Annotated in this window: 35 protein-coding genes and 1 pseudogene (2 of these 36 running past the window's edge); 12 read left to right on the top strand and 24 right to left on the bottom strand. The window is 72.5% G+C overall.

Annotated elements, in window-relative coordinates:
• Positions 1-5167, bottom strand: partial view of a hypothetical protein gene (locus tag J2S44_RS30635; RefSeq protein ID WP_310420951.1) — the 5' portion only. It extends 5024 nt beyond the left edge of the window; the window shows 5167 of its 10191 coding nt (coding positions 1-5167); its start codon is at positions 5165-5167; its stop codon lies beyond the left edge, outside the window.
• 211 nt (positions 5168-5378) lie between these two features.
• Between J2S44_RS30635 and J2S44_RS30630 the strand changes: the two genes are divergently transcribed.
• Positions 5379-6167, top strand: coding sequence for a hypothetical protein (locus J2S44_RS30630; RefSeq protein ID WP_310420950.1), 789 nt, complete (start codon positions 5379-5381; stop codon positions 6165-6167).
• Positions 6168-6215: 48 nt separating this feature from the next.
• On the opposite strand, the gene J2S44_RS30625 is transcribed toward J2S44_RS30630, so the two are convergent.
• Both J2S44_RS30625 and J2S44_RS30620 read right to left on the bottom strand, forming a co-directional pair.
• Positions 6216-8363 (bottom strand): hypothetical protein, encoded by a 2148-nt coding sequence (locus J2S44_RS30625; protein ID WP_310420948.1) that lies wholly within the window; start codon positions 8361-8363, stop codon positions 6216-6218.
• A gap of 13 nt (positions 8364-8376) precedes the next feature.
• The gene (locus J2S44_RS30620; RefSeq protein ID WP_310420946.1) at positions 8377-23103 is read right to left on the bottom strand and encodes a hypothetical protein; all 14727 of its coding nucleotides are present in this window, start codon (positions 23101-23103) and stop codon (positions 8377-8379) included.
• Positions 23104-23431: 328 nt separating this feature from the next.
• Between J2S44_RS30620 and J2S44_RS30615 the strand changes: the two genes are divergently transcribed.
• The 3 genes from J2S44_RS30615 (at position 23432) to J2S44_RS30605 (ending at position 27461) form a co-directional block, all read left to right on the top strand.
• Entirely contained in the window at positions 23432-25174 is a 1743-nt protein-coding gene (locus J2S44_RS30615) for a CocE/NonD family hydrolase (protein ID WP_310420944.1), read from the top strand.
• Between the two features lie 91 nt (positions 25175-25265).
• A complete protein-coding gene (locus J2S44_RS30610) occupies positions 25266-26855 on the top strand; it encodes a nitroreductase/quinone reductase family protein (RefSeq protein WP_310420942.1) in 1590 nt (529 codons plus the stop codon).
• Positions 26856-26888: 33 nt separating this feature from the next.
• Positions 26889-27461, top strand: a complete 573-nt coding sequence (locus tag J2S44_RS30605) for a TetR/AcrR family transcriptional regulator (RefSeq protein WP_310420940.1) — start codon at positions 26889-26891, stop codon at positions 27459-27461.
• A 9-nt stretch (positions 27462-27470) separates the two neighbouring features.
• Here J2S44_RS30605 and J2S44_RS30600 read toward each other — a convergent pair whose 3' ends face one another.
• Both J2S44_RS30600 and J2S44_RS30595 read right to left on the bottom strand, forming a co-directional pair.
• Positions 27471-28067, bottom strand: coding sequence for a formylglycine-generating enzyme family protein (locus tag J2S44_RS30600; RefSeq protein WP_310430002.1), 597 nt, complete (start codon positions 28065-28067; stop codon positions 27471-27473).
• A gap of 44 nt (positions 28068-28111) precedes the next feature.
• On the bottom strand, positions 28112-29059 hold the full coding sequence (locus tag J2S44_RS30595) for an asparaginase (protein ID WP_310420938.1): 948 nt from the start codon (positions 29057-29059) through the stop codon (positions 28112-28114).
• Positions 29060-29147: 88 nt separating this feature from the next.
• Here J2S44_RS30595 and J2S44_RS30590 point away from each other — a divergent pair, with 88 nt between their 5' ends.
• Entirely contained in the window at positions 29148-29549 is a 402-nt protein-coding gene (locus J2S44_RS30590) for an SRPBCC family protein (RefSeq protein WP_310420936.1), read from the top strand.
• Between the two features lie 119 nt (positions 29550-29668).
• On the opposite strand, the gene J2S44_RS30585 is transcribed toward J2S44_RS30590, so the two are convergent.
• Positions 29669-30397 carry an SDR family oxidoreductase gene (locus tag J2S44_RS30585; protein ID WP_310420934.1) on the bottom strand — a complete coding sequence of 243 codons (729 nt, stop codon included), beginning with the start codon at positions 30395-30397 and terminating at the stop codon, positions 29669-29671.
• 256 nt (positions 30398-30653) lie between these two features.
• Here J2S44_RS30585 and J2S44_RS30580 point away from each other — a divergent pair, with 256 nt between their 5' ends.
• Complete coding sequence (locus J2S44_RS30580; RefSeq protein WP_310420932.1) at positions 30654-32180, top strand: glycoside hydrolase family 6 protein; 1527 nt, start codon at positions 30654-30656, stop codon at positions 32178-32180.
• A 112-nt stretch (positions 32181-32292) separates the two neighbouring features.
• Here the strand turns inward: J2S44_RS30580 and J2S44_RS30575 are convergent, their stop codons facing one another.
• Positions 32293-32682 carry a transposase gene (locus J2S44_RS30575; RefSeq protein ID WP_310420930.1) on the bottom strand — a complete coding sequence of 130 codons (390 nt, stop codon included), beginning with the start codon at positions 32680-32682 and terminating at the stop codon, positions 32293-32295.
• Between the two features lie 403 nt (positions 32683-33085).
• A pseudogene (locus tag J2S44_RS30570) lies at positions 33086-33526 on the bottom strand (IS110 family transposase); the annotation flags it as partial.
• A 346-nt stretch (positions 33527-33872) separates the two neighbouring features.
• On the opposite strand from J2S44_RS30570, the gene J2S44_RS30565 reads away from it, so the two are divergent.
• A complete protein-coding gene (locus J2S44_RS30565) occupies positions 33873-34613 on the top strand; it encodes an IclR family transcriptional regulator (protein ID WP_310420928.1) in 741 nt (246 codons plus the stop codon).
• A gap of 203 nt (positions 34614-34816) precedes the next feature.
• Here the strand turns inward: J2S44_RS30565 and J2S44_RS30560 are convergent, their stop codons facing one another.
• The 12 genes from J2S44_RS30560 to iolC form a co-directional block, all read right to left on the bottom strand.
• Positions 34817-35494, bottom strand: a complete 678-nt coding sequence (locus J2S44_RS30560) for a GOLPH3/VPS74 family protein (protein ID WP_310420926.1) — start codon at positions 35492-35494, stop codon at positions 34817-34819.
• 206 nt (positions 35495-35700) lie between these two features.
• Positions 35701-36216 (bottom strand): GNAT family N-acetyltransferase, encoded by a 516-nt coding sequence (locus tag J2S44_RS30555; RefSeq protein ID WP_310420924.1) that lies wholly within the window; start codon positions 36214-36216, stop codon positions 35701-35703.
• A 300-nt stretch (positions 36217-36516) separates the two neighbouring features.
• Positions 36517-37506 (bottom strand): Gfo/Idh/MocA family oxidoreductase, encoded by a 990-nt coding sequence (locus J2S44_RS30550; protein WP_310420922.1) that lies wholly within the window; start codon positions 37504-37506, stop codon positions 36517-36519.
• Positions 37503-38657: a Gfo/Idh/MocA family protein gene (locus J2S44_RS30545; RefSeq protein WP_310420920.1), complete on the bottom strand. Its 1155-nt coding sequence runs from the start codon at positions 38655-38657 to the stop codon at positions 37503-37505. Before J2S44_RS30545 ends, J2S44_RS30550 begins: the two co-directional genes overlap by 4 nt.
• Positions 38654-39541: a TIM barrel protein gene (locus tag J2S44_RS30540; protein ID WP_310420918.1), complete on the bottom strand. Its 888-nt coding sequence runs from the start codon at positions 39539-39541 to the stop codon at positions 38654-38656. Before J2S44_RS30540 ends, J2S44_RS30545 begins: the two co-directional genes overlap by 4 nt.
• On the bottom strand, positions 39538-40377 hold the full coding sequence (locus tag J2S44_RS30535; protein WP_310420916.1) for an ATP-binding cassette domain-containing protein: 840 nt from the start codon (positions 40375-40377) through the stop codon (positions 39538-39540). The genes J2S44_RS30540 and J2S44_RS30535 overlap by 4 nt, the downstream gene beginning before the upstream one ends.
• Before the next feature lie 2 nt (positions 40378-40379).
• Complete coding sequence (locus J2S44_RS30530) at positions 40380-41429, bottom strand: ABC transporter permease (protein WP_310420914.1); 1050 nt, start codon at positions 41427-41429, stop codon at positions 40380-40382.
• On the bottom strand, positions 41429-42421 hold the full coding sequence (locus J2S44_RS30525; RefSeq protein ID WP_310420912.1) for a sugar ABC transporter substrate-binding protein: 993 nt from the start codon (positions 42419-42421) through the stop codon (positions 41429-41431). The genes J2S44_RS30530 and J2S44_RS30525 overlap by 1 nt, the downstream gene beginning before the upstream one ends.
• 62 nt (positions 42422-42483) lie before the next feature.
• Positions 42484-44349, bottom strand: coding sequence for a 3D-(3,5/4)-trihydroxycyclohexane-1,2-dione acylhydrolase (decyclizing) (gene iolD, locus J2S44_RS30520; RefSeq protein ID WP_310420910.1), 1866 nt, complete (start codon positions 44347-44349; stop codon positions 42484-42486).
• Positions 44346-45194: a 5-deoxy-glucuronate isomerase gene (iolB, locus tag J2S44_RS30515; protein WP_310420908.1), complete on the bottom strand. Its 849-nt coding sequence runs from the start codon at positions 45192-45194 to the stop codon at positions 44346-44348. The genes iolD and iolB overlap by 4 nt, the downstream gene beginning before the upstream one ends.
• A complete protein-coding gene (locus tag J2S44_RS30510) occupies positions 45191-46084 on the bottom strand; it encodes a Cgl0159 family (beta/alpha)8-fold protein (RefSeq protein ID WP_310420906.1) in 894 nt (297 codons plus the stop codon). Before J2S44_RS30510 ends, iolB begins: the two co-directional genes overlap by 4 nt.
• A complete protein-coding gene (gene iolC, locus J2S44_RS30505; protein WP_310420904.1) occupies positions 46077-47024 on the bottom strand; it encodes a 5-dehydro-2-deoxygluconokinase in 948 nt (315 codons plus the stop codon). Before iolC ends, J2S44_RS30510 begins: the two co-directional genes overlap by 8 nt.
• Positions 47025-47165: 141 nt before the next feature.
• On the opposite strand from iolC, the gene J2S44_RS30500 reads away from it, so the two are divergent.
• On the top strand, positions 47166-47903 hold the full coding sequence (locus J2S44_RS30500; RefSeq protein WP_310420902.1) for a GntR family transcriptional regulator: 738 nt from the start codon (positions 47166-47168) through the stop codon (positions 47901-47903).
• A gap of 1277 nt (positions 47904-49180) precedes the next feature.
• On the opposite strand, the gene J2S44_RS30495 is transcribed toward J2S44_RS30500, so the two are convergent.
• Complete coding sequence (locus tag J2S44_RS30495) at positions 49181-49417, bottom strand: hypothetical protein (RefSeq protein WP_310420900.1); 237 nt, start codon at positions 49415-49417, stop codon at positions 49181-49183.
• Between the two features lie 115 nt (positions 49418-49532).
• Here J2S44_RS30495 and J2S44_RS30490 point away from each other — a divergent pair, with 115 nt between their 5' ends.
• From J2S44_RS30490 to J2S44_RS30480, 3 genes are all read left to right on the top strand, one after another.
• Positions 49533-49790 (top strand): hypothetical protein, encoded by a 258-nt coding sequence (locus tag J2S44_RS30490; RefSeq protein WP_310420897.1) that lies wholly within the window; start codon positions 49533-49535, stop codon positions 49788-49790.
• Positions 49791-49829: 39 nt separating this feature from the next.
• Positions 49830-50555, top strand: coding sequence for a VOC family protein (locus tag J2S44_RS30485; RefSeq protein WP_310420895.1), 726 nt, complete (start codon positions 49830-49832; stop codon positions 50553-50555).
• Positions 50556-50643: 88 nt separating this feature from the next.
• On the top strand, positions 50644-51108 hold the full coding sequence (locus J2S44_RS30480) for a hypothetical protein (protein WP_310420893.1): 465 nt from the start codon (positions 50644-50646) through the stop codon (positions 51106-51108).
• A gap of 65 nt (positions 51109-51173) precedes the next feature.
• Here the strand turns inward: J2S44_RS30480 and J2S44_RS30475 are convergent, their stop codons facing one another.
• Positions 51174-52127: an alpha/beta hydrolase gene (locus J2S44_RS30475; RefSeq protein ID WP_310420891.1), complete on the bottom strand. Its 954-nt coding sequence runs from the start codon at positions 52125-52127 to the stop codon at positions 51174-51176.
• Positions 52128-52221: 94 nt separating this feature from the next.
• On the opposite strand from J2S44_RS30475, the gene J2S44_RS30470 reads away from it, so the two are divergent.
• On the top strand, positions 52222-54201 hold the full coding sequence (locus tag J2S44_RS30470) for an amino acid permease (protein ID WP_310430000.1): 1980 nt from the start codon (positions 52222-52224) through the stop codon (positions 54199-54201).
• Here the strand turns inward: J2S44_RS30470 and J2S44_RS30465 are convergent, their stop codons facing one another.
• Positions 54202-56223: a hypothetical protein gene (locus tag J2S44_RS30465; RefSeq protein ID WP_310420889.1), complete on the bottom strand. Its 2022-nt coding sequence runs from the start codon at positions 56221-56223 to the stop codon at positions 54202-54204.
• A 14-nt stretch (positions 56224-56237) separates the two neighbouring features.
• Positions 56238-57671, bottom strand: partial view of a hypothetical protein gene (locus J2S44_RS30460; protein ID WP_310420888.1) — the end only. Its footprint extends 8718 nt past the window's final position; the window shows 1434 of its 10152 coding nt (coding positions 8719-10152); its start codon lies beyond the right edge, outside the window — the gene reads right to left on this strand; its stop codon occupies positions 56238-56240.

The raw sequence follows: 57671 nt of genomic DNA, 5'->3' as shown, positions 1-57671 counted from the left end.
TGACGGTCACACCGCCGTCGGCACCGCCGTAGCGAGCCGTCGAGTTGCCGTTGCCCTCGTAGCCGATGTCGATCGACTGGCCATCCTTGGTGGTGCCGTGCGTCGGGCGACCCTCACCGTCGAAACGGTCGTAGGTCGCGTCCGCGCTGACCATCCGGATCGGGTCACCGTCCGCGTTCGACGTGACGGTCACACCACCGTCGGCACCACCGTAACGGGCCGTCGAATTTCCGTTGCCCTCGTAGCCGATATCGATCGACTGGCCGTCCTTGGTGGTGCCGTGCGTCGGGCGACCCTCACCATCGAAACGGTCGTAGGTCGCGTCCGCGGTCTGCATGCGGATCGGGGCACCATCGGCATTCGAGGTGACCGTCATACCACCGTCGGCGCCACCATAACGAGCCGTCGAGTTCCCGTTGCCCTCGTAGCCGATATCGATCGACTGGCCGTCCTTGGTGGTGCCGTGCGTCGGGCGACCCTCACCATCGAAACGGTCATACGTCGCGTCGGCCGTCTGCATGCGGATCGGGGCACCATCGGCATTCGACGTGACGGTGGTTCCACCGTCGGCACCGCTGTACCGGGCCGTCGAATTCCCGTTGCCCTCATAGCCGATGTCAATCGACTGGCCGTCCTTGGTCGTACCGTGCGTCGGCCGACCCTCACCATCGAAACGGTCATACGTCGCGTCGGCCGTCTGCATGCGGATCGGGGCACCATCGGCGTTCGACGTGACGGTCGTACCGCCGTCAGCACCGCCGTACCGGGCCGTCGAATTCCCGTTGCCCTCATAGCCGATGTCAATCGACTGGCCGTCCGCCGTCTTACCGTGCGTCGGCCGGCCCTCGGCGTCGAAACCGTCGTATGTGGCGTCCGCCGTGACCATCCGCAGCGGGTCGCCGTCGGCGTCCGACGTGACCGTCGTGCCGCCGCTGGAACCGCTGTATCGGGCCGTCGAGGTCCCGTTGCCCTCGTAGCCGATGTCGATCGTCTGACCGTCCGCGGTCTTGCCGTGCGTCGGGCGGCCCTCACCGTCGAACGCGTCGTACGTGGCGTCCGCCGTAACCATCCGCACGGGGTCGCCGTCGGCGTTCGACGTGACCGTCGTGCCGCCGTCGGCACCGCCGTACCGCGCGGTGGAGTTCCCGTTCGCCTCGTAGGCAATGTCGATCGACTGACCATCCGCGGTCTTGCCGTGCGTCGGCCGGCCCTCGGCGTCGAACGCGTCATAGGTCGCGTCCGCCGTCACCATCCGCACCGGGTCACCATCGGCGTCCGACGTGACCGTCGTACCACCGTCGGCACCGCCGTACCGAGCCGTCGAATTGCCGTTCGCCTCGTAGGCGATGTCGATCGACTGACCATCCGCGGTCTTGCCGTGCATCGGCCGGCCCTCGGCGTCGAACGCGTCATAGGTCGCGTCCGCCGTCACCATCCGCACCGGGTCACCATCGGCATTCGACGTGACCGTCGTACCACCGTCGGCACCGCCGTACCGAGCCGTCGAATTGCCGTTCGCCTCGTAGGCGATGTCGATCGACTGACCATCCGCCGTCTGCCCGTGCGTCGGACGGCCCTCGGCGTCGAAACCGTCGTAGGTCGCGTCCGCCGACACCATCCGCACCGGGTCGCCATCGGCGTTCGACGTGACCGTCGTGCCACCACCCGAACCGCCGTACCGCGCCGTCGAATTGCCGTTCGCCTCGTAGGCGATGTCGATCGACTGACCATCCGCCGTCTGCCCGTGCGTCGGACGGCCCTCGGCATCGAACGCGTCATACGTCGCGTCCGCCGACACCATCCTGATCGGGTCACCATCGGCATTCGACGTGACCGTCGTACCACCGTCGGCACCGCCGTACCGCGCCGTCGAGCTGCCGTTCGCCTCGTAGGCGATGTCGATCGACTGACCATCCGCCGTCTGCCCGTGCGTCGGACGGCCCTCGGCGTCGAACCGGTCATACGTCGCGTCCGCCGACACCATCCGCAGCGGATCGCCGTCAGCGTTCGACGTGACAGTGGTACCGCCGCCGGAACCGCCGTAACGAGCCGTCGAGATCCCGTTGCTCTCGTAGGCGATGTCGATCGACTGGCCATCGGCCGTCTTGCCGTGCGTCGGCCGGCCCTCGGCGTCGAACGCGTCGTAGGTCGCGTCCGCCGACACCATCCTGATCGGGTCGCCGTCGGCGTTCGAGGTCACCGACACGCCGCCGCTGCCGCCGGAACCGCCGTAGCGCGCGGTGGAGTTGCCGTTCGCCTCGTACGAGATGTCGATCGACTGACCGTCCGCGGTCTTGCCGTGCGTCGGACGGCCCTCGGCGTCGAAACCGTCGTACGTCGCGTCCGCCGACACCATCCGCACCGGGTCGCCGTCAGCGTTCGACGTGACCGTCACACCACCGTCGGCACCGCCATAACGCGCGGTCGAATTGCCGTTCGCCTCGTACGAGATGTCGATCGACTGACCATCGGCCGTCTTACCGTGCGTCGGACGGCCCTCGGCGTCGAAACCGTCGTACGTGGCATCCGCCGACACCATCCGCACCGGGTCACCGTCGGCGTTCGACGTGACGGTGGTTCCGCCGCCCTCGGCATCGCCGTACCGCGCGGTCGAATTGCCGTTCGCCTCATAGGAGATCTCGATCGACTGACCATCGGCCGTCTTACCGTGCGTCGGACGGCCCTCGGCATCGAACGCGTCATACGTCGCGTCGGCCGACACCATCCGCACGGGATCGCCATCGGCGTTCGACGTGACCGTCGTGCCACCGCCGGTGCCGCCGTACCGCGCGGTGGAGTTGCCGTTGGCCTCGTACGAGATGTCGATCGACTGGCCGTCCGCGGTCTTGCCGTGCGTCGGACGGCCCTCGGCGTCGAACGCGTCATACGTGGCATCCGCCGACACCATCCGCACCGGGTCACCGTCGGCGTTCGACGTGACGGTGGTTCCGCCGCCCTCGGCATCGCCGTACCGCGCGGTCGAATTGCCGTTCGCCTCGTACGAGATGTCGATCGACTGACCATCGGCCGTCTTGCCGTGCGTCGGCCGCCCCTCGGCGTCGAAACCGTCGTACGTCGCGTCCGCCGACACCATCCGCACCGGGTCACCATCGGCGTTCGACGTGACCGTCACACCACCGTCGGCACCGCCATAACGCGCGGTCGAATTGCCGTTCGCCTCATAGGAGATCTCGATCGACTGACCATCGGCCGTCTTACCGTGCGTCGGACGGCCCTCGGCATCGAACGCGTCATACGTCGCGTCCGCCGACACCATCCTGATCGGGTCACCATCGGCATTCGACGTGACCGTCGTGCCCCCGCCGGCACCGCCGTAACGCGCCGTCGAATTGCCGTTCGCCTCATAGGAGATCTCGATCGACTGACCATCGGCCGTCTTACCGTGCGTCGGACGGCCCTCACCGTCGAAACCGTCGTAGGTCGCGTCCGCCGACACCATCCGCACCGGGTCGCCTTCGGCGTTCGACGTGACCGTCGTGCCGTCGGCACCGCCGTACCGCGCGGTCGAGTTGCCGTTCGCCTCGTACGAGATGTCGATCGACTGACCGTCCGCGGTCTTGCCGTGCGTCGGACGGCCCTCGGCGTCGAACGCGTCGTACGTCGCGTCGGGTGTCACCATCCGCACCGGGTCACCATCGGCATTCGACGTGACCGTCGTGCCGTCGGCACCGCCGTACCGCGCGGTCGAGTTACCGTTCGCCTCGTACGAGATCTCGATCGACTGACCGTCCGCCGTCTTGCCGTGCGTCGGACGGCCCTCGGCATCGAACGCGTCGTACGTCGCGTCGGGTGTCACCATCCGCACCGGGTCACCATCGGCATTCGACGTGACCGTCGTGCCGTCGGCACCGCCGTACCGCGCGGTCGAGTTACCGTTCGCCTCGTACGAGATCTCGATGGTCTCGCCGTCCGCGGTGGTGCCGGCCAGCGGCCGGCCCTCGGCGTCGAACGAGGTGTAGACACCGCCGTCCGCCGTGGTGAGCCACAGCGTCGTCCCGGCCGCGTCCGTCACCACGGACGAGCCGTTCTGGTACGTCATCGTCGACGTCTGGGACCGGTCGTCGTACGCGATGCTGAACGTCTCGCCGTCCGCGGTGCTGCCGGCCGTGGGCCGGCCCTCGGCGTCGAATGACGTGTAGACGCCGCCGTCCGCCGTGGTGAGCCGCAGCGTCGTCCCGGCCGCGTCGGTGAGCACGGATGACCCGTCGGCGTAGCGCGCGGTGCTGTTGCCGCTCTGGTCGTAGCTGATCGTGAACGACCGGCCGTCGGTCTCGCCCGCGGTGGGCCGGCCCTCGGCGTCGAAGGAGGTGTAGGCCGTACCGTCGGCGTTCTGCTGGCGGGTGACGTCACCGTCGGCGTCGACGCCGACGGAGGCTCCGTCGTCGTACCGCATGGTCGACCCGCCGTCGGCCGAGTAGTCGATGGTGAAGTCGCGGCCGTCGGCGCTGCCGGCTAGCGGTCGCCCTCGGTCGTCGAAGTCGGAATAGACGGCACCGTCGGCGCTTTCCTGGGCGACGACGCGGCCCGCGGAATCGAACGTGGCGGACGTACCGTCGGTATACCGGATGACGGAACCGCCGTCGGCCGTGTAATCGATGGTGAAACCGGTCGAACCCGCACCGCCGTCACGGTCCGGAGCGGTGCCGGCAGTGGGCCGGCCTTCAGAATCGAACCGATGGTAGACGGTACCGTCGGGGCTTTCCTGGCGTGTGACGCGTCCGTCCTGGGAGTACTGGACGACAGCGCCGTTGTCGAAGGTATGGACGGTGCGCCCGTCCGCCCGGTAATCGATGCTGAAGTGGACGCCGCCCGCGCTTCCCTCGTGCGGTCGGCCGTCGGCATCAAAAGCCTCAAGGACGGTACCGTCGGCGGTTCTTTGGCGGAGAACGTCGCCGTTGGCTGCGTACTCAACGCTTGCGCTACCTGTTCCCGATTCCGAACCATTGCCCGCCTCCGGGTAGTTGATGGTGAACTGCGCCGCGTCGGTGTGCCCGCCGGTCGGCCGGGCCTGCGCGTCGAACGTCTCGTAGACGACGCCGTCCGGGGTCGTCCGGCGGACGAGCTCGCCGCCGGCGTCGTACTCCGCGGTGCTGCCGTCGCTGAAGCTGGCCCGGGAACCGATATCTGACTCGTCGGAGCTGCTCATCGTCCACACCATTCATCGCGACCGACATGACACGCGCGTGGAGGTTAGCGAGCACCTCAGGGGCAGCGGCAAGACCTTCGTTGTGACGGCCCCTGGACGCCGCCACGGGCGCGAGAACGGCTTTGTGGGACCCCGTTTCGGGGACGTGGACGTACCTCACCGGGCAACGCGAGGCTCTGACGTGGTGCAGTCCGCCGGAGAAGGGGTCACCGTGGCCGAGGCGTTCAATTTCGACAACATCAACGAGGCGACGTACAACGACGCCAAGGCAGTCACGATGAGTATCGACTCGGTCGATCTCTTCTACAACGTCGCGCTGAAGGTCCAGCAGCAGCGCGAGGACATCATGGCCTCGTTCGAGCGGATCGGTACCGCCTGGAAGGAGCTGAAGCTCGGCTGGACCGGCAAGTCGGCGGAGGAGCAGGAGAGCTTCGGCAACGCCTACTCGGCCGTGGTGTGGGAGTTCTTCGGCTCGGAGGACGACCCGGACACCGAGGAGACGGAGCCGGACAAGACCGGCGTGGTCAACCAGTTCGCGAGTGGCCTGAAGGCGGCCGCGAACGGGTACGCCCAGGTCGAGTCGAACCTGAAGGTGGCGTTCGAGATCTTCGGGGACCAGCTGCTGGAGCAGGGTCCGCCGCAGGGCGATTGGGACAACTACAAGCCGCTGGGCGCGACCTGGGAGTTGCCGGACGAGCCGACGGCCGGCAAGGACTTCGACGAGATGACGCTGGACGAGCAGGAGGACTTCTACAAGCAGGGTGGTCACCGCGACCAGGACTCCCCGCCGGTCTCGTCGGAGGCCACCACCGACGGTGACCTGTGGTTCGAGAACGGCGACACCGTCAAGGGCGAGTGGACCTGGACCGAGGAACGCGACGGCCCGTACGACCTGAAGATCACTGTCGAGGACGGCGCGACCTGGACCGGCCAGCCGAACGACAAGGTGAAGGTCGAGTGGGTGCACGACGACAGCGGTGAGAAGGTCGAGGGGCAGTGACCCCGCCGGTGCCGGCGCCCCGGGTGGGGCGCCGGCACCGGGCCCGGTTCACGGACAGGTGGTGACCCAGACCGCCATCTCGTCGAAGAGTGCCCGGTCCGCCGGGCTGGTCGCCCGGTCCCGCCACACCTGCAGTTCGCGGATGATGTCGGCGCGGCCGCCCGGCCCCTCCGGCAGGTAGACCGAGTTGTCGTAGATCGCCTTCTTGACCTCGTCGTCGCCGGCCCCGGCCAGGCGCTTCTGGATCGCGTCGAGCACGGCCCGCGCGGCGCCCGCGTCGTGCGTACCGTAGGTGACGGCCTTGAGGTCCTCGAGTGCCTCGGCCCGGGTCTCCGGCGGCTGGCGGAGCACCGACGGCAGGTCGGGCAGCGTCATCACGTCGCCGCCCTTGGTGGCGGCGAGGAAGTGCACCGCGGTGTCGAACCGGCCGGTGTCCTCGTCCAGCAGCTCCAGCAGCTTCGAGTGCGCGCGGAACTGCTCGGCGTCGAACGGCAGCGCGGCGATCTTCGGCCGGAGCGCCTTGAGCGCGCCGCCGTCGGCCCGCAGTTTCTCGCGCAGCGCCATCGGGTCGCTCAGGTCCATCGACAGGTACGCGCCGAGCACCGGTTCGACCCGGGTGTCGGCGTTCGCGCGCTGCAGGTCGCCCACGGACTTCAGCGACTCGCGCGTGACGTCCTTGAACGGTGGCACGACGGTGGTGCCGTCCGGCCCGGTCGCGGTCCACTTGCGGTCGAAGTCGAGGCCGCCGCCCATGGACTGCCGGATGACCGGCGCGCCGAGTTTCGCGGCCATCTCGTCCAGCGCCGTGCTCACGCCGCCGTAGTTGAAGATGATCGGCGCCGGCTCGCCGTTGCGCAGGTGCTGGAACAGCATGTCCCCGGCGCGCAGCAGGACGCGCTTCTCGGCCCGCGCCGGGTCGCGCCGGTACCGGGTGTCGCGCGGCTGCGGGCCGATCACGACGACGGACTGCCCGATCGCCTCGGCCGCGGTGGCGAGCTGGCCGAGCAGCGGCTCCAGCTCCCGGGGTACGGTCCCGGTCCCGGAGCGGCCGCCGGTGACCAGGTCGACCGAGCGGCTGCCGCCCGGGCCGAACGTGTGGGTCCGGGTCACGCCGGCCGGCGGCACGATCGGGGCCGGGACCGCGCCGGCCGGTGTCGGGCCGGTCCCGGTGAGGTCGGCCGGTGTCAGGTCGGCGGGCAGCGTGGTGATCCGGGTCAGTTCGGGCGTGTCCGGGAACACCGCGGCCCGGCCGGTGCCGAGGTCGAGGTAGGAGCCGCCGGCCGAGTCGTGCACGGCCACGAACACCTGCGACTCCGCCGCGCCCTGGCCCCGCACCTCGACCAGCGAGTAGGTCGCGTCCGGGTGCCCGGCCACGTGGGCGAGCACGTCGCCGTACCCGCCGAGCGTGATCATCGGTGGCACGCCGTCCCGGGTCAGGTGCTCGGGTGTCAGCGGCCGGCCGCCGGCGAGCAGGCCGGCGTGCGCGAACTCGGCCAGCGCCGCCGGCGTACCGAGCCGTTTGCCGCCCTCGACCGGGACGATCCGGCCGCTCGGATAGCCGCCCGCGAGCGCCTCGGCGCGCACGTCGTCACCGACCGTGGCGAACGGGTTCTCCGCCCAGGCCCGGTCGGCCGGCTCGACCTTCACCATGATGGCGGCGTCCCGGCTGACCGGCCCGGACGCGTCGGAGAAGACCACCCGGTTCGCCAGGAACGGGTGTGCGCCCACCGGCTGCGCGAACCGGCTGATCGGGATCTCCACCGGCAGGCCCATCATGTCGGCGCGGGCGCCGAGCTCGTCCAGCGTCATCCGGACGTTCTCGCTGCCCTTGCCGAACAGCGGCCGTTCGACGACCCGGTCCATCGCCTCGCCCGGGATGCCGCGGAAGTACTGGTACATCAGCGCGCGTACGGCCCGGACCTCGGGCGGGACCTCCCCGGTCGGGCGCGCGACACCGCCGTCCCAGCTGGTGGTGGCCGGGCGGGTGTCGGTGAGCGCGGAGCGCATGCCGAGCCCGAACGACACGTACGTGAAGCGGTCGACGCTGGGCAGGTTGAGCGCCTCGTCGACCAGCCCGTCCCGGCCCATGCTCGAGGACGGTGCGTTGAAGATGTGGTTCCCCGTGTTGGTGGGCATGACGTGCTCGAGGCAGATCGCGTCCATGTTGCGTGGGGTGAGGGTGAGGGGCTCGGTCACGAGGTGCCTCCGGTCAGCAGTTCGTCAGGATGTGCGTGGCGACCTCGATCGACGTCGCGAGCCGGGGGTTGGTCACCCGCATGGCGTCACGGAGCGTGTCGAGGCGGCCGATCCACGCGGTCCGGTCGATCGGGTCGACGCAGTTCGGGTTGCGGACCTCCTTGGGTGCGTCGACGGGCCCCCGGTAGGCGGAGGTGACGCCACCGATCCGGTCCATGATGGCCCGCTGCGGCGTCCCGGTCGCCATCGGATCGCCGTCGAGTGCGGACGGGGGCAGGCGCAGCAGGTCGACGATCGCCTCGAAGACCGTAGCGTTCGCCTTGTCCGTGGGGTTGACCGCGGTCGCCCGGACCAGCGAGAGCCCCTGGTCGTGGGTGAGCGCGCCGCTCATCATGAGCGCGAACAGCAGGCCGTCCATGGCGAAGCGCTCCATGCGCGGCCCGGAGGTGGACAGGTAGTCGTAGACGAACCCCGCCGTGGCCACGTCGCGCGGGCCCACGGTGGGCCGCGCCTCGATGTCCAGGATGGAGGTGGCCGTCGGCCGCAGCCGCTCGGCGCCGGGCCCGGGCAGCGCGCCCGCGGCGCGGGCCACGTCCAGCGCGGTCCGGAACGCGGCCAGGCGCGGGTTGCCCCGGCCGGTGTCGAGCAGCCGGTTCAGCGCGTCACCGGACTCCGGCGCGTGCAGCTCGGCCAGGTGCGCGCGGTGGAAGTCGGCCGCGGCGGCCCAGGTCTCGGACATCGTCCAGGCGCCGACCGGACCGGGCAGGTGCATGCCGCCGTCCGCGGCCGGGGGCCGGCCGGAGAGCTTGCCGGCGTCCTCGAAGAGCGACGCGCTGAGCCGTGCCTCCATCCGCAGCCCGTCACCGTCCGCGGACTGCAGCAGCCAGACCGGGTCCCAGCCGGCCGTGGTGAACTGGATCAGCACCGGGCCGTACCGGGCGCGGAGCGCGTCGAACTGGGCGGCGGTCGCGTTGGTGGTGACCACCACCGGCGACACCCGCATCCGGGTGAAGCCGGTCAGCACCTCGTCCAGCTGGTGGACGACCGGGCCGTACTGCTTCGCCGTGCCGCTGAGGTCGACCGCGACCACCGGCCGGCCGGCGGCCTGCCCGAACCGGCGGATGTCGGCGGCGTGCGAGGCGAGCCGGCCCGTCCACGCGCCGAGCAGCCGCGGTGCCATCGCCGGCAGTGCACCGGCCGGAGCGGCTTCAGCCGGCGCCGGCTTGGGTGGCGTGACGGTGCCGAGCACGTCGGCGAGCTGCTGCTCCGCGGTACGCCAGGGGGACGCCGCCGTGAGCCGGCCGGCGCCCTTCTGGGTCGGTGGCAGCTCGGCCAGCGTCTGTCCCCTGCCCACCGCGCCGGCCGGCAGCAGGGCGGCCAGGTCCGCGACCGCGCGGCCGCGCTCGTCCAGCAGCATCACCTCGGTGTCCGGGCCGGTGAACAGCTCCTCGTGGGTCGGCCGCCGGTTCGCCGTGTCCCGGTCGGCCGGCGCGGCCGTGGTCGCCCGGGACAGGTCCGCGACCGGCCCGGTGAGCAGGCCCTCCTGCTGACTGTCCAGCCAGCGCATCCCGCCGTTGCCGGTGGACATGAGCCAGAAGATGTGCGCCGGCCCGCCCGCCTGCCGGGACGGCGTCTTGACCAGCGCCATCGTGCCGGGCCGGGCGACCATCGCGTCCCACAGCGCCTGCGGGGCGTTCAGCTGGGTCAGCCGGCCGCCGAGCCGCTCCAGCAGCGTCGCCACCGTGGGCCGGCTGAGCAGGTCGGTCTCGGCGCTGCCGTTGCTGGTCCGGCGGTGGACCGTGATGAACGCGCCGTACGCGCGGATCACGCAGTCCTCCGCCGGCACGGTGGCCGGGTCGCCGCGCAGCTCCACGTCCCTGGTCCAGCCCTTCAGCCGGTCCAGCGCCGCGTCGCGCTGCCCCGGCCGGCTCAGGTCCGGCGCGGTCACCGGGCCGGTCAGGAACCGGGTGAGGTCGGCCCGGCGCTGCTCGGGCGTGTGCCGGCTCAGGTCCGGCACCGTGGCGCCGCCCCGCGCGGCGGCGTAGAGCTGGGCGTGGTGCGCGATGTCGATGCGCGGCCCGGTCTGGGTGAGCCGGTTGGTGGCCTCGTCCGGGCGCGGCGCCTCCATCAGGCCCGGGAAGTCGCGCAGGTAACGGGCGGTGTTCGCGGACGGCAGCATGACGATCATGCCGTACGGCACGTCGCTGCGGATGTGGGAGCGCTTGTTCGCCTCCTCGCCGAGCAGCGTGACGTCGAACCAGTAGTAGTCGTAGTCGCCCTTGCGGAACATGTTGTGCTCGACGTAGTCGCCGGCCGAGTTGTGGAACTTGGTGTCCTGGTCGCCGCCGGCCTCCCGGCCCGCGCCGCCGGTCGCCCGGTCCGGGCCGAACGGGCCGCCGATCTCCAGCTCGAACGGCATGACGTGGTAGCCGCGGCTGGTCTCGTGCTCCCGCTCGTTCTCGGTGGCGGACTCCGGGAAGCTCATCGAGTTGTAGCCGCCGCGGCTGAGCCACCGGCCGTTGCGGAGCACGGCCTGGGTGGTGAACCGGTCGCTGCGCGCGCCGGGGACCACGTAGTCGCCCCGCAGCAGGTTCGGCGCGTTCGCCCGGACGTTGCTGCGGTTGAACTCGATGCCGAGGCTGACCCGGGGCGTGGAGAGGTCCTCGTAGTGCGGCACCGCCGGTGGGGTGTCGAACCGCTCGGCGCCGCGCAGGCGGGACGCGGGCAGCCAGGTCAGGAACTCGTTCATGTTGAACGCCTCCAGCGCCTGGATGCCCTCGGCCTTCGCCAGCTCCCTGCTGAACGCGATCGCCTGGGCCAGGTCGGCCGGCGGGTTCTCGGTGAACGAGCCGTTCACCGCCTTCGTCGTGGGCGCCGGTAGGTCGGTGCGGATCCAGTCGCCGCTGGCGCCCGGTGCCGGCACGACGCGGGGCAGGCCCATCGGCGCCCGGCCCTGCGGCGCGGTCAGGTGCGACGGGGTGAGCAGCCGCAGCCGTCCGGTCCGGGTCAGCGTGTTGCCCGGCTTCGGTGCCTCCTTGAAGACCGAGCGCCAGGCCGTGTGCAGGACGCTGTTCGTGATCGCGTCCGAGATCGCGGTGCCGGCCCGGCGCGCCTGCCCGCCCGCGGCCTGGAGGCCCCGGCGCGCCTGGCCGTCCAGGACCATGTCGACGCCGGATATCACCCGGGAGCCGGCCTCGGCGAACAGCGACAGCGCCTCGACCTGGTCCTTGGACTCGAAGAACTCCACCTTGTACCGCACGCCGGCGCGGAACTCCTGCGCGTCCGCCGTGCTGGTGGTCGCGCGGCGGATGTCCCGGTCGGTCTGCTGCTCCAGCGTCCGTGACTTGCTCTTCGACTCCCAGCTGGCCTGCATCACGCCGGTGAACCGGGTGCCGTCCGGTGCGGTGCCGCGACCGTCCGCGTGCACCGACTTCTTGATGCCGGTCTCGGTGGTCCGGCCCTCCTTCGTCTGCTTGAAGGCCTGGCCACCCGTAGTGATCTTGACATCCGGGCGGGGCCGCTCGTAGACCAGCGGCTCCTCGCCGGCGGTCAGCCGGACGCCGACCCGGCGGATCGAGCCCGCACCGGCCGGCAGCGTGATGAGCAGATACAGGCCGTCGGTACGGACGGTGTGGTAGTTCGCCCGGACCGACGCGTTGCGGAACAGCGACTCGACCGCCCGCCTGATCGTCAGATCGTTGCCGTCCACGTTCATCGCGGTCAGGTGCTGCTGGATCGCCGGCAGCACCTGACGGGCGTCCAGCCGCTCCAGGTGCGAGGAGGCGAACGACACGTCCTGGTGGATCGGCGTCAGCTCCTGGGTCTTCGCGGCCGGTGCCTTCAGGTCCGCGGCCGGCACCGGCAGACCGAGATCCGGCAGCACGGTGTGCGGCGTGGAGGTCTCCGCGCCGCGCCGGATCTTCGTGATCCGCCGGTTGCTCCACATCCGGCCGTCCTTGGCGCGCTCGTAGGTGAGCACGTAGAACGCGTCCATGTTGTGCGTGTAGCTGCGGCCCTCGTAGGAGGCCATGTTCAGCTCCAGGCCGCCGGCCATCTGGGAGCGTTCGTGGCCGCGCGCGCCGACCGCGCCCAGGCTGCCGCCGAAGCCGATGTAGTTGCCGGTGCTGCTGGAGACCTTCTGGCCGTCGTGGTCCGCGGCCTCGTGCGCGCTGCTCTCGCCGGACGGGTCGCCGTGGTGGTCGTCCTGCGGCGTCTTGCCGTGGTCCTGCTCCTTCGGCGGTCCGGTCTTGCCGCCGACGGTGAACAGCACCTCCGCGCCGGCCATGGTTTCACCCTTGCTGGCGGAGTGCCGGTCGCCGACCGCCCGGTTGTCGGCCTCGACGTACTGCTCCAGTGCGGGCTTCTCGGTCGCGTGGCTGTAGGCCGCGTCGCGCAGCACCAGGTTGACGCGCATCTGGCGGGTGAAGCCGTCCCGGGACTCCAGCGGCACCACGTAGCCGGTGCGGGTCAGCAGCTCGGCCGCGTGCGGCTCCAGGAAGTCCGGCGTGATGCCGGTGGCGAGGCCGTCCTCCAGCCGGCCACGGTCGCCCCGCTCCGTGATCTTCTGCAGGACGAGGTCCACCTCGTGGTCGGCCAGCGACGTGAAGTCCGAGGTCCGCACGAAGTGCCCGGCCTCGGCCGCGACGTGCCGCACCCGGTTGAGCCACACGTAGACGCCGTTGATGCCTTCGTCGATGCCGGGCACGACGCCGGGCGCGTCGTCCGCCCCGCCGAGGTAGGCGTTGACCGCGTCGATCTCCTCCGCGGTCGGGCGGACCGCCGCCTCCGTGTCGTCGACCACCGCCGTCCCGGTCGCCGGCCGCGGATCGGCCGGCGAGATCGCCATCGGGTCGGTTCCGGCCGGCGGCGCCGTGGTGGCCGGCGCGAGGTCCTCGTTGTTGACCCGGACCGGCGTGTAGACGTCGTCGCCGGACAGCTCGCGGTGGACGGAGCCGACCACCTTGCCGTCCGGGCCGACCGCGGTGAGCGTCGCCTCGTACCGCGTGCCGTAGGTGAACTTGGTGACCTCGCCGCCGGTCTTGCGGCGGCGGTACTCCTTGAACGCCAGGTCCGCGCTGAGCGCCTTGTCGACGTCCCGGTTCAACCCGAGCTCGATGAACTTGACCCGGGCACCGAAGAAGTTGGCGAACTTGAGGCGGACGGTGCCGTCGAGCCCGGTGCCGAACTCGGTCGAGTGGTGCTCGTGCACCGTGTAACCGGCCTGGCCCTTGCCCTGGACGTCCATGGTGATGTCCTGCTCGGTGCTGATCTCACGCAGCTCGTCGAGGATGCCACCGACGTTGACCTGGAACGTGTACCCGCCGAACTTGATCTCGTTGGACACGCCGCCGTCGTAGAGCGTCCGCTGGCTGCCGCGCAGGCCGGGCGTGCCGAACTTGAGCGCGATCTCCCGGGCCAGCTGCTGTGCGGTCGGGCCCTTCGGCAGCAGGCCGAGCTGGCGCATCTGGTGCTCCAGCACGTCCGCGACCAGCTGCACGATCTGGTCGGCGCCGGGCATCTCCTTGACCGTGCCCGGGCCGAGGCCGGCGCGGCCGGCGAGCGCCATCGGTTCCCGGGTGGGTGCGGTCAGCGGCGTGAGCGGCGCGCTCATCCGGCCGTCCGCGTGCAACACGAACCGCTGGGTGCCGGCCGGGGGCGGCGCGGACGAGCCGGTGGCGGACCGGGCGGGTACGCCGGGGCCGAGCGTCTGGCCCGGGACGCGGTGACCGTCCATCTGCAGCAGCTCGACCTGTGGGGCGTCCCGGAACCGGTCGCGCAGTGCGGCCGGCACGCCGGGGCCGAGCTGCACCTGGACGTACCCGCCGCGGTCCACCGCGAGGAACTCGTCCGCCCGCCCGGCGGCCAGGGCCGGGTCGGTCCGGGGCGTGAGCGGCCGGAACGCCAGCGGGTTGAGGATCAGGTCGCCGACGACCGGCCGGGTGACCGTGCCGTCCGCCGCCGTCGTCACCGCGCCGAGCCGGTAGGCGCCGAGCACCACGCCCTGCGGGTCGACCAGGTACCGGAACCTCGCGTCCGTCGCCTGCCCGGCGGTGTACGTGAGGGCGTCGCCGGCGAACCGGACGATGGCCCGGTCCCGCGGCCGGAAAGCCGGTCCGCCGGTCTCGGAGGGCAGCCGCGGCCGGTACATCAACCCGTACCGCTCGGGCAGCTCGTCGCCCTGGATCTGGATCTCGACGGTCTCGTGGACGGACTTCACGAACAGGTCGAACGCGCCGTTCATGCCCCGCTCGGTGAACGGCGCCTCGGGCGCGGGCGCCGGCGCGGGCGGCTGGTACGCCGGGTTGGCGACGAACCGGGTCGGCGGCCGCGTCATGACCGGCTGCCCGGTCGCGTCGAGCACCGCCGTGTTCCCGTCGTCGGTCCGCGGGACGGCTACGCCGGAGAGTTCCCAGGCGCCCAGTACGGCGCCGCCGGTGTCCACCAGGTACCGGAACCGCACCGGCACCGCGCCCGGCGTGAAGTCGCCGGCCGCCCGCACGATCACGTTCGTGGCGTTCAGCGACGCCAGGCCCGGCGGCAGGCCCGGGTGACCGTCGACCGTCACCTCGACCGGGCCCTTGCGTGCGGCCGCGAGCAGCTCGTGCGCGTTCCGCATGCCCTTCTTGCGGAACGGCTGCGGCAACGACGGCGTCGAGCGGATCGCGGCGCCGACGCGGCTGTGCGGGTTCCGGACGGCCGCGACCCACCGCTTCGGGTTGAGCCGGCCGCGCCGCACCGGCCCCTCCGGCATGCGGAACTTCTCCCGCACCACCGGGTCCGACATGGCGTGCGCCTCGAAGATCGCGGCGCGTTGCTGCGGTATGCCGAACTCGGTGGTGATCGGCGCGTCGACGTCGACCGTGCCGCGGTTCGTGTGCAGGCGCAGCGTCAGGTTGACCGTGGCCCGGTAGCGGACCAGGTCGTCCTTGCGCATCAGCGCGGTCTTCGCCTGCGCCTGGGTGCCGACGCTGCGCTTCACGCTGCGGTGCCAGCGCATCTTGATCGCGTCCCACCGCGGCATCACGATGTGGTGGCCGACGTGCAGCGGGAACTCGACACCAGCCCGGAAGCCGGCGCCGGAGCCGACGCCCCGGGAGACGCCGCGGGTCACGGTGGCCGCGATGTCGTTCCGGATCATCACCTGCGAGCTCTTCGTGATCCGGCGCAGCTCGGTCAGCCCCGAATCGACCGTGACGTGCCCCTCGAAGTGGTCCCGCCGCTTGACCGGCGACGGGATCCGGACGTCCTTGAGGCCGAGCTTGCCGAGCGGCAGCGTGATCCTCGGCCGCTTCGACAGCGGCACCTTGAAGAACGGCGACACCCAGCTGCCCGTGGTCCACCACTGGTTGCGGTCCTTGCCGGTCTTCTCGTTGAACATCTCCTCGCGCAACTCGTGCACGGTGCGCGCGGCCTCGGCCTTGGACAGCCCCATGTCCGGCTCCATCAGCCGGTGCCACAGCCGGGTCAGCAGCCCGTCGAAGTCGGCCGCGTTGACGACGTAGTCCTCGGCCTCCAGCGCCTGCGGGTTGCGTACCGGATCCGGCTCACCGATCGTGGTCGAGTGCGCGTCGTCCACCGTGGACAGCTTCTGCGGCACCGCGAGCAGCACGTGTTTCGGCAGGTCGAACGCGAGAATCCGGGTACCGTCGACCTCGATCTCCAGCTTGGTGTCGGTGTCGAAGTCGTACACGTCGTTGAGGAGCGCCCGGTTGCCGGACTGCTTCTCGAACGTGACCGCCTCCTGCCACTGCCGCTCGCCGTCGAAGCTGAGCCGCAGGATCGGGCCGAGGATGTGGTCCATCGTCTCGTTGGCCACGTGCCACAGGAAACTCAGCGGGCCGACGACGTTCCAGCCCCTGGTGCCGCCCCAGGCCCGGCCGGCCGTGGTGTCGCCGTACTTGCTCTTCTGGTGGTCGACCTCGGCGTCGTCCTTCGGTGCCGGCTCGCGGTCCGTCATCCGGTCGGGACGCGCGCGGACCCGGACGAAGTGGTCGCCGATCATCCGCCCCGCGCCGACCTGCACCAGCCGCTGCCAGTCGTTGTTGGCCTGGTGCGGGTCCCGGTCCCGGAGGAGCTCGTCCAGCCAGGACAGCAACGCACCGGCGTGGACCTGGGCCTGCGGCGCGAGCCTGCGCACCTCGTCGCGCAGGCTCGCCCGCTGCGCCGCGCTGATCGTGCCGACCTGCTTGACGTGAGCGTCGCCGAGCACCCCCAGCTCCCGGGTGAACCACGACGGGTTCGGCGGCCGGACGTGCGCCGCCGTGGCCTTGACCGTGGCCTCGGCCTCGGCGGCGTCGCGCAGCGCGTCCAGCGCGTCGCGCGTCGCCGGGTCCGACCACCAGTCGCCGGTCACGGTCGCCCCGGGCGCGACGACGCCGGCCACGAACCGGTCCCGGGCCGTCTGCTTCGCGGCCAGGTCGGCCGCGAGCGCGGCGACCCGGTCGGACGTGCCCGGGGCCGCCGACGCGTCCCGGAGCGCCGTGTCGGCGGCGGTGACGGCGTCGGCCAGCGCCTGGTACTGCCGGACCGCGTCGTCCCGGGCCGTCTCGGCCTCACCGACGACCGCGGTGAGCCGGTCGTGGGCCTGCGTGACGGTGACCGCGCCGGCCTCGTCGGCGTCGAGTTGCCGGATCCGCTCCTCCGGCACGTCCCGGCCGCTCACGGTCACCAGGCGCCGGATCCCGGCCTCGATCGCGTCCTCGTCGATCCGGATGCCGGTGCCGGCGGAGCTGAGCGCCGTCACCTCGTCGGCGACGCGCCGCAGGTAGGCGAGCCGGCCGACGTCGGCGGCGCTGACGCCGGCGCCGCGCCCGATGATCGCGTCCGCCTCGGCGCGGGCGGCCGTGCCCGCCGCGTGCTGCGGCGAGTCGTGCCGGTCCGCCTCGGCGTAGCGGTCGGCCCGGGTCTCCAGGTCGGTCAGCGACATCCCGGCCCACTCGGCCGCCTGCTGCCGGTAGTGGTCCACCTGCGTCTGGATCGCCGCGCGCCGGCCGACCGCGGTCTGCGCCGCGGCGCGCGCGAGGGTCAGCCGGCCGGTCAGGCCGGGCAGCGCGTCGGCGAGCGCCTGCCGCTGCGCGGTCCGGTCGGCGATCTCCTGGTTGAGCACCTCCACCCGCTCCTCGGCGGCCCGGCGCTGCCCCTCCAGGTCGGTGATCTCGCGCCGGCGCTGCCGCTGCTCCGCGTCGATGCCGCGGACCACGCCGTCGGCGCGCTCGACCGCGTCCCGCAGCGCCGGCAGGCCGTCCGCGGTGTCCGCGCCGCGCAGCGCCGCCCGCGCGTCCTCGGCCGCCTGCCGGGCGTCCCGCATGCGCCGGTCGAGGTCGAGCAGCGCGGTGCCGGCGGTGTCCAGCAGATCGTCGATCCGTTCCATCCGCGCGGTACGGGTGGTGATCTCGGACTGCCGGGTGGTGATCTCCCCGGCGAGCGCGGCCTGCCGCGCCGGGTTGGCCTCGACCTGCCGCTCCAGGTCGTTGACGACGCCGCGCTGCCGGTTCCAGTCGGCGTCGTACCGGTCGCGCACCGTGGTCAGCTCGTCGACCAGGGAGTCGGTCGCGTCGAGCTGCGTGGTGAGGTCGTCCGACCGCAGGCCCTGCGCCGCCGCGATCAGCGCGTCCACCACGGGCACCGGGTCGGGCAGCAGGGTGTCCGCGTTCGCGGTGGGCGGGGCCATCCGCGGCCGGGGACGGGTCGGCAGCAGGCCGGCCTCGCTGCGGCCGAGCGGCGCGTCGATCAGCGCCGACGCCAGCCGGCCGGGGACCGGCCGCTCCGTGACCGGCCGTTCGGACGCGGGCGTCCAGTCCAGCGCCGGGGTGTCGGCGAGCCGGACCGGGCGGGAGGCCTCGCCGAGCCGCCACTCCGGGACGGCGGACTCGGTGAGCCCGAGCGCGGCGCGCAGGTCCGCGGGCAGCGGCACGGTCCGCACCTGCGGGCCGAGCTCGGCGTCACCCACCATGACGACGTCCGTCACGGTGCGCACCCGGCCGCGCAGCTCCGGTTCGGTCAGGAACGGTTCCAGCAGCTCCCGCCACACCGCGTCCCGGTCCGCGAAGCCGGCCACGACCGGCGCGACCGCGGGCAGGTACAGGTCGCCCTGGCGGAACCGGAGGTGCCACACCAGCGTGGCGGCCAGGCCGGGCAGCACGGCCGGCCGCTCGTGGTCGCCGTAGCCGCGGACGGGCTCCAGCGGGTCCGCCCGGTACCAGGCGCCCGCCTGCCCCATGGTCACGGACCGCAGTCCGGGCAGCTCGCCGTCGGCCGCGCGGTATCGCGGGTCGAGCCGGTCGCCGATCCGGTCGAGGATCTGCGGCCCGCCGAGCCACATCGCCAGCTTGCGGCGGATGTCCGTCGCTGGCTGGTCGACCAGGTCGAGGCCGCCGTCGTACCCCCGGAACAGGTCCCAGATCGGCGCCATCAGCTCGCGCTGGGTGCCCGCGTAGTTCTCGCTGATCAGGTCGCGGAACGCGCGGACCGCCGGGTGGTTGCGCGCGCCCAGCACGCCCGAGACGTTGAACGCCCGGCCGGTCTCCGGGGTGGACGGTCCCTCGTGGACGGCCCAGCCGTGCGCCTCGAAGAGCCTGCGCACCTCGGCGGCGAACGCGCCCGCGTCCTCGATCGCGTTGTCGCCGTCCGTGTAGAACCCGCCGAAGTCCTCGATGATCCGCCAGCGGAGCACGTCCGCCGCCGCGCTGAACCCCTCCACGGTGTGCGTGCCGAGCTGCGTCAGGAACTCGTCGTCCAGCGGGTTCGACGCGTGGTAGACGTCCTGGACGGAGATCACCCGGAGGCCGTTGTCGCGCGCCCACGCCAGGCCCGCCGCGGTCGGCGGCTCGGTCACCCACAGCGTGGTGAAGTAACCCTCGCCGGCCAGCGCCCGGGCCTGCTGTGCGGCGCCCGCCATGAACGTGGCGGCGGTCGCGTTGTCCGGGGAGATGGCGGAACCGGCCCAGACCATGGGTACGTGCAGCGGCATCTCCTGGCCGGCGGAGTTCCGCAGCACCGTACCGTCGTCGGGCAGATCCTCCAGCGTGACCGGCCCGGTCCGCGCGGTGAGGTCGAGCCGCTGGAGGTACGCGTCCACCTGACCGGTGCCGACCGCGGACGGTGGCCGGGCGAACTCCGGGGCCGGCGCCTGCGCGCGCGCCCGGAAGAAGTCCCGGCCGAGCGCGGGATGGCCGGCCGCGGTGTGGTCCATCCCGGCGCGCAGCGCGCCCCGCGGCTCCGGGACCGGGTTGCCGCCGTCGTCGGTGATCATGATCCGTGGAGGGTCCGACGGCCACGCGGTGAGCTCGTCCACCGGGAGTGCCACGGCCGTGCCGTCGATCGCGGCCGCGAAGTCCCGCAGGAGTTCCGGGCTCGGCACTCCCCCGCGCTCCCAGGAGATCACCGCCAGGTCGCTGCCCAGCCGCGCGGTGATCCGGCCCAGCTCGGCCGGGTCGAGCAGCACGGCCCCCTCGACACCGTCCTGGACCGCGGGCACGCGGACGTACCGCCCCTGCTGTTGCAGCGCGACCACGGGCCGGTGGGCGTCCGCACCGGTGTGCGGCAGCCAGTTGATGCCCTGCATCCGCTGCCACTCGCCGGTCGGCACCAGCATCAGCACCGGCCGGCCGGAGACCGAGGTCTCGCGGATCAGCAGCTGGATGTCGTTGCCGATCCGGAAGCCGCCCAGCCCGTCCGGCACCAGGCTCCCGCCCGGCAGTTCGCCGACCGGCCGGGGCGCCTCCGTCATCGGGTTGTGGTCGGCCTTGTCCTCGGCCGCGTACTTCATCTCGCCGATTCGCACCGGCATGCCGACCTGCGCGGAGATCCGGCGGGCGACGTTGCCGGCCCAGCGGATGGCGTCGCCGGGCCCGGGCGTGCGTACCAGCAGGCTCATGAACCGGCCGGACTTGGTGTTGACGTCCAGGATCCCGCCCGCCGGCAGGATCAGCCGGAGTTCCCCGCTGGTGCGTCCGCGCGCCGCCTGCAGCAGCGCCGTGATCGTGCCGCTGCCGGGAACGAGGTGCTCCTCGGCCGCGATCGCCGGGTGCCCGACCGTGTTCAGCGTCTCCACCACGTCGTCCAGCGTCAGCCCCGGGAACTGGCTCTCCCAGGCGGCGTGCAGCGCGGCCAGCTGATCCGCGCCGACCACGGACGACCGTTCCAGCTCGGTGACCGCGGCGACGGCGTCGTGCAGCGCGTCGGCGAGCTCGGCGGCCCGGTCCGGGGTGGCCGCCCGGAGCGCCGCGTCGGCCGCGTCCCGTGCCCGTATCGCGGCCGGGAGGTTCTTGTTGACCGGCACCTCGCTGGCGACCCAGATCCGGCCCTCGGTGTCGGTGAAGTAGTGCCACTCCGCGTCCGGGCGGTCCTCCAGCATGTACGGCCGCAGGTCGGACAGCGCCATCCAGGCCGCGGGCCGGCGCAGCAGCGCGAACGGCACCGCGCCCTTCTCCTTGATCACCGCGTTCTGCCACGGCGGCGGGGGCGGCGCCTTCTTTTTCTCCTTCCCGGAGTCGGCCGCCGGCTCCTCCGGCGGGGCCGTCGCCACCGCCTCGTCCACCACGACCACCGGCTCGTCCGCCACGACCGCCGTCTCAGCCGCCAGGGCAGCCGCCTCGGCCGCCGCGGCGGCTGCCCTGGCAGCCGCGGCAGCCGCCTCGGCCGCCGCGGTTCCGGGGGCCGGCGTGAAGATCGGGTTGCCGGACGGGGGCCGGGCCGGCTCGCCGTCCTCCACCTCGGGCGTCGCCGGCATCAGCTTCGGCTCGCCGGCGAGACCGTAGACGTCGCGTTCCTCGTCCTTGACCTTCTTCGACCAGACGGTTTCGCCGTACTCGCGGTCGAGGCTGACCGCGCGCCGCACCAGCTCGTCCACGTCCACGCTGAAGACGCGGAGGATGTCGTCGAGTTGCAGCTCGCGGGAGAAGCCCTCGAACCACTCCCGCATCGCGCCGGGTGCCAGGTTCCGGCCGGACGGCAGCATCTCCAGGTACAGCCACTCGGCGAAGTTGGCCCGGAAGCGGTTGATCCGGGAGTCCGGGAGCTCCAGCACGGACCCGCCGTCCCGGTAGGCCTCCTCGGCGTGGGTCGCGTCGGCCAGCGAGTTCGTCCCGGCCGGGTACGACGGGTCCATGGTGAGCAGGTTCGCGTACCCCTCGGCCGCCTCGATCCAGGCGTCCAGCGCCCCGGTCAGCTCCCCGGGGTCACCGGCGTTCGCGGCCCGCTCGACCCGGGCCAGGTGCTCCGGCCAGTCGACCGGCACGTCGAGGCGCTGCAACTGCGCGGCCTCGGTGTGGCGGGTGCCCTCGAACGCCGGGCCGGCGCCGAGCCGTACCGTGCGCAGGCCGAGCCGTTCGGAGACCGCGCCGACCTCGCTGGACAGGCCGACCACCGTGGCCTGCCGCCCGGTGTTCAGCGCGGTGAGGACGTCGTCGAGCTGCCCGGTCCGCGTCAGGTCGATCCCGTGCGCGGCCGCCCGGTCCCGCAGCGCGAACAGCTCCGGTGCCCGGTCGCGCAGCCCGCCGGCCGGGTCCGGGCCGATCAGCAGCACGCGGCCGGCCGGGTACTGCCGGCGCAGCCCGTCGACCAGGCCCTCCAGCACGACCGGCGTCAGCGCCGGGCCGTCCTGCCCGGCCAGCGGCCCGCCGCCGACCGCGGTGGAGAAGACGAAGACCGGCTCGGCGCCCGTGAGGTCCAGCGCGTCGACGAGCGCGGCGGCCGGGTCCGACCGGACCGGCGGGGCCGGCGTCGGCGCCGCGACCGGGGCGAGCGCACGCACCGTGGTCGGCACGCCGTCCGGGTCGAGCACGGTGACCGTGGTGCCGGACGCGCGCAGGTCCCGCATGCGCGGGTCGTCCGTGACCTTCGGGTCGAAGCGGGAGACCGGCTGGTTGTCCAGCTCCGGGTTGACCCAGTACACGCCCTGGTCCAGCGAGACCAGCCAGCGGAGACGGTCCTCCTTCAGCCCGGTCCCGCCGCTGCGGACCATCGCGAACGAGCCCGGCACGGCCTTCAGCGCGTCGTGCAGGGTCTTCGCGGCCGATCCGCCGGCCGGCCGGAACGACGCCAGCCGCTCGCCGGCCGCGGCCGGCGCGAACGCGTTCACCACCTCGGCCGTGGTGAGCGGCAGCACGGACCGGGTGAGTGTCTCCAGGTCCAGCACCCGGTCCAGGGCGGCGCCGTCCAGGTCACGGTCCGCCGTCGTCGGCACGCCGACGCGCGCGCCCGGGTCCGCGACGGTCGGCACGCCGGCCAGCGCCAGGCCGAGCGCCATCTGGTACGAGGCGGCCACCGCCGACGGCATCCCGGCGTCGTCGAACACCGGCCGTACGCCCAGCAGGTCACGCAGCCGGGACGCCTCGTTCAGCAGCGACCGGACCCGCTCGAACCGGCTGAGCGACGCGTCGACCGCCAGCCGCGCCGCGCTCTTGAGCGTCTCGCGGGCGGCGGCCTGCGCGCGCGGCAGCACCCGGATGCGCTCCGGGATGCCGCCGGTCTCCAGCCCGTGCGCGTCCACGCCGACCACGATCGGGTCCAGCTCGGTGCCGTCCCGGAACGCGGCGTCCTTCTGGATCCCCAGCGATTCGGTCAGCTTCCGCCATTCCGCGACGTCGGCCCGCTCGCCGGCCGTGGAGCCGATCACCAGCCCGCTCCGGGCCGCCGGGTAGAGCGCCTGCAGCGTGGTCCGGACGCGGGTCACCGAGGCCGGGTCGGCGATCGTGTTGTCGCTGAGGAACACCAGCGTGCCCTGATTGAGGCGACTCACGTTCATCGCTTTCATCAGCGATCCGCTGTCGACCGGAGCCGTCATCGGTCCGTCATGGAAGTAAACGCCCGATGGAATCGGAATGAATCGGCCGTCGTCACAGATCTGAAAGAAGGCACTCGAGCTGCGCACGGCTTCTCCCCGACGGTGTGTGACTCATCCGAAACCCGTTCTACGACATCGCTGAACCGCCGGTTCACGAGCCGAATTGAACCGTTGTTTAAGGAGAGTCAAGCGCAGAGTTCATCAGGCATGAACGAGACCGCGGGCACGGGACGCGCTAGGGTGACGGCGCATCGAAACATCTCCCTACCTGGGTGGAGGACGCGTGGTACGTACCGTCATCGCCGCTTCCCTGGTCCTGGTGGCGGTCGCCGCCGGGTCACCCGCACACGCCGTCGACGGCCGCACGACGATCGTGGTCCGGGACGGCGCCACGCAGCCGGTCTTCGACTACGCGGACGCGATCAACGAGGACGTCTGGGTCGAGTCGCCGACCGACACCGACCGCGACGGCGTCCGGGACCGGATCCATCTGAACATCACCCGGCCCGGCGAGACCGAGACCGCGGGCCTGCGCGTCGCCTCACTGATCATGCCGACGCCGTACGGTGGCACCGCGCCGGAGGTGCCCTATCCCAGCGTCGACGTGGACCGGCTGCCGCAGGAGGATCTCGGCAGCGCGTCCCGCTCGGCCGCCGCGACCGCCGCGAACCGCGCGCTGACCAGCCTGAACGCGGCACCGGCCGCGGTCAGCACGTGGGAGTACTACACCACCCGCGGGTACGCGATGATCGCGATGGACAGCATCGGCACCGCCACCTCCACCGGCTGCCCGGACGCCGGCGGGCCGGACGAGATCGTCTCCACCCGCGCGGTCGTCGACTGGCTCGACGGCAGGGGGCGCGCGTTCGACGCGGCCGGCAACGTGGTCTCCGCGCGCTGGTCCGCGCGCAGCGTCGGCATGTACGGCGTCTCCTACAACGGCACGCTGCCCATCATGGCGGCGATCACCGGCCGGTCCGCGCTCCGGACGATCATCCCGATGTCCGCGGTGACCAGCTGGTACGACTACTACCGGGCGAACGGCCTGGTGGTCGCGCCCGGCGGCTGGCAGGGCGAGGACCTGGACGTCATGGCGAAGTACGTGCTCAGCCGCGCGAACCCGGAGGCGTGCGCGCCGAACATGGCCTGGCTGGAACGGGCCCAGGACCGCACCACCGGCGACTACTCCCGGGTGTGGGCCGCGCGGGACTACACCGCGCAGGCCGGGCGGATCGACGCGAGCGTCTTCGTGGTGCAGGGGCTGCAGGACTGGAACGTCAAGCCGAAGCAGGGCGTGCAGTTGTGGGACGCGCTGCGCGGCGAGAAGAAGCTGTGGCTCTACGACCGCGGGCACGGCTCGTCCTGCGCGCCGGAGTTCGCGCCGGCCATGCACCGCTGGGTCGACCACTACCTGTACCGGGTGGACAGCGACATCGAGGACGAGGCGCCGGTGACGCTGGAGGACGACGCCTGCACGGTCACGGAGACGACCACGGCGTGGCCGGTGCCGGGCACCCGCGCGGTCACCTATCCGCTGGCCACCGGCCGGCCGCGGACGGACACGCTCGTCGACAACGGGCGGGCGCAGACCGCGGAGCAGCTGCTGTCGCAGCCGGCGCACGCGCTGACGTACCAGCTGCCGGTGCTGACGAAGGACACCCGGCTCAGCGGTACGCCGTGGCTCACCGCGGACGTGAGCGTCGACCGTACGGCGGCGAACCTGACCGGGCTGCTGGTCTCCTACGCGCCGGACGGCACGGCCACGATCCTGACCCGGGGCTGGACCGATCCGCAGAACCGCCGGTCGGTGTGGCGCTCGGAGCCGGTCACGCCGGGTGCGACGTACCGGTTGCGCTGGGACATGCAGCCGCTCGACCGCACCGTCCCGGCGGGACACCGCCTCGGCGTGGTCGTCATCTCCACCGACTACGACTACACGCTGCGCCCGCTGCCCGGCACGAGGGTGTCGGTCCGGCCGGTCAGCAGCACGATCCAGCTCCCGGTGGTGGGCCGCCCGGCACCGTGATCCGGAGCCGCACTTGAATCAGTACATCTGTACCTGATACAAAAGTACCAGGTACAGATGTACCGATCCTGTGCGACTGGAGAACAGTGCCGTGACCGACAATCTCTTCGACGGCTTCGACCTGCGCGGCCTCGAGCTGCCCAACCGGGTGGTGATGGCACCGATGACCCGGGCCCGGGCCGTCACGGAGGCCCCCGACGACCTGACGGTCCGCTACTACCGGCAGCGCGCCGGTGCGGGCCTGATCGTCACCGAGGGCTCCCCCGTGTCCCACGAGGGCACCGGCTACCTGTTCACCCCCGGGCTCTACACCGAGGAGCAGACCGCCGGATGGCGCCGCGTCACCACCGCCGTCCGCGAGCGTGGTGGCCGGATCTTCGCCCAGCTCTGGCACGTCGGCCGCGCCTCGCACGTGTCCCTGCAGCCGGGCGGGGCCGCACCCGTCAGCGCCACCTCGCGGGCCTCCGGCTACACGGCCTTCGCCTATCAGCCCGACGGCGTACCGGGCCGGGTGCCGGCGTCGGCGCCACGCGCGCTGCGGACAGCCGAGGTGGCGCGCGTGGCCGACGATTTCGCCACCGCCGCGGCGAACGCGGACGCCGCGGGATTCCACGGCGTCGAGCTGCACGCCGCCACCCAGTACCTGTTCGAGCAGTTCCTCAACGCCGAGGTCAACGACCGCACGGACCGGTACGGGGCACGCACCGTCGCGGACCGGATCCGGTTCACGCTGGAGGTCGTCGACGCGGTCACCGCGCGACTCGGCTCGCACCGCGTCGGGATCCGGCTCTCGCCGTTCAGCACGGTGGGGAACATGCCGCCGGACGACCGGACGGAGGAGACCTACCTCGCGCTGGGCACCGAACTCGCGGCCCGCGACCTGGCCTACGTCCACCTCATCGACACATCGGTGTTCGTCGCCGACGACAGCTCCCTGGCCCGGCAGGTCCACGGGCTCCTGCACCGTCTCCGCCCGATGCTGGGGCGCACCCCGGTCATCCTGGCCGGAGGCCTGACCCAGCGGAGCGCGACCGCGCTGATCGGCCGCGGCGTCATCGACCTCGCGGCGTTCGGCCGCCCCTTCATCAGCAATCCCGACCTGGTCGAGCGCTTCCGCGACGGCATCCCGCTCGTCACCGCGGACCCGGAGACCTTCTTCGGCGGCGGCGAAGCCGGCTACGTCGACTACCCGCCCGCCACGGACCCGGCCGACGCGCGGGGAACGGAGGCGTCGGACCTCAACGCGCGGGTCATCGCGGAGTTCCGGGCCAACGGCGGCAGACTCGGCGGCCGGTTCGCCGGTGCCTCGATGCTGCTGCTGCACACCACCGGCGCCCGCAGCGGCCGGGAGCACGTCAGCCCGGTCGTCTACCTGGCCGACGCCGGACGCTACCTGATCTTCGCCACGAACGGCGGCGCGGACAGCCACCCCGCCTGGTACCACAACCTCCGGGCGAACGCGGCCGCCACGATCGAGGTCGGCAGCACGACGGTCCCGGTGCACGCGGTGGAACTGCGCGAACCCGAGCGGACCCGGCTCTTCGCCCGGCAGGTCGAACGCCATCCCGGCTTCGACGACTACCAGCGAGGTACGAGCCGCGTGATCCCCGTGCTCGCGCTGGAGCCGCCGCGGGACCACGTTCCCCTCGACGAGCAGGGTGGCCGGGCCCGGCAGGCGTAGGGGCTCCCACCGGCCGTCCGGTAGTTTTGTGCCGTGAACGACGTACGTGGCCTGACCGTCCGCGGTGCGGCTCGGCGCGCCGCCCTGCTGGACGCGGCCGTCTCCGTCGTCGCGTCCACCGGCTCCGGCGGCCTGACACATCGGGCGGTCGCCGCGACGGCGAAGGTCTCGCTCGCCTCCGTGACCTACCACTTCTCGTCGATCGAAGACCTACGGCGCGCGCTGTTCGAGCACGCGCTGCAGATCATCGACGATCAGCTCACCGCCACGGCGGCGACCGGGACGCCGGACGAGCTGCCCCGGCTGATGGCCGACTACGTCGTCGCGCTGGTGACCCGGCGCGGCGAGGCCGCCGCCGCCGTGCAGGAGCTGATCGTCGCGGCGATCCGCGACCCCGCCCTCAGGTCCACCTACCATGACCACCACCAGCGCGTCGCGACACTCCTGACGCCGTGCGTCGGCGAGCACACGCTCGGCCTCGCGGTCGCGGCCTCGATCCAGGGCCTGATCGTCACCGCGCTCACCTATCCCGACCTCGACACCGTCGAGCTGCACGCCGCCATCGTCACGCTCATCAACCAGGTCAGCACCGGCCACCGGGCGTGACGGTCCACGTCAGGCGTTGCGGGCCACCCGGAACCCGACGTCGTCCAGCGTCAGGCTCGGGTGGCTGCGGCGGCGGACCGAGGCGCGGCAGCTCCACCGCTCGTCGAACCAGCCGCCGCCGCGCAGCACCCGGTAGCCGCCGATCGCCTTCGGGTCGTAGACGTCCCAGCACCAGTCCCACGCGTTGCCGAGCATGTCGTGGAAACCCCACGCGTTCGGGACCTTGACACCGGCCACCCGCAGCCGGTCGCCGGAGTTGTCCCGGAACCAGGCCACCTCGTCCAGCGGGCCGTAGTGCGGGCCGCTGGAGCCGGCCCGGCACGCGTGCTCCCACTCCGCCTCGGACGGCAGGCGGTAGCCGTCCGCGTGCCGGTCCCAGGTGACCCGGCCCGCCTCGACCCGGTAGACCGAGGTCAGTCCGTCGCGTGCGGACAGCGCGTTGCAGAACAGCACGGTGTCCCACCAGGTCACGTCCGTCACCGGCAGCCGGTCGTCACCGCCGGCCGCCGGGCAGCGGCCGATGATCTCCGCGTACAGCCCCCGGGTGACCGGCAGCGCGGCGAGCCGGAACGAGCGCACGCCCGCGCTCGCCGGAACCGCGATCATGCGCTCGGAAGTGTCCACCCGAGCATCTTAGAGCGGCCCCGTTGCTACCAGGTCGCCGAAAGTTCACCGACGGTTTGCCCGCCGCCCAGGACCGGCGACGGCGGCGGGGTCCACGCGACGCCGAGCGTGGCCAGCGCGGCCCGCAGCACCACCGGGATCGCGCGCGCACTCCCGTCGTCGATCTTCAGCGCGACCGCGCCGACGCCCGGCACCGCCACCGCCGCGAAGCCCTCCGCACCGCCCTTGGCCAGCAGGCCCGGCACGTCCGTCATGAGCACGGTGTCCAGCGCACCGGTCCCGGCAATCAACCGCGGGTGGGCGCGCATCGCGTCCGCCACCTGCCGTTCGAACGAGCCCGGTGCCGCGTGCACCAGCCGCAGGAACGCCTGCGCCACCCCGGTCAGCGAGAATGCGAGGACCGGCGCGCCGCACCCGTCCACGCCCACCGCGGCGGCCGGCTCGCCGGTCAGTTCCTCCGCCGTGGCCCGCACCGTCTGCTGCAGCGGGTGCGCCGGCTCCCAGTACCCGTCCGGCGACCAGCCCGCGGCCCGGCAGGTGAGCAGCATGCCGGTGTGCTTGCCGGAGCAGTTCATCCGGGTCCGGGTCGGCGCCTGCCCGGCCCGCAGCGCCTCGTCCCGCGCGGCCGGGCCGGCCGGCAGGTCCGGCGGGCAGTGCAGGTCCGCGCCCGCGAACCCGTGCGCGTCCAGCAGCCGCTCCACCCGGGTCACGTGCACGTCCTCGCCCCAGTGGCTGGCACAGACCAGCGCGAGATCGGCGTCGTCGTCCAGCCGGAGCCCGGCGCGCAGCATGCCGACGCCCTGCAGCGGCTTGTTCGACGACCGCGGGAAGACCGGGCCGCGACCGTCGCCGCGCACCGCGACCGGCGCCCCGCCGGCGTCGAGCACCACGACGGACCCACGGTGCACACTCTCCGCGAACCCGGACCGCACCACCTCGGCCAGCACGGCCCCGCCCCGATACCCATCGCTCATGATCCACACGCTACCGGAGTTGCCGGCCGCCCAGCGCGGAGCTAACGTCTGCGCGCCTCGATGCCCATTTGTGTGAGGAACAACCGACATGTCGTCCTACGACGTACAGGCGGTCTCGTCCGCGCCGCCCGCCGCCGTCTTCGCCCTCGTCGCCGACCTGACCACCTGGCCGTCCTGGCAGGCGATCAGAAGCATCCGGCCGGACGGCGACGAGTGGATACTCGGCGGCGGACCCCGGACGGTCATCCGGGTCACCGAGATCGTGCCGGACCGCTCGCTCAGCTACGTCGAGACCTCGGAGACGCTGTGGCGCGACTACCGCGCCACGATCGAGGTCGCGCCGGCCCCGGACGGCGGCTCCCGCATCCGCTGGCACGCCACGTTCCGCAGCCGGCCCCGCCTGCTCGACCCGTTCTGGGCCTTCGCCAACGGCCGCCTCATCCGGCACCACGCCGCCGCACTCGCCCGCCTCGCGGCCGAGCGGCAGTAGCTGCCCCGGCGCCCGGTTCCGCTGCCGTGACACGCTCTCTGCCGGCGTCCCGAGCCCGGGAACCCGGGAACAGCACCCCGGCCGGAGCGGGAAGATCCGCGCTGCCGGATCCCGGGGTCTCAGCGGCCGCCGGAGACGTCGATCGTGGTCGCGGTGATGTAGTCCGCGGCCGGGGACAGCAGCCAGCCGACGGCGCGCGCGATGTCCTCCGGCGTGCCCGCGCGGCCGAGCGGCAGCGTCGGGCCGATGCGTCTCGCCCGGTCCGGGTCGCCGCCGGAGGCGTGCATCTCCGTGTCGATGACGCCGGGTCGCACACCCACCACCCGGATGCCGCGTGGCGCCGCCTCGAGGCCGAGCCCGCGCGTGATCGTGTCGACCGCCGCCTTGCTGGCCGCGTAGTCGACGTACTCCCCCGGCGCGCCCAGGACCGCGGCGCGGGACGACAGATTGACGATCACGCCACCGGAGCGCATCCGCTCCAGCGCGTGCGCGCAGCACGTCGCCAGCCCGATCACGTTGACGCCGAGGATGCGCGCCCACCGGTCCGGCGTGATCTCACCGAAGCCGCACTGCCGCTCCAGCACCGCCGCGTTGTTGACCAGGCCGGTCAGCTCGCCGAGCCGGTCCGCGGCCGCGAACAGCGCGGCGACCTGGTCCGGGTCGGCGACGTCGCAGGCGAGCGTGCGCACCGGGCTCGCCTCGGTGTCCAGCTCGGCCGCGAGCGCGCGGGCCCGCTCATGATCGGCTCGGTAGGCCAGCAGCAGCGCCCGCCCCGGCGTCCCCGCCAGTTCCCGCGCGACCGCGGCGCCGATGCCCCGCGTGCCGCCGGTGATCACACACACCCTCATCGTCGTCACGGTACGGCCCGGAGCCGCACCACCGCGGCCATCGGATCACTGAGTGAGCCGGACGAGTGGCCGCGCGGCTGATCCACTCCCGTGCGGGTCGCACCGTCGCGCGGACCTGCGACGAGCACCGATGCGAAGATCTCACCACCCTTGTGAATCTCTTCGCAGCCTCAACGATCAGTGCCCCGGCCGGTACGTTCGTCCGGGTTCCGGACACCGCGTCACGCGCCGGTGTCCGGCCGGAAGGAGAACGACGATGCACATTCGAGGCTGGCAGGTCACCGGTGCGATGACCGCTGCCGTGCTCGCCGCCGGGGTCGCCCTGGCGGTCACCGCGAACGCCGGCGACGCGACGGGGGGTACGCCGAACGCCAGCCTGACGCTCGGCAAGCCCGCGACGTCGAAGCAGCGTTCTTGCAAGACCGCCGAGAGCCCGGCCAAGGCCGTCGACGGATCGGTGGCGGGCACCTCCACCAAGTGGTGCTCGGCGGACGGCGCGACCAAGACCCTCGACATCGACCTGGGTACGGGTGTCCCGCTGGCGAAGGTCGTCGTGCGGCACGCCGGCGCGGGCGGCGAGGCGGCCAGGATGAACACCCGCGCCTTCACCATCGGCCTCTCCACCGACGGCCGGGCCTGGACCACCGCGGCCACCGTCACCGGCAACACCGCGTCCGTCACCGAGCACGCGGTGTCCGCGACCGCCCGGTGGATCCGGCTCTCGACGACCGACCCGATCGCCCGGATCTATGAGGTGGAGGCGCACGGTTCCGCTTCGGCCGCGCCGTCCCCGTCGCCGTCCGCGTCATCCGTCCCGCCGTCACCGTCCGTACCGTCGTCCGCGCCGGCCTCGCCGCCGGCCCCGCCGTCGTCGCAGCCCGCACCGCCGCCCGCCACGGGCGGGCCGCTGGCGAAGACGTCCGGCTTCTTCGTCGACCCGAACTCCGAGCCGGCGAAGTGGGCCCTCGCGAACAGGAACGACCCCCGGGCCGCGCGGATCACCGCGGAGATCGCGAGCCGGCCGATCGCCAAGTGGTTCGGCGAGTGGTTCACCGACATCGGCGCGTCGGTCGACAAGTACGTCGACGCCGCCTCGGCGGCCGGGAAACTGCCGGTCCTCGTCGCGTACACGCTGCCGGGCCGGGACGCGTGCAGCGGGCACTCCGGCGGCGGCCAGAAGACCCCCGCCGAGTACAAGAAGTGGATCTCGGCATTCGCCGCTGCCATCGGTGACCGCCCCGCCGTCGTCATCGTCGAACCCGACGCCCTCGGCGACGCCGAGTGCATGACCGCCGAGCAGATCGCCGTACGCAACGAGCTGCTGAACTTCGCCACCGGCGAGCTGAGCGCCAAGGCACCGCAGGTCTGGGCCTACCTCGACGCCGGCAACGTCGGCTGGGGCGAACCCACCGAGATGGCGGCCCGCCTGCACGACGCCGGCGTCCGCAACGTGCGGGGCTTCGCCCTCAACGTGTCGAACTTCCACCCGACGGACAAGACCGTGCAACACGCCGAGAAGATCAACGCCCAGCTGCGGCTCAAGGGCTACACCGCGGGCTTCGTCATCGACACCAGCCGCAACGGCAACGGCCACGCCGGCTCCTGGTGCAACCCGCCGCGGCGCAAACTCGGCTCGGCACCGCAGGCCGGCACCACCGGCGAGGACTACCGCCTCTGGGTCAAGACCCCCGGCATCTCGGACGGTCCCTGCGGCACCGCTCCCGGCGTACCCTCCGGCACGTACAGCCCCGACCTCGCGATCGGACTCATCGACGGCAGCTGAGCACCGCCGGCCCCACGGGCGTTCCGAACCTCCGGATGGCCCGTGGGGTCGCGCGAACCCGGGCCGAGCGGGACACCGACGCTGCTGTGGAGACCGCATGAGTAGCCCAGTGTCAACCTGTCGTTTTTTGATCTTGGTTGAGGAGTCGTTGGAGGGCTCGGTGCCGGTCGGGGTTGTAGGCGGTGTCGGTGGTCCAGCATTTCCAGATGATGTCGAGCCAGGCGCGGGCGAGGATCCGCACGCAGTGCGGATGGTCGTGGCCGCGGGCTCGTGCCCGGTGGTAGAGGTCGGCGGCCCAGGGGTTGCTGTGGCGGCTGTCGCCGGCGAAGTCGCAGACGGCGTCGCGCAGTTGTTTGTCGACGGCCCAGCGGAACGCGACGACGCGGGCTTTGCCGGACTCGCGGGTCGAGGGCGCGACGCCGGCGAGGCAGGCGAGGGAGGCCGGGGTCGGGAATCGTCCGCGGGCGTCGCCGATCTCGGCGAGCAGGCGGGCGGCGCGCACGGTGCCCGAACGTGGAAGGCTGGTGAAGATCTGCCGGTCGGGGTGCTTCGCTGATCTGTTGGGCGAGGGCCTCGATCTGGGTGCTGATCGTGGTGATGGTGGCGAGGTAGGCGCGAGTGATGCCCGCGAGAGCTTGGCCGTGGTCGCCGCCGGCGCCGGGGGCGGCGCCGGCGATCCGGGCGTGCAGGACGGCTGGGTCGGCGCGGCCGCAGTAACCGACGCTTGCCAGCCACGCGGCCAGGCGTTTCGGCGAGAGCCAGTCGATTGTGTCCTGGCTGGTGAATCGGGCCAGGAACCGCAGACTGATCGAGGAGTCGAGGTCGCGGAACAGGTCGACGACGGCGGGCAGCGCGGTCTGCAGATGGGCGCGCAGCTGGTTGGTCGCAGCGACACGATGTGCGATCAGGTCTTTGCGGGCCCGGCACAGTTTGCGCAGCGCGATGGTGGCCTCGCTGTCGAGCAGCAGAGGTGTCAGCCGGCGCCGGTCGGTGCGCACGGTGTCGGCAAGGACGTAGGCGTCGAATCGGTCGTCCTTGTTCCCGGCCGAGCCGTAACGCCGTCGCAGGGCTTTGACCTGCGACGGTGGGATCACCAGGACGGTGCGGCCGGCGGCCAGCAGCGCGTCGACCATCGGCCCGTCGCCGCGTTCGATGCCGACCTCGTCGACACCGTGCCGGTCCAGGATGGTGTTCAGCCGGTTCAGACCTGCTTTGGTATGGGTGACGCTGAACCGTTCGATCGGATCGCCGTCGCTGTCGATGATGCAGACGGCGTGGTTGTCTTTGGCCCAGTCGACACCGGCGGTGACCACTCGCCTCTGGCCGGGGGTGTCCTGCACACTCATTGTTGCCTCTCCGCTGCGCAACCAGTGGGGAAGCACCTGGCGGTTCCGGGACACCACAGCCGGTTGCTCATTGAGCGGCGTTCGCACACGCATAGCCCTGTGGCCGATCGGGGCGTCCCGGGCCGCCGGGCCTCGCAGAACTCATGCTGGACCTCGAAGGTCGAGCGAGCGGGGCGATGGCCCGACAGTCACCGGTGCACTCGAACCAACATCAGCTCGAGTGAGACAAGGGTGCACCAATGAGCGGAAGTGCCCGCCGTCCGTCGATCGCCCGCTGTCCACCGGGCCGTCCGGACGGCGTGGTGCGGGCGTGGCCCGCGTAGCGGCCGTGCGGCAGGATCACCGAGTGGCCGAGTCGATGATCGGGCGGGTGACCGCGTTGCTGGACGCGGTCGCGGCCAGGCCGCGGCTGAGCCGCCGGGAGCTGGCGGTCGCGACCGGGTTACCGCAGGCCACCTGCAACCGGATCGTGGCCCGGCTGGTGGCGGAAGGGCTGCTGGCCGACGACGGGCCGCACGGGTTACGGCTCGGGCTGCGCCTGTTCGAGCTCGGCACCCAGGCCGGGCAGGCGGGCATGACGCTGCTGGACGTGGCCGCGCCCTACCTGCGCGACCTGCACACCGCGTTCGGCTGGACCGCCCAGCTCGCGACCCGCGAGGGAGCCGACGTGATCTACCTGCTGAAGGTCGACGGCCCGGGCCGGTCCCGGCTGGCCACCCGGGTCGCCGGGCGCTTTCCCGCGCACTGCACCGGGGCCGGTAAGGCGCTGCTCGCCTTCGCGCCGCCGGAGGAGATCGACGACCTGCTCGCCCGGCTGCCGCTCTCGGCGCGCACCCCGGGCACGCTCACCGACCGCGCCGCGCTCCTGGCCGATCTGCGCGCCACCCGCCGCCGCGGCTACGCCGTGGACCGGCAGGAGTTCCAGCCCGGCGTGACCGGCGTCGCGGTCCCGCTCCGCCCGGCCGGCCGGCTGGTCGGCGCGATCACGCTGGCCGGGGCGGTCTCCTCGGTCGACGTCCCGCGCGCCGCCCACGCGCTGCGGGTCGTCGCCGACCTGATCGAGCCACGCCTGGCCGCCCACGGCTGACTCGCCGCCGTGCGCCCGCACCCGCCCGCCACGGCCGAGACCAACCCCGCTCACCCGCCACCCGGCCGGCCAGGGCTGACGACGCGCCGCCTGCTCACGCCCGGCCCCCACGGCCGAGACCGCGCCGGCCGTCGAACGGCATCCGGGTGCGGCGGTGGGCCGGCCCCGCCGCACCTGAGGTGGCGGCGGGGCCGGCCCACCGGTCAGGTCGTGACCGTGGTGATGACGGCCGCGGAGGCCGCGGCGCCGGCGGCGGCGATGGCCGCGGTGGTGCGGGCCACCGCGGTGCCGACGGCGGACGCGCCCCAGTGCCCCTTCTCCAGTTCCTTCGCCCGCCGGTAGACCTCGCCGGACCAGGCGAGCTGCGGGCGCAGCTCCGGCAGCGCACCGCTGCCGGAGAGCAATGCGATGATCGCGGCCGTACGCGTGTCCGGCTCCGTGCCGTCGACCAGCGCGCCGCGGATCGCCGCGCGGAGCCGCGCCTCGTGCCCGGTGCCGGCCGACGGGAGCTGCGTGGTCCGGAACAGGCCGAGCACGCGCTTGCTCTCCCGGCGCAGCTCGCCCCGCTCGACGAGCCGGTCGGTCACCGTCTTCCACAGGTCGCCGCCGATGGCCAGCAGCAGCGTCTGCACGGTGCGCGGCTTGCGGGTGACCTCGTCGTACGCCTCCTGCAGCAGCGGGTCCGGCAGCGGCCCGTCACCGACGGCGACGACCTTCGGGCCGCTCAGCACGGAGCCCGCTCCCTCGACGTCGATCCGGCCGAGCATCGCCAGCTCGACGAGCACGGCGCCGCCGAGCGCGTACGGCAGCGTCCCCGCCTTGGCCGGCGTGCCGGTCTCGTCGTCCAGCAGGAGCAACAGCAGGTCCTCGACGATCAGCATGTGGCTTTCCCTTCCCGGTCCGGTGACGTGTCACCCTCGCCGGTGGCACGCTCCCGGCCACCGGTAAATGACCCCATACCCTAGGACATTACCGGCCGCCGACACGTCACACACCTCGGCACAGCAGCCGAAGGGTCACCACATGCACTACTCAGGAAGAAGAAGCGCAGATCATGGCCGCCGTTAAGTGTCACAATCAGGTATGCCTATAGGGCTGGATTGGGCGGCAGCGTTCGCTGCATCAGGAGGGTGTCGATCCAGCGGCCGTGCTTGAACCCGACGGCGGTGAGGCGTCCGGCGTCGGTGAAGCCGTGCCGGCGGTGCAGGGCGGCGGAGGCGTCACTGCCGGTGTCCGCGATGACCGCGATCACCTGCCGGACGCCGGCGGTCGCGCAGGCGTCGAGCAGCGCGGCGAGCAGGCGGGAGCCGATGCCCCGGCCGGTGTACGCCGGGTCCAGGTAGATCGTGTCCTCGGCCGTGTGCCGGTAGGCCGGTTTGGGGCGCCACGGCGTGGCGTAGGCGTACCCGGCGATCCGGCCGCCGTCGTCCGCGACCAGGAACGGCAGGCCGCGCGCGGCCAGGTCGGCGTGCCGGGCGCGCCAGTCGTCCGGCGACGGAACGTTCTCCTCGAACGTGGCGACGCTGTCCGTCACGTACGCCGCGTAGACGGCCGCGACCGCCGCCAGATCGGCGACGGTCGCAGCCCTGATGATCTCGGTCATCCGGCCACCGTAGTGGACCGTTCACGCACCTCCGCGCAGGCGGCTCACCCGGCCGGCGGACGAGACGGGTCATTCGCCGAGCAGGCGAGGCACGTGCTCATCCGGCCACCCCGCAGGTGGGAGATCCGCACGTCGTCCGGCAGCGCGGGGAAGAGGTCGCCGGGTGCGGCCCGGTGCGCGGTGAGCGCGCGGGTCCCGGTCGAACGCGGGCGGCACCGTCGATCGGATGACCGTCGTGACGCCGGACCGCGATCCGGCCGGCCGGTCCCGTCGCGGGCGACGGGACCGGCCGCGCGGCGATCAGCCGTACAGCTCCGGCATCGGTGGCAGGGAGACCTGCTGGGGGGCGCCGGTCTCCAGCGCGCGCACGCACGCCTGCGCGACGAACGTGGCGGCGAAGCCGTCCCAGGCGGTGGCCGCGTTGCCGTTGCCGTCGACCCAGTCCTGCAGTTCCAGGCGGTACGCCTCGGCGAAGCGCGGGCGCCAGTCGGCCGGCAGCGCCCGGCCGTCCACGCCGGAGCGGCGCAGCACCGTGGGCGGCGGGCCGTCCAGCGTGACCGTGCCGAGCTCGCCGACGAGTTCGGCGCGCACGTCGTAGCCGTAGCGGGCGTTGACGAACACCTCGACGTCCGCGATCGCGCCGGACGCGGTGCGCAGCAGGAGGATCTGCGGGTCCGGGGTGCCGCCGCCGTGGCTGGTCGCGCGCGGCGCGTGCACGGACACCTCGGTGATCTCCTCGTCCAGGATCCACCGGGTGATGTCCAGCTCGTGCACGGCCGAGTTGGTGATCACGGCGGCGCCGGGCAGGCCGGGGACCGCGGCCGGGTTGCGGTGCACACAGTGCAGGATCAGCGGCGCGCCGATCTCGCCGAGTTGCAGCATGCGCTTCATCTGCGTGTAGCCGGGGTCGAAGCGGCGCATGAAGCCGACCGAGACGAGGCGGGTGCCGGCCTTCTCCTCCGCGTCCAGGATGCGCTTGCACGCCTCGACCGTGGGCGCGAGCGGCTTCTCGCAGAGCACCGGCTTGCCCGCGGTGATGCAGGCCAGCACGTACTCCTCGTGGGTGTCGTCGGACGACGCGATCAGCACGGCGTCGAGGTCGTCGTCGACGATCAGCTCGTACGGGTTGCCGAACACGCGCGCGCCGCCGCTGGTCATCGCGACCTCGGCGGCCCGGACCGGGTCGAGGTCGTAGACGCCGGCCACGCGCGCGCCGGAGACGGACGTGGTGAGCAGCCGGGCGTGGTCGGTGCCCATGATGCCGGTGCCGATGATGCCGATGCGCTTCACAGCGAGACCCACTTTCCGGTACGGACGGACTCCGACATCGCGTCGAGCGCGCCGGCTGCGGCGACCGCGTCGTCGAGCGTGGGCCCGTGCGGCTTGCCGGTGGCGATCGAGGTGAGGAAGCCGGCCGCCTCGATCACCTTGAGGTCGTCGTACCCCATCGGGATGCCGGCGCCGGGCTGGAACGCGCGCAGGTCGCCGTGCCCGGCCGTCGCGTACACCGTGCGGTAGCTCTGGTCCTGGTAGTCAGTCCCGGTGCTCACGGACAGCTCGCCCATCCGGCGGAAGTCCCAGGCGAGCGCGCCGGTGGAGCCGTGGATCTCGAAGCCGTACGTGTTCTGCTCACCGACCGCGACCCGGCTGGCCTCCAGCACCCCGCGGGCGCCGGACGCGAACCGCAGCAGCGCGGAGACGTAGTCCTCGTTCTCCACCTCGCCGGGCGGCCCGTCCGCGCGGGAGAAGTGGCTGCCCGCGCCGGTGACCGTCGGGCGCGCCGGAATGATCACCGACGTGTCCGCGACCAGCGCGGTGACCGGCCCGAGCAGATAGCGACCGAGATCGATCGCGTGCGAGGCGAGGTCGCCGAGCACGCCGTTGCCGCCGGACGCGCGGGTGAACCGCCAGGACAGCCCGCCCTCCGGGTGCGCCGCGTAGTCGCTGAAGAACCGGATCCGCGCGTTCGTGACCGTGCCGATCCCGCCGGCCGCGATCAGCTCCCGGGCGTGCGCGACCGCGGGCGCGGCCCGGTAGTTGAACCCGACCGTGCTCTGCACGCCCGCGGCGGCGGCCGCGTCGAAGACCGCACGCGTGTCGGACGCGTCGACACCGACCGGTTTCTCGATCCACAGGTGCTTGCCCGCGGCGGCGACGGCCGTGCCGATCTCCCGGTGCAGGAAGTTCGGCGCGGTCACGCTGATCGCACCGATCCGGTCGTCGGCGACCAGCGCGCGCCAGTCCTCCGACGACGAGACGAAGCCGTACTGCGCGGCGGCGGCCGACGCCCGGCCGGGTGCCGGATCGGCCACCGCGACCAGCGAAGGGATCAGCGGCAGGTCCGGGAAGTGGTGGCGGACCCGCTGGTAGGAGCGGGCATGCACCTCGCCCATCCAGCCGAAGCCCACCACGCCGACGCCGATCCGGTCGGACGCGGTCACACGTTCTCCTTCAGGTAGGTCACACTGCGCCGCACGTCGCCGATCGGGCCCTCGCCCGCCGGCGGTACGTCGTGCAACGCGCAGTCCTGTTCCAGCACGTACCAGCCGCGGTAGCCTACGGCCTCCAGGCTGCGGACGAGAGCGGGTATGTCCAGGTCACCGTCGCCGAGCGGGCGGTAGAGCCCGGCCCGCACCGCGTCGACGTAGGGCAGGCCCCGGCCGGCGACCGAGGTGTCCACGTCCTTGAGGTGGACGTGCGCGATCCGGTCGGCGGCCAGGGCGATCAGCTCCTCCGGCCGCATGCCGCCGAGCAGCAGGTGGCCGGTGTCCAGGCAGATCGGCACGTCGCTGCCGTCGAGCAGCCGCAGCACCGCGTCCCGGGACTCGATCGCGGTGCCGACGTGCGGGTGCAGCGTCGGCAGCAGGCCACGCTCGCGCGCCATCGCCTGCAGCGTGCCGAGCGTGGCGAACAGCGTCCGCCACTCGGTCTCGTCGAGCGGGACCGCGTGGTCGTAGCTGCCGTCGGCGGAGCGGGCGGCGAGGACGACCACGGACGCGCCGGCCGCGGCCAGCGTGTCCATCGCGGTCGCGGCCTCGTCGAGATCCGCGGCGGTGGCGAGGTGCATGGGCACCGGCAGGAACCCGCCGATCAGGCGCAGGCCGCTGCGGTCCAGCAGCTCGCGCACGTCGGCGGCGTCCTTGCCGAGGTATCCGGTGGGCCCCAGCTCGGTCGCCCGCAGGCCCAGTGAACTCATCTCGGACAGCACCCGGTCCGCGGGCAGTTCCAGCCCCCAGCCCGGTGCTTCGCACACACCCCAGGAGATCGGTGCACCACCCAGCCGCTGGCTCGACGGCACACCGCTCCGCTCCACCGTTTGCTTCACCCCTTCGCCTCCTCCTGGTACAGACGCGCCGTGTCACTGGTGGACGGGTCGCGTTCCAGCTCGTGGGCCAGCTCCTCCAGTTCGGCGCCGCCGGCCATCATTCGGGTCAGCTCCGCCAGCGAGACATCGGACTTCGCCAGGTCGCCGAGGCTCTTGCCGCGGTTCAGGAGCAGGAACCGATCACCGATGGGGTACGCGTGGTGCGGGTTGTGGGTGATGAAGATGACCCCCAGCCCGCGGTCGCGGGCGGCCGCGATGTAGCGCAGCACCACGCCCGCCTGCTTCACGCCCAGCGCCGAGGTGGGCTCGTCCAGGATCAGCAGCTTCGCGCCGAAGTACACCGCGCGTGCGATCGCCACCGACTGCCGTTCGCCGCCGGAGAGCGTGCCGACCGGCTGCTCCGGGTCGCGGATGTCGATGCCCATCGAGCCGAGCTCGCGCCGGGTGATCTCGATGGCCTTCTGCCGGTCGAACCGCCGGAACGGCCCCCACCCCTTGGTCGGCTCCGAACCGAGGAAGAAGTTCCGCCAGATCGCCATCAGCGGCACCATCGCGAGGTCCTGGTAGACCGTGGCGATCCCGGCGTCCAGCGCCGCGCGCGGGTTGGACAGCGTGACCGGCGCGCCGTTCATCAGCAGCTCGCCGCCGTCCGGCCGATGCACGCCGGACAGGATCTTGATGAGCGTGGACTTGCCGGCGCCGTTGTCGCCGAGCACGCAGGTGACCTCGCCGGCCCGGACCGTGGTGGAGACGCCGGCCAGCGAGATGACCGTACCGAAGGTCTTGGAGACGTTCTTGATCTCCAGAAGAGGGGCGCCTTCTTCTTCCGAGGGCATCGTCATCTCCTCGACTGCTCGGCGAAGCGGCGGATGTACTGGTTGGCCAGCACGGCCAGCAGCAGCATCGCGCCGAGGAAGAACTTGAACCAGTCCGCGTCCCAGCCGGCGTAGACGATGCCCTGCGACGTCATGCCGAAGATCAGCGCGCCGACCGACGCGCCGACCGCGGAGCCGAACCCGCCGGTCAGCAGGCAGCCGCCGATCACCGCGGCCACGATGTAGATCAGCTCCTGGCCGAAGCCGGCCTGCGCCTGGATCGAGGTGAGCCGAACGATCTGCGTGGTGCCGATGAACCAGGCCGCGAACGACGTGGTCATGAACAGCGCGATCGTGGTGCGCTGCACCGGCACGCCGACGTTGCGGGCCGCGGTCAGGTCACCGCCGACCGCGAAGATCCAGTTCCCGAAGCGGGTACGCAGCAGGACCCACGACCCGAGGATCGTGGCGAGGACCCACCAGACGATGGCGATCTGGAACGGCGCGCCCGCGACGGTGATCTCACTGGCGAAGATCGTCTTGAGGACGCCGTACCCCTGGATCTTGTCGAAGTTGTTGACCTGGACGGTGTTGGTGACCAGCTTCGTCACGCCCAGGTTCAGGCCCTGCAGCATCAGGAACGTGCCGAGCGTGATGATGAAGCTGGGCAGCTTCGTGCGCATGACCAGGTAGCCGTTGACGAAGCCGATCGCCAGGCACAGCGCCAGCGACAGCAGCAGCGCGACCCAGGTGTTCACGCCGTAGTAGGTGGTGAGGATGCCGCTGGTGATCGCGGCCGTGCCGGTCTGCACGCCGGCGGACAGGTCGAAGTGCCCGCCGATCATCAGCAGCGCCACGGCCACGGCCATGATGCCGAGCGTGGAGGCCGGGTCGAGCCAGTTCGCCACGCCGCTGGCCGACCGGAACACGTCGGAGAGCACCGCGAAGAACGCGAAGACCAGCACCGCACCGATCAGCGCGCCCAGCTCCGGCTTGAGCAGCAGGCGGGTGAGGGGCCCGACGCGGGCGACGCGTTCGTCGCCCGCCTCGGTTGCCGCGACGGCGCTGGTCATCAGCGGGTTCCGGCCGCGGCCAGCTCGGCGACCTGCGCCGCGTTCTCCTTGGTGACGAGCGCGGGGCCGGTCAGCACCTGCTGGCCACCGCCGAGCACGTTCAGGTTCGCCTTGTACTGGGTGAGCATGGTGACGGCCATGTAGCCCTGGAGGTAGGGCTGCTGGTCCACCGCGAACAGGATCTTGCCGTCCTGCACGCCCTTCGCGACCTCCGCGTTCAGGTCGAACGTGGCGAGCTTCGCCGGCGACGCGGCCTCGGCGATGCCGGCGGCGGCCACGTTCGCGACCGGGCCGCCGAGCGTGACGACGCCGTCGATCGCGGTGTCCGACTGCAGCTTCGCCTTGATCGTCGACTGCGCGGCCTGCAGGTTGTTGATGTCCACCTGGAGGTTCTGGATCTTGCCGCCGAGCGTGGCGCCGACCGCGGCGCAGCGCTCCTCGAGGCCCACGTTGCCGGCCTCGTGGATCACGCAGACCACGTTCTTGACGCCCTGGTTCGCAAGTTCGGTGCCGACCGCCTCGCCGGCCACCTTCTCGTCCTGGCCGATGTGGGTGAGCGCGCCGAACTCCTTGGAGCGGGCCGCACCGGAGTTGATGGTGATGACCGGGATGCCGGCCGCGACCGCCTTCTCCACGGACGCCTTCAGCGCGTCCGGGTTCGCCATCGACACGACCAGGCCGTCAACCTTCTGGTTCACGGCCGCGTCGATCAGCTGGGCCTGCTTCTGCGGGTCGCCGTCGCTGCTGTACTGGATGGTGTCGCCGAGGTCGGTGCCGGCCTTCTCGACACCGTTCTTGACGATGCTCCAGAACGCGTCGCCGGCCGCGCCGTGCGTGACCACCGCGATCTTCAGACCGTAGGTGCCACCGCCCCTGCCACCGGAGGTGTCATCGTCGTCACGGTTTACCGCGTTCTCGCTCGAACAGGCGGCGGCGGTCACGAGGAGGGCCAGGGCCGCCACGGAGGCCCCGACCCGATAAAGAGACTTCATTACCGAGAGTCCTTTCAGGAATACAGCGCGCAATACGCGGTGTGCCCTCCGCGTACGCCCGGTTACAGGTAGTGCTTTTGGGCGCGTTTGCCCTCCCGATACCGTGCGTTCGCGTCGCGCACGGTGTTCAAGGTAGATGAGGCCGCGACCGGCACGTCCCACCACGATCCACTTCCGGGAGAATCCACGTACGGATCTGCGTCGACATGCACCACGATGACGCCTTCCGCCTTGCGTGCGGCGGTCAGCGCGTCGGTCAGCTCATCGACCGTGGTGGCGCGGATCACCTCGGCGCCGAGGCTGCGCGCGTTCGCGGCCAGGTCGACCGGGAGCGTGTCACCGGCCAGCCGGCCGTCGCCGTCGCGGAACCGGTAGGCGGTGCCGAACCGCTGCGCGCCCACCGACTCGGACAGCCGGCCGATCGAGGCGTAGCCGTGGTTCTGGACCAGCACCACGATCAGCTTGATCCGCTCCTGCACGGCGGTGACCAGTTCCTGCGACATCATCAGGTACGAGCCGTCGCCGACCAGCACGAACACCTCGCGGTCCGGCGCGGCCAGCTTCACGCCGAGGCCACCGGCGATCTCGTAGCCCATGCACGAGTAGCCGTACTCCACGTGGTAGCCCTTGGGGTCCCGGGTGCGCCACAGTTTGTGCAGGTCACCCGGCATCGAGCCGGCGGCGCAGACGACCACGTCGCGCGGCTCGGCCGCGTCGTTGACCGCGCCGATCACCTCGGTCTGGGCGGGCAGCGGCTGGTGACCGGCCCGGTAGGCGCGTTCCACGATCGCGTCCCACTCGGCGGCGAGGCGGCCGGCCCTCTCCCGGTACGCGTCGTCGGTCCGGTAGCCGGTCAGCGCTTTCTGGAGCTGCTTGATCGTCTCGCGCGCGTCGCCGACGACCATCGCACCGGAGTGCTTGGCCGCGTCGAACGCCGCAACGTTGATGTTGACGAATCGGACATTTTTCGCGGCGAACGCCGTGCGGGAGGCCGTGGTGAAGTCGCTGTAGCGGGTGCCGATGCCGATCACCACGTCCGCCTCCCGGGCGAACTCGTTCGCGGCCGTGGTGCCGGTCGCGCCGACCGCGCCGAGGCTGAGCGGGTGGTCGTACGAGAGCGAACCCTTGCCGGCCTGGGTCTCCGCCACCGGGATGCCGGTCGCCTCGGCGAGTTCTCGCAGCGCCTCGGTCGCCTCGGAGTAGATGACGCCGCCGCCCGCGACGATCAGGGGCTTACGCGCGCTTCTGATCACGTCGAGCGCCCTGGCGAGCGCGGCCGGCTCCGGCACCGGGCGCGGCACGTGCCAGACCCGGGGCGCGAACAGCTCGTCCGGCCAGTCGTACGCCTCCGCCTGCACGTCCTGCGGCAGCGCGATCGTGACCGCGCCGGTCTCCACCGGGTCGGTCAGCACCCGGGCCGCGTTGAGCAGCGCGGACGGCAGCTGCTCCGGCCGCCACACCCGGTCGAAGTAGCGGCTCACCGGCCGGAACGTGTCGTTGACGGAGATGTCGCCCGTGCGCGGGTCCTCCAGCTGCTGCAACACCGGGTCCGCGACGCGGGTGGCGAACACGTCACCGGGGAACAGCAGCACCGGCAGCCGGTTCACGGTCGCCAGCGCCGCGCCGGTCACCATGTTCGTGGCACCGGGGCCGATCGACGACGTGCAGGCCAGGGTCGACATCCGGTTGCGCTGGCGGGCGAACCCGGCCGCCGCGTGCACCATGCCCTGCTCGTTGCGGGCCTGCCGGTACGGTGCCGCGCCCGGATCGGTCAGCTCCGCCTCCAGCAGCGCCTGCCCCAGCCCGGCCACGTTGCCGTGCCCGAAGATGCCGAACCAGCCGTCGATCAGCCGGTGCTCGACACCGTCCCGCTCGGTGCGCTGCGCGGCCAGGAACCGCACGGTCGCCTGTCCCACGGTGAGCCTCATGACGCGTTCCCCTTCCCGAAGGGCAGTCGCGGGTCGATCTCCTGGTCCGCCCAGGTGTCGCGGATCCAGGCGTGCTCCGGGTCGTCGCGGATCAGCCAGGCGCGGGCGCCGGGCCCGGCCATCACGTTGAGGTAGTAGAGGTCGTAGCCGGGCGCGGCCATCGACGGGCCGTGCCAGCCGTGCGGAACGAGCACGATCTCGCCGGTACGGACCTCGGTGGTGACGTCGATCGGGCGCTCCGGCGTGCCGTAGACCCGCTGGTAGCCGGGGCCGCCGTCGGCCACCTCGAAGTAGTAGATCTCCTCGAGGACGGACTCGCCGTCGCGCTCCTCGTCGTGCTTGTGCGGCGGGTAGGACGACCAGTTGCCGCCGGGGGTGAGCACCTCGCAGGCGATGATCCGGTCCGCGTCCAGCACGTCCGGGACGCCGAAGTTGTGCACCTGCCGGGAGCAGTTCCCGGCGCCGCGCAGCTCGACCGGGACGTCCGCCACCGGCACGTACCGGAACGGCTTGGGGTTGGTGGCCTTTGCGCTCGCCAGAGCGATCTTTCCGCTTCCCGTGATGGTCAGCGTGGTGTTGATGGGGATATATGCGACATCGGTCGGGCCGTCGAAGACGCTGGCGCGCCCGGCGAGGTCCGCTTTGTCGCCATCACCGGTGGACACGCTTGCCGAACCGTGGAGCGGGACCACGATCATCTCGGTGTCACCGGTGTCCGTGGCGTAGGCCTCCCCCGGCTCCAGCGCGACGATCCGCAGGCCGGAGTAGGTCCAGCCGGCGGCCTCCGGGGTCAGGTCCTCGAGCACGATCACGCCGGACCCCTTGCCTTCCGCCGAGTCGCTCATGCCCGCGCCCCCTGGCCATGGACCAGCGAGACCGCAGTGTCGACCGCGGCGGCCACGTCACCGTCCGGCGGGTAGAGCAGGGCGCGGCCGACCATCAGACCACGCACGCCCGGCGCGGCCAGGGCCCGGCCCCAGCTCGCGTAGGTCTCGTCCGGGCTGCCGGACGGGTCGCCGCCGAGCAGCAGCGTGGGCAGCGTGGTCGCGGCCATCACGCTGTCCATGTCGTCGACGACCGGGAGCTTCAGCCAGGTGTACGCGCTGGTGCCGCCGAGTCCGGACGCGATCGCCACCGACTTGATCACCGCCTCGGTGCTCAGGTCGTTGCGCACCGTCCCGTCGGCGCGGTGGGACAGGAACGGCTCGACCATGGCCATCCTGCCTTTCAGTGCGAGCGCGTCGACCGCCTTCGCGGCGGACTCCAGCGTGCGTACCGTGGCCGGGTCCCCGGGGTCGATCCGGACCAGCATCTTGCCGCCGTCGAAGCCCATCCGGGCCACCGACTCGGCGTCGTAGCCGGTGAACCGGTCGTCCAGCTCGAAGACCGCACCGGCCAGGCCACCGCGGTTCATCGAGCCGATCGCGACCTTGCCGTCCAGCGCGCCGAGCAGCAGCAGGTCCTCCAGCACGTCCGCGGTGCCGAGCACGCCGTCCACGCCGGGCCGGTCCAGCGCGGTGACCAGGCGGGTGAGCAGCACGGTCCGGTCGGCCATCGCGGTGCGGTCGCCACGGACCGCGAGCGCGCCGCGGGCCGGGTGGTCGGCCGCGACCAGCATCAGGCGGCCGTCCGGCGTGTTCAGCGAGCCCTTCCGCCGGTTCGCGGCCTTCTCGGCGATCGCCTCCGGGTGGGTGGCGCGCAGCTCGCGGAGCTTGTCGACGTCGATGTCAGGCATGGTTCGCCTCCAGCGCGCGCTCGACCTCGTCGGTGGTGGGCATCGCGGTCGAGCACTCCAGCCGGCCGGCGACGATCGCACCGGCCGCGTTCGCGAAGCTGATCAGTTTCTTCAACGGCCAGTCGTTCAGGAGGCCGTGACAGAGCGCGCCGCCGAACCCGTCGCCGGCGCCGAGGCCGTTGACCACGTCGACCGGGGTGCTCGGGACCCGTACCGACTCGGTGTGGGTCCTGGCCAGCACGCCGTCCGGGCCGAGCTTGACGATCGCCAGCTCGACGCCGGTCTTCAGGAGCGCGTCGGCGGCTCTCTCGGGGTCGGTCTCGCCGGTGGCGACGGCGCACTCGGTGAGGTTGCCGACCGCGACCGTGACGTCCGGCAGCGCCTTCTCGATCTCCGCATGGGCCTCGTCGGGCGAGTCCCAGAACATCGGGCGGTAGTCGAGGTCGAGCACGGTGTGGCTCTTCCTGCCCCGGACCGCCCACGCCGCATGGTGTGCCGCGCGGCTCGGCTCCTTGGACAGGCCGGTCACCGTACACCAGAACAGGCTTGTCGCCCTGATGGTTTCCTGGTCCAGCTCTTCGGGCTTTATCACCAGGTCGGGGGCGATCGGCTGCCGGTAGAAGTAGAGCGGGAAGTCGTCCGGCGGGAAGATCTCGCAGAACGTGACGGGCGTGGCCAGGCCCTCGACGGGCGTCACGAAGCGGTTGTCCACGCCCAGCTCGGTCAGCGTCCGCCGCACGTACCGCCCGAACGGGTCCGGCCCCACGCGGGTGATCACCGCGGTTCGCCGCCCGTGCCGCGCCGCCGCCACCGCCACGTTCGTCGCGCTGCCACCCAGGAACTTGCCGAACGACTCGACATCCTCCAGCCCGACCCCGGTCTGCAGCGGATAGAGATCGACGCCGACGCGCCCCATCGTGACAACCTCAAACCCGGCCATAAGGTACGTGTCCCCCTCGATGGATTGCGCCCAGGTGTCGGGAACGTTTCCGTTCCGCGAGCTTCCGCTCACCCGCCGCCCCGGTCAATACTTTGTCCTGACAAACACGCTCGCTTGTCTGCTCCCCCGCGGGGTGATCGCGTGCCACTGCCCGCCATCGACATCGACCGCACCTCCCCCACCTCGCTGTATCTGCAGGTCAGCACCGCTCTCGTGCACGCTATCGAGACCGGCCTGCTGGCGCCCGGCGAACGCCTGCCGGACGAGGTGTCGTTCGCGGCGTCCCTCGGCGTCTCCCGCCCGACGATGCGGCGCGCGATCGAGGAACTGGTCGCGGACGGCCTGCTCACCCGCAAACGCGGCGCCGGGACCAGGGTCAACGACCTTCAGGTCCGGCGCCGGGTCGCGCTGACCAGCCTGCACGACGACCTGACCGCGGCCGGGCGGCATCCGACCACGCGGGTGCTCGCGTTCGACCCGCTCGCGGTGGACCGGCACGCGAGCCGGATGCTCGGCCTGCCGGACGGCGAACGCCTGATCCACTGCGAACGCCTCCGCTACGCGGACGGCGCCCCACTCGCGATCCTGCGCAATTGGCTACCGCCGCGCTTCGCCCCGCTGACCGCCGCAGACCTGGCCACGCAGGGCCTCTACCACCTGCTCGGCACTCAGGACGGCCGCCCGTCCGTCGCCAAGCAACGCATCACCGCCCGCGCTGCCACCGCCACCCAGGCCCGCCTCCTCGACATCAGCCCCGGCGCCCCCTTGATTGCCATGCAGCGCACCGCTTTCGACGCCTCCGGCTCCCCCGTCGAATTCGCAGACAACCTCTACCGCGCCGACCACTACACCATCGACGTCACCGTCTACCACCGATGAGCGCCACGGCCACAAAGCCGTCGAGCACCGGTGGCAAGTCGCGCTGACGTGCGGCCGGACCGGATTCTTGACGGCTCACGTCGAGCGACCATTCATCACCGTCGGGCGGTGCGGTTCGCACAGGGCCAGAAATTGACGCGGGGCCGGGTTGACGGTTGTTGAACGTGCACCTCGTCCGGTATGCGGCGGCAAGATCGGCAGCGTCCGGCCGGGCCGGACGCTGCCGATCCGGCCCACCTCCGCGCACCGAACCCGGGCGCAGCCGGCCATCGCACTTACTATTCCGTTACCGGGATCGAGCCCATCGCAGAACCAGCCTGACCGGCGCCAACGCCAGCAGGATCGCCGCGACGAGGGCAAGAACCAACACGTCGGATACTTCATAGAGCAGCACCGCCAAGGCTCCGGCCACAACGCCGAGCACCAGCCCCGCAACCGAGAGCTTCCATAGCGAATAGTGATTTATGACTCTCTCCCCCGACTCGCATTTCGAACGTACCTGGAATTCACCGGTGGGCCGTGGCTACCCGACGGCGCGGGCGACGTCGACGGATTCGCCACCGGCCGAACGGTGAGTGGCGCAGAAGTCCGCCGGAACGGGAGAGGGCGACGGCGGGCAACGGAGGCGTTCGCGGCCACTGCGACGTTGCCGGTGCCGGGGTGGCGGGTGCGGCCGGCGAGCCGACGGTTTCGCCGTCGCAAGCGAAGGAGCGGGAGCCGCCCACCTGGGCCGGTGGTCGTGCGCTTGAGCTCGGTGCCGTCCGGCAGGTAGCGCGTGACCGTGCCGGATGCACGGCGCAGCAAGCGGGTGCCGGCGGCGTCGTGGCCGCACCGCGGTGCCCCCGGCAGCGGCCCGCCGGCCGGCGCGGACGCGCCGGACGCGGGCGCGACGGTGTTCGGTGAGCCGTCCGGCGCGCAGGTGAACCGGTGCGCGCACGGGCCGGCCGGCGCGCCCCCGGCAGCCGGAATAACCACTGTCGTCGACAGTGGACGGAAGTCGTCGCCGTAGCCCTTGATGGCGAAAGTGTGAGCGTTGCCGTCGTGGTGGCCGATACGGGAAACGGGAAGCGGGCGACGGCCTCGAGGGTCCAGGCGGCCAGCACGGTCGCGCCCGGAGGGCGTTCGCCGGCCCCGGCCGCGGTTGCCGCATTGACGTTGCGGGCGCACTCGGCCTGACCGCTCTCGATGACCGGCGCAACCGTTTCAACTTTGCCGCACGGAAAAGGCCGTGGTCCGGGCGCCCCACCCGGACCACGGCCACGCGTGGTGGTCCGGCCTCAGCCGCCCACCCGGCGCCGGTCGGCCTCGGCGTCGGCGCGGCCGACCGGGGTGGGGTCGATGTCCCGGGTGGCGCCGCGGAGGGAGTCGTCGGCACCGGCGCGGATCGCGTCGGCGCGGGCGTCGTCGGCGCCGACGATCTCGCCGCCGTCCGGTATGTCGTCGAGTTCCGCGCGGTCCGTGGCCGCGCGGGCGGCGGCCAGTCCGGCGGCGGTGTAGTGCGGGTCTGTCGTCATGCCGTATCGCTACCCGCGCCGGGGGCGGCAAAACCCGGGACGCAATCCCCCGCGCGCGTGGTGCGGCGCGCCGCCCGCACGGGTACGACAGACGGGGACGGAAGGGAGAATGACGATGACGGATCTTGCGCGACGATACGAGAACGGCGTCTACACGGTGTCCGGGCCGGCCGGGACCGCCCGGTACGAACCGCTGCTGGCCAAGGGCTCGGTGCAGGCCGCGGACGGCAACCACCTGTGGGAATACCTGCCGGCGCGGCTCGGCGAGCGAGCCTCGCGGGCGCTCGACCGCAATGACGCCGACCTCTGGCCGGTGATCGAGGAGTGGTACCTCGACCGCCTCGATTCACCCACCCGGTCGACTCTTTCGTGAACCCCGTTTACCGGGGTGTCCGATGAGGAATCCCGGGCCATGAAAAAGGAAGATTTGATCAAGGCGACACACCCGATGGTGCGATTCGACGGGCTGTCCCTCGACGTCAGGGATCTGGACGCGCAGGCCGCCTTCTGGCATGCCGCGCTCGGCGGCGGCACGCTCCGGCAGGAGGGCCCGGGGCGTGCTCGGATCGACCGGATACCGCAGCGCCCGGACGCGGAGATCCTCCGGCTGCGGCAGGTGCCGAACCTGTCACCGGACGGCGCCCGCGTCCACCTCGATCTGCGGTTGGCCGGTGACACGCCGGACGCGCTCGTCGAGTCCGGCGCGACCGTGCTCCGGAAGCCGGGCGACGACCCGTGGTTCGTGCTGGCCGACCCGGAGGGCAACCAGTTCTGCGCGTACCCGGCGGTCGACGACCGCCCGCCGGGGATCTTCGAGCTGGTGGTGAAGTGTCAGGTGGCACACGACCTCGCGAAGTGGTGGGGCACGGTGCTCGGCGGGCGGGTCGAACAGGAGGGCGAGGCGGTGTCGGTGACCGGCGCGCCCGAGTTCCCGTGGGACTTCATGGTGTTCGATCCGGTGCCGGACCCGCGCCCGGTCCGGCCGCACATGCACTGGCACGTGACGCTGCGGGACGAGACGCCGAAGGAGTTGATCAAGCATGGCGCGCGGCTGATCGCCGGGCCGGACGCCGACGAGGACGGCTGGCTGCTGGAGGACCCGGAGGGCAATCGCTTCCACGCGGGTACGGCCGGGTAACGAACCCCGACATAGCTCGATAAAGGTGGACGACTGCCGATAGTCTGCGGCCTATGGGCACCTTCTGTCGGCCGTCGTCCGAATCCTGATGGGGCTGACCTTCGGCGCCGTCGGCGTCTTCGTGTTCGCGCAGATCGGCTGGCCGTACCTGACCGCGCATCTCCACCCGGAGAGCACGGTGACCGTCGCCGAGCCGTGCGGTCCGGGCACGAACGATTCGGAGCGGGTCTGCGCCGCCTCGTGGACGCGCGACGGCGCCGAGGTCCGCGGTGAGGTGCGCGGTCACGGGCTGGCGGCGGGCGAGCGGGTGGCCGCGCGCGTCGACGGCGGCACCGCCGTCGTGCTCACCGACACCACCACGCTGCTCCTCTACTGCACACCGCTGCTGTTCGTGCTCGCCGGCCTGTTCCTCATCTTCTCCCGGCGCGGCCGGTGGTCGTCCGGCGGCGACGGCGGTGACGGTGGGGGCGGCGACGGTGGGGGCGGCGACGGTGGGGGCGGCGACGGTGGGGGCGGCGACGGTGGGGGCGGCGACGGTGGGGGCGGCGACTGATCTACCGGTCGACGGGGACCCGCGGCGACCGCCGCCTCAGACGAGAGCCGGGGGCGACCGCCGCCTCAGACCAGGGCCGGGGCGGCGATCAGCCGTCCCAGCCAGTGCGACCGGGCCTCCGCCGCGGCGCGGGCCATCGGCGAGTCCGGGACCAGCGCGTCCCACGCGTGCGTGCCGCCGGGCCAGACGTGCAGCTCGGCCGCGCCGCCGTCGGCCCAGATCCGGCTCGCGTACGTCACCGCCTCGTCCCGCAGCACGTCGGCCGACCCGACGTCGACGAACGCGGGCGGCAGCCCGGACAGGTCGGCGGCCCGGGCCGGCGCGGCGTAGGCGGAGACGTCGAACGTGCCGGCCCGCGCGCCGAGCAGCGCGGACCAGGCCAGCCGGTTGTGCGCCCGGGTCCAGGTGCCGCTGCGGTCGAACTGCCGCGCCGACACGGTCCGGTCCCGGTCGTCCAGCATCGGGCAGATCAGCAGCTGGCCGAGCAGCGCGGGGCCGCCGCGGTCGCGGGCCAGCAGCGCGGCGGCGGCGGCCAGGGCGCCGCCGGAGCTGAGGCCGGCCACGACCAGCCGGCCCGGGTCGATGCCCAGGTCCCCGCCGTTGCGCGCGGTCCAGGTCAGCGCCGCGTACGCGTCCTCCACCGGGTACGGATCCGGGTGCTCCGGTGCCAGCCGGTAGTCGACCGAGACCACGACCAGGTCGTGCGCGGCCAGCAGCGGCAGGATCAGCGACAGGCCGGTGAACCGGGTGCCGCCGACCATCCCGCCGCCGTGCAGCACGAACAGGCCCGGCCCGGACCCGGTGTGGCCCGGCCGGCTGAACACGGTGCCGGTCAGCGGGGCGCCCCGGTAGCCGTCGACGGTGATGTCCCGCCGCGCCACGTCGAAGACGCTCAGGTCCTCGTGGTTCCCGGCGCGCAGCCCCGCGATCAGCGAGTCGGTGGACGGCACCGGGGCGTCGTGGACCAGGCCGGCGGCGGCGAGCACCGCCTCGACGGCGGCGTCGTAGGGAGGTCGCATGCTCCCAGTGGATCACGCGAACATCGACACCACGTTGACGGGCGGCGACGGGCGGGTACCGTGCCCTGCGGTGATCTCGAACGAGGGGGAGAACATGGGCGGCAGCCCGGAGCCGGCGATACCGGCGTACGTGGACAGCCCGGCACGGGAACGACCGCCGGGCACGCCGCTGGGGCGGTGGCTGCTGAAGGACCGGGTGCAGCCGGCCGGGCCGGAGACAGCCGAGTCGCACGCGCGGCCGCAGGCCTGGTGGAAGGTGATGTGCCTGACCGGCGTGGACTACTTCTCCACGCTCGCCTACCTGCCCGGCATCGCGGCGCTGGCCGCGGGCGTGCTGTCGCCGCTGGCCACGCTGCTGATCGTGGCGCTGACGCTGCTCGGCATGCTGCCGATGTACCGCAGGGTCGCCCGGGAGAGCCCGCACGGCCAGGGCTCGGTCGCGATGCTGGAGAATCTGCTGCCGTTCTGGTGGGGCAAGCTGTTCGTGCTGATCCTGCTCGGCTTCGTGGCCACGTCGTGGATCGTCACGATCACGCTCTCCGCCGCGGACGCGTCCGTGCACCTGCTGGAGAACCCGTACCTGCCGAGCGCGTTCCACGGACAGGCCGTGCTGATCACCGTGGTGATGCTGCTGATCCTCGGCGGCGTGTTCCTGCTCGGCTTCAGTGAGGCGGTGGGCGTCGCGATCCCGCTGGTCGCGGTGTTCCTCGGGCTCAACCTGGTCGTGGTCGGCGTGGGCCTGACCGACGTGTTCACCACGCCGGGCGCCCTCCAGGGCTGGACGACCGCGCTGACCACCGGGCAGGACGGCTTCTTCGGCGTGCTGACCACCGCGGTCATCGCGTTCCCGCTGCTGGTGCTGGGCCTGTCCGGCTTCGAGACCGGCGTGAGCATGATGCCGCTGGTCGCGGCGAAAGGCGCGGACGCGCGGCAGCGCCTGGAGGACCGGGTGCGCAACACGCGCCGGCTGCTCACCGCTGCCGCCGTGATCATGAGCTTCTACCTGATCGCGACCAGCTTCGTGACCAGCGTGCTGATCCCGGCGGAGGCCTTCCAGGAGGGCGGGCCGGCGAACGGCCGGGCGCTGGCCTACCTGGCGCACGAGCGGCTCGGCGAGGCGTTCGGCACGGCGTACGACATCAGCACGATCTTGATCTTGTGGTTCGCCGGCGCGTCCGCGATGGCCGGTCTGATCAACATCGTGCCGCGCTACCTGCCGAGCTACGGCATGGCGCCGGAGTGGTCGCGCGCAGTCCGCCCGGTGGTGCTGGTCTACACGCTGATCAGCGTGGTGCTGACGATCGCGTTCGGCGCGGACGTGAACGCGCAGGCCGGCGCGTACGCGACCGGCATCCTGGCGATGATGGTCTCCGGCGCGGTCGCGGTCACCGTGTTCGCGATCCGGCACCGCAAGCGCTGGGCGAGCGTCGGGTTCACCGTGCTCACGCTGGTGCTGGTGTACGCGATGGCGGAGAACATCATCGCGAAGCCGGACGGCATCGCGATCTCCGCGCTGTTCATCGCCGGCATCATCGTGGTGTCGCTGATCTCCCGGGTGACGCGCACCACGGAGCTGCGCGCGGACCGGATCGAGTTCGACGACGTGGCCCGGCGGTTCATCGCCGACTCGATCACGCACGACGGCGCGCTGAACCTGATCGCGCACCGCCACCGGGACGACGACGTGGCGGAGTACGCGGAGAAGGAGGGCGAGCAGCGCGGCATGAACCCGGTCCCGGGCCGCGCCGACGTGCTGTTCCTGGAGGTTGACGTGGCCGACCCGTCCGCGTTCAGCGGCGTGCTGCGGGTGCGCGGCGTGGCGGTCGGGCCGTACCGGATCCTGCGCACCAGCAGCCCGGCCGCGCCGAACGCGATCGCGGCCGTGCTGCTCGCGCTGCGCGACGCGACCGGCGTCCGCCCGCACTGCTACTTCGAGTGGGCCGAGGGCAGCCCGGTCGTGCACCTGCTGCGCTACCTGCTGCTCGGGCGCGGCGACACCGCGCCGGTGGTCCGCGAGATCATCCGCCAGACCGAGAAGGACGCGTCCCGCCGGCCCGGCATCCACGTCGGCTGATCAGGGACAGGTCTCCACGTAGACCGCGATCTTCTCGAACAGCGCGGTCCGGTCGGGCTGCTGCGCGGCCAGCTCGCGCAGCTGCCTGATCCAGTCCGTGCGGCCGTGCTCGGGCAGGTAGACGGAGTGCTGGTAGATGAGGTGCTTCAGCTCCTCGTCCGGCGCTCCGTCGACGCCGCGCCGGATCGCGTCCAGGATCGCCCGGCTGGCGCCGTCGTCGAGCGTCCCCCGGGTCAGGTCGATCAGGTCGGTCAGCGCGCCGCCCCGCGTCTCCGGGTCCTTCTCCAGCACCGACGGCACCACCGCGAGCGCCCGCAGCTGCCGCTGCTCACCCGCGCCGAGGTAGTCGAACGCGCTGCCGGCCAGCGCGGTGTCGCCGCGCTGCTCGATGCGCAGGATCGCCTGCCACGCCGCGAACAGGTCCTTCTGCACCGTGTCGAGCGCGCCGATCTGCGGCAGCAGCGTCTTCAGCGCGGACCCGTGCTCGTCCAGCACCTGCCGGATCGCGCTCACGTCGCTGACCGGCGTGGTGAGGAACGTGATCAGCCGCTCGTCGGCCGGCGGACCGGCGGAGGTGACCGGGGGCCGCGCCGCACCCGCCTTGCGCAGCAGGTCGGAGGTGATCGTCCGGACCGGCGCGGCGACCGTGTTGCCGGCCGCGTCCCGGGCCGACCACAGGTTGTCCAGGTTCAGGCCCTGCCCGCCGGAGGTGCGCGGCTGGTGCACCATCGCGAAGTCGTACCCGCCGAGCAGGCCGGTGACGCCCGGCGGCGCGTCGCCGTGGATCACCACGATCGGCGCGTCGCCGCCGGCGAGCTGGTTCTGCCGGTGCTGGAACAGCAGCCACTCGAGGTTGGCGAGCTGCCGGGTGGACGGCCCGCGCAACCTCCGGTCCGTGGCGACGACCACCACCGGCGCGTCGACGCCCTCGGCCGCGGCCGCGATCTCGGACCGGAACCGCTCGCTCAGCGCGCCGGGCGCGCCGACCACGTCGACGCTGCGGCCGGTGCCGACGATCGGCAGCGCGTGGATGGCGGGTGTGCGGTGGATCGGCCGGGCGGGCGCGGCCGGTCCGGCGGCCCGGATCTCGTCCAGCCAGGACGCCAGGTCCGCGGCGCCCTCGGCCGGGGTGAACGCGATCCGGTCCGGCGCGGCCGGCAGCAGCGCGGCGTCGCCGGTGCCGGGGTCCACCACGGACACGCCGTGCTCGTCGTGCAGCGCGAGCACGGTCCGCGTACCCCCGGACGGCGCGGTGACGGTGACGAACGCGCGCGTGCCGGGCGCCGCCATCGCGGCGAGCAGGTCGCCGTACCCGGCGAGGTCCCGGGCCGGTGCGCCGGTGACGTCCGCGGGCCGCAGCGGCCGGGGCAGGCGCCGCAGCGTGTCCGCGTACGCGTGCCGGACCAGCGGCGCGGGCACGCCGAGCCGCACGCCGTCCGCGCCGAAGATCATCCGCGCCCACGGGTACGGCGTGCGCAGCGCCAGGTCGCGCATCTCCGGCGGAACGTCCGCGTAGGCGTCCGCCGCGCGGTGCCGGGACGGCATCACGCGCACGAACTCCGCACCGTCGACCGGGGCCGGCCGCATGCCGCCGTCCACGCCGAGCAGCCGGTGCGGGTCCACCGGCGGGCCGGCGCGCAGCCCGGCCCGGGCCACCTCGACCGGCAGGCCGATCCGGTCGGCGCGGGCCGCGACGTCGGCCAGGGACAGCCCGTCCGGGTCGAGGCGCACCACGTACCGGTCCGCGGACTCGATCGGGACACCCTCCAGGAACTGGCGCAGCACGGCGCGCGCCCGGTCGGCGCCCAGCGCGGTGGCGTCGCCCAGCGCGTCCGAGATCTCCTTGCCGAACGTCAGGTAGGCGAACCGGTCCATCGCCGGCAGGTTCATGATCCCCCGCAGCCGGGTGTCCCGGTTCCGGGTGGAGATCGACTCGGTGTGCAGGTGGGCACCGGTCGCGGTCGGCAACATGTGGTCGATGCAGATCGCTTCCGAGTTCTTGATGGTGAGCGGTAGCTCCACGGTTCTCCCCCGGTTCAGCAGTTCGACAGTGCGTAGGTGATGGCGTCGAGGATCTCCGCGCGCGACGTGTCACCGCGGGCCCGAAGGCCGTCGCGGAGCCCGTCCAGCCGGCCGACCCAGGCGGTCCGGTCGACCGGGTCGAGGCACTCCTCCGGCCGCACGCCGGTCTGCGTGCTGGCCACCCGGCCGGCCCGGGCCACGAACTCCGTGGTGACCGCGCCCGAGTCGGTGCGCAACCGGTCGGGCGCGACCGCGAGCAGGTCCGCCACCATCTCGAAGACGGTCACGTTGGCCCGGTCGAGCCGGTTCGCCGCGCCGGTGCGCGCGAGCGACAGCGTCTCGTCCGGGCTCAGCTGCCCGGCCAGCATGAGCTGGAAGAGCAGACCGTCCATGGTGAAGCGATCACGGCGGCCACGCCCGGCACCCGCCAGGTAGTCGTAGACGAACGTGGGCGGCACCGGGCCCCCGGCGTAGGCCGGCTCCGACTCCAGGAACGAGACCGCGCGCGGCGTCAGCCGGGTGTCCGGGACGCCGCCGGCCCGCCGCCCGGTCTCCAGCGCGAGCAGCAGGCCGGGCAGGCGGCGGTCGGCCGGGTTCTCCGCGATCACCCGGCGCAGCTCGGCCACGACGGCCGGCGTGTGCAGCGCCGACACCCGCTCCCGGTGGTACGCCTCGGTCGCGGCCCAGTCCGGCGCGCTGATCCACTCGGCCAGCTCCGGCGTGAGCATGCCCTGGGCCGGGCGGACCAGCTCGCCGGCCGTCGAGAACAGCCGCACGGTCGGCTCGGCCACCATGGTGTCCGCCTGCATCGCGCCCGGTCCGAGCAGCTGCCAGACCCGGTCGTAGCCGGCCATCGTCTCCTGCACGGTGACCACGCCCCGTGCACGGCGGACGAGTGCGAACGCGCGCTCGACCGGGCCGGTGCCCATGTTCGCGACCACGATCGGCGCGACACCGCGCCACGCGTCGTTGCGCAGCGTCTCGTCGAGCCGCCGGACGGCCTCCAGCGCGGTCTCCGCCGGACCGTCCAGGTTGACCACCCGCAGCGGCGGGCCGGCGACACCGCGCGCCACCGTGGTGATCGTCTCCAGCAGCCTCCGGGCGGATGCCGTCCCGACGTCACCGACCGGCATGATCTCCCGGTCCGGGGCGACGACCGCGGGAGCGGCCTGCCGGACCGGCGGGACCGGTGGCTTGATCTTCGGGACCGGGACGGCCGCGAGATCCAGCGACGGTACGACGCGCTGCTGCGGCAACTCGCCGGACGCGCGCCGGCCCACCCGGTCGCCGGAGGCCCGGTTGGTCAGCGCGCCGGGCAGCGCGGCCCGCAGGTCGACCGCCCGGCCGCGCTCGTCGAGCATCAGCACCTCGGTGCCGTTCTTCCGGAACATCTGCGCGTGCTGGTCGGTGACCAGCCCGCGCAGGTTGTCCAGCGGCGTACCGATCGA

Origin of the sequence: Catenuloplanes niger, from assembly GCF_031458255.1 — a bacterium.
In the GTDB taxonomy this organism is placed as follows: domain Bacteria; phylum Actinomycetota; class Actinomycetes; order Mycobacteriales; family Micromonosporaceae; genus Catenuloplanes; species Catenuloplanes niger.
The sequence above is the reverse complement of the archived record's forward strand: the minus strand, read 5'-3'. Positions and strand labels throughout refer to the sequence as shown.

Coding starts and splice junctions, on each gene's coding strand:
- J2S44_RS30485 (WP_310420895.1), top strand. CDS start 49,830: ATGAAAAAGGAAGATTTGATCAAGGCGACACACCCGATGGTGCGATTC.
- J2S44_RS30600 (WP_310430002.1), bottom strand. CDS start 28,067: ATGATCGCGGTTCCGGCGAGCGCGGGCGTGCGCTCGTTCCGGCTCGCC.
- J2S44_RS30480 (WP_310420893.1), top strand. CDS start 50,644: ATGGGGCTGACCTTCGGCGCCGTCGGCGTCTTCGTGTTCGCGCAGATC.
- J2S44_RS30555 (WP_310420924.1), bottom strand. CDS start 36,216: ATGACCGAGATCATCAGGGCTGCGACCGTCGCCGATCTGGCGGCGGTC.
- J2S44_RS30490 (WP_310420897.1), top strand. CDS start 49,533: ATGACGGATCTTGCGCGACGATACGAGAACGGCGTCTACACGGTGTCC.
- iolD (WP_310420910.1), bottom strand. CDS start 44,349: ATGAGGCTCACCGTGGGACAGGCGACCGTGCGGTTCCTGGCCGCGCAG.
- J2S44_RS30495 (WP_310420900.1), bottom strand. CDS start 49,417: ATGACGACAGACCCGCACTACACCGCCGCCGGACTGGCCGCCGCCCGC.
- J2S44_RS30535 (WP_310420916.1), bottom strand. CDS start 40,377: ATGCCCTCGGAAGAAGAAGGCGCCCCTCTTCTGGAGATCAAGAACGTC.
- J2S44_RS30560 (WP_310420926.1), bottom strand. CDS start 35,494: ATGCTGATCGTCGAGGACCTGCTGTTGCTCCTGCTGGACGACGAGACC.
- iolC (WP_310420904.1), bottom strand. CDS start 47,024: ATGGCCGGGTTTGAGGTTGTCACGATGGGGCGCGTCGGCGTCGATCTC.
- J2S44_RS30590 (WP_310420936.1), top strand. CDS start 29,148: ATGTCGTCCTACGACGTACAGGCGGTCTCGTCCGCGCCGCCCGCCGCC.
- J2S44_RS30470 (WP_310430000.1), top strand. CDS start 52,222: ATGGGCGGCAGCCCGGAGCCGGCGATACCGGCGTACGTGGACAGCCCG.
- J2S44_RS30580 (WP_310420932.1), top strand. CDS start 30,654: ATGCACATTCGAGGCTGGCAGGTCACCGGTGCGATGACCGCTGCCGTG.
- J2S44_RS30585 (WP_310420934.1), bottom strand. CDS start 30,397: ATGAGGGTGTGTGTGATCACCGGCGGCACGCGGGGCATCGGCGCCGCG.
- iolB (WP_310420908.1), bottom strand. CDS start 45,194: ATGAGCGACTCGGCGGAAGGCAAGGGGTCCGGCGTGATCGTGCTCGAG.
- J2S44_RS30595 (WP_310420938.1), bottom strand. CDS start 29,059: ATGAGCGATGGGTATCGGGGCGGGGCCGTGCTGGCCGAGGTGGTGCGG.
- J2S44_RS30525 (WP_310420912.1), bottom strand. CDS start 42,421: ATGAAGTCTCTTTATCGGGTCGGGGCCTCCGTGGCGGCCCTGGCCCTC.
- J2S44_RS30510 (WP_310420906.1), bottom strand. CDS start 46,084: ATGCCTGACATCGACGTCGACAAGCTCCGCGAGCTGCGCGCCACCCAC.
- J2S44_RS30475 (WP_310420891.1), bottom strand. CDS start 52,127: ATGCGACCTCCCTACGACGCCGCCGTCGAGGCGGTGCTCGCCGCCGCC.
- J2S44_RS30530 (WP_310420914.1), bottom strand. CDS start 41,429: ATGACCAGCGCCGTCGCGGCAACCGAGGCGGGCGACGAACGCGTCGCC.